We start from the raw sequence: 54,683 nt of genomic DNA on the forward strand, positions 1-54,683 counted from the left end.
GCTGGCGCAGGAGGCCGGGGTCGCGTTCCTCAAGAACGCCTCCAGCGGCGCGATCGAGACGGCCAACGCCGCCAGCGTCCGCTATCTCGTCGAGCGGGCCCGTGACGGTGTGCAGGTGAAGGCCTCCGGCTCCATCAAGAGCTACCCGCAGGCGCTGAGCCTCCTGGACGCGGGTGCTGTGCTCATGGGCACCAGTGCGGGTATCCAGATCGTGACCGACACCGGCGACGATTCGACCGTCAGCTACTGACGCCCGGGGGCTGTGGGGCGGCGCACGCCGTGCCCACAGCCCGCACCGGATTCGCAGCGGATGCGGGACGATAGACGAAAGGTCAGGGGGAGCTATGAGCAGCGAGAAGGCGGCAGCCGGGATCGACAGAGACGCTCCGGTGGCGATTCACTCGCAGATCTCCGAGCGCATCCGCAATCGCGTCGCCACCGGTGAGTGGCCCGCTCATTACCGGCTCAAGAGCGAACCCGAACTCGCCGCCGAGCTGGGCGTGAGTCGTGGCACGCTGCGGCGTGCTCTGACGACGCTGATCGAGGAGGGGCTTCTGCGTCAGGTCCGAGGCCGCGGTACGTTCGTGACGTCGACCACCTTCGAGCCCGCGATCGCACAGCGTCTCAGCACCCTGTCGGAGGACTTCGCCCACCAGGGGGTCGTGTTCGACACCGAGGTACGAAGCGCCGAGGCCATCGAGCCGCCGCGGCCGGTGGCGGCTCTGCTGGACGTGCCCGCGGGCGGCCAGGTGCTGCGGCTGTCGCGGCTGCGCTCCACCGACGGCGATCCCGTCACCCTCCTCACCAACTACGTGAGGCTGGATCTCACCCCGGGCATCCTCGAGACCGACTTCTCGCGGGAGAGCCTGTTCGGAACCCTCGAGGGGAAGTTCGGGATGAAGATCGGCACCGCCCGCCGGACGTTCAGTGCGGAGGCCGCAACCGATGAGATCGCCGCGGGCGCTGCGCCTGAGCGTCGGTGAACCCGTGCAGTACATGCAGCAGGTGACCTACCTCGCCGACGGTCGTCCGATCGAGTTCTCGGATGTCTGGATCCACAGCGGACGTCTGCAGGTGACGTCGCTGCTGTCCCGGCGCTGAGAGGCCGGAGCCTTCGTCAGGATGCGTTCTGGCGGCAGCGCAGCGGGACCTCGAGCTCCACGACGTCGCCGGTCAGCGGTGGGAGGCCCTCGGCCATTTCGATCTCGTCGCCGACCAGCGCAGCGATCGCGGCGTGGAGTGCCGCAGGTACGTCCTCGGTGCGGGTCGCCTCGAGTTCGACCTCTCGGCGGGCGACGGCGTCGCCGTCGCCGTTGATGAAGCGCAGCGTCGCTCGCCAGGCGGCTCCCGCGCCAGGTGGTGCGCTCAGGCGCGCACGGATGTAGCCGGTTTCCTCCACGATGTCCCCCTGATGTCGTGAGAGTGCGTTGCTCGTCCTTCCTACACTGCCGACGTTTCGCGCAGCAGCGGCGGTACCTGGCAGTGCGCTGGGTGTCCGGGGATGCGTCGGGGCCTCATCCTGCTCCGCCCGGTCGATCGACCGGCGACGGCGCTGAGGGCGCCGGGGCGTCGAGACGGTTGCGCACGCCCCAGAGGGCGAGCTGCGTGCGATCCTGCGCGCCGGTCTTGCGCATCGCGGACTGGAGGTGCGAGCGCACCGTGTGCACCGAGAGGTGTAGATGCGCGGCGATGGCGTCGCTGCCCGTGACACCGACGGCCAGAGTCGCGACCACACGCCTCTCGGCGGGCGACAGCGACTGGAGTGCGTCCGCATCCGCGGCGGCCGGGCGGCGGCGCACGAGCTCCTTGAGGATGGATGCGGTGACCCGCGACGACACGAGAGCCTCGCCGCGCGCGGCGGCCAGGATGGCGGGCACGAGCTGGTCCGAGTCGTGGCTCTTCAGCAGGTAGCCGACCGCGCCGGAGTCCAACGCCTCCAGCACGAGCTGGTCCACGGCGAAGCTGGTCATCACGATGATCGCCGGCGTCGCCTCGGGCGCGTCGCGGCGCAGGATGCGGGTCGCCTCCAGACCGTTCATCGCCGGCATCTGCAGGTCCATCAGCACGACGTCCGCGCGCTCGGACCGGGCGAGCGCGACGGCATCCTCTCCCGTTGCCACTTCGCCGACGACGTGGATCTGGGCGGTCTGCTCGAGCTGGAGCCGGAGGCCCCGCCTGACCGCGCGGTTGTCGTCCGCGATGAGGACGCGGATGGGCTGCCGGTGCGTGTCCACGTCAGGCCTCGGCCACCGCGACCGGCAGGCGGGTGCGCACGCGCCAGCCTCCGTCCGGTGTCGCCATCGCCGTGAGGGAGCCGCCCAGCAGCTCGGCGCGGTCGCCCAGCGCGGTGAGCCCCCACCCGAGCCCGAGACCCGGATGGCGCTGGGCGTCGTGCGGTCCGGGCGCGTTCGCGACGCTGACCTCCAGCGCACCCTCGGACAGCTCCACCTCTACGTCGACACGCGCACCGGGCGCGTACTTGGCCGCATTCGTGAGGGATTCCGCGATGACGCGGTACGCCGTCGTCGAGACGACGGCCGGCAGGTCGTCCGGGGTCGCCGTGCACACGAGCCGCACGTCCGCGCCGCGCGCCCGCCAGAACTCGACGAGCTCTGCGGACCGACGCAGGTCCCGGGTGACTTCGACCGGCCCGGAGTCCACCGCCCGGAGATCCTGCAGAGCGCTGGCCAGGCTCGCAGCCGCGAACCTGCCCTCGGCGCGCACATCCTCCACGAGCTCGAGCGCATCGGCGGGATGCGCCGGTGCGATCTTCAGTGCAGCGTCGGCGAGGGTGATGAGTCCCGCGAGATGCTGCCCGGCCACATCGTGGAGCTCCTGTGCGATGCGCGCGCGTTCAGCCGCCCGCGCCTGCTCGACGCGCTCCTCGTGCTCGTGCTCGACGGCTTCGGCACTGCGTCGAGCCCGCTCCGCGCGTGAGACGACGACGTGCCACCAGATGCCGAGGGCGGCCGCCGAGAAGGCGAGGAGGGCGAAGCGGGTGATCTCCGCGATCAGGAAGGCGACGACGTGCGCGGGGTTCTCGCCGAGCGTCGTCGTCCAGCCGACCCACACGAGTGCGATCGCCGTGGTGACCAGCGCCGCCCATCCGAGAGCGAGCGCCGGGCTCGCGCGCGCGGCGACGAGGAAGAGCGCCAGCACGATCACCAGTTGCATCGCGGCGAGCCACGTGGGGGCGTCGGTGAGGAACAGCAGCGCGACATAGGAGACCATCGTCGCCGTGAGCGACAGGACCGGATGCCGAGCGCTGAGCGCGAGGCTGGCCGATTGCAGCATGCACCCGACCGTGAGTGCCGTGATCATGACGCCGGGGCTCAGCGGAAGCGTCCAGTTCATGCCGGTGTCCACGAGAGCGGAGACGGGTGTGACCAGCACCTGTGCGAGCGTCGCCACGCACATGATCGCCGCGAAGATCACACTCGTGCGCCAGCGGTCGAGGAGGGCGAACGGCCCGGCCGACGCCACGGCGACGGATGGGGGGACTGGTCGCATCCGGTGCCGGCCTTCTCGTCTCGTCGGGGTGGGGCTTCTCCGCCGCCGATCCTATGGTGGACCGTCGCCGCCGTGCGGCGGCAGGATCCGACCGCAGGACGAGGGCATTTCATCCATACGGATGATGACGGCCCGCATCCGATCGGGTTGTCTGGAACCGTTGCCGCGGATGCGGCGGTGTCCCTTGGGGGGAGAGCCCGTCATCATGCCGCGTCGGGCGGTCGTGACGGGATCGCTGACATCGCTGCCCTCGGCCTCGGTGGGCGCCGCTCGGGTGGCGGCGCCCACCACACCTCGCGCGCCGCATCCCATACTGGAGACGGCGACGCGGAGGATGGGCACATGCAGGAATCAGCGCACACGGCGCAACTCGGCTTCGGTCTCGCGGCCGTGGGGCGACCCGCCTACATCACGAGCGATCGCGAACACGACCTCGGATCCCCCGCGGCCCGCTCGGTCGCCGCGCTTCAGAGCCGGGTCCACGCGCTGCTGGACACCGCGTGGGCGCTGGGCATCCGCTACGTGGATGCCGCGCGCTCCTACGGCCGCGCCGAGGAGTTCCTCGGCTCCTGGCTCGCCGCGCACCCCGACCGCCGCTCCTCGCTGACGATCGGCTCCAAGTGGGGCTACGAGTACGTCGGCGCCTGGGATCCGGCGGCGGCGATCCATGAGCGCAAGGAGCACACGCTCGCGATGCTCGACCGGCAGTGGCCCGAGACGCTCGCCGCCCTCGGCGGACCACCGGACTTCTACCTCATCCACTCGGTGACCCCCGACTCCCCCGCGCTCGCCGACGCGGCGCTGCTCGAGCGGATCGCTGAGATCCGCGACGCGGGCGTGCGCGTGGGGATCTCGACGAGCGGGCCCCGTCAGGCCGAGGTCATCGACCGGGCGAGGCAGGAGCATGGCGACCTCTTCTCGGTCGTGCAGTCGACGTGGAACGTCTTCGAGGCCTCGGCGGGCCCCGCTCTCGAGCGCGCGCACGAGGCCGGCTGGACCGTCGTGCTGAAGGAGGTGCTGGCCAACGGCTGGCTGAGCGATGCCCACGCGCCGAACGCGCTCCGGGATGCGGCGCGCACCGCATCCCTCACGGTCGACGAGTACGCATTCGCGGTGGCTCGTCGCCAGGAATGGGCCGACATCGTGCTCAGCGGTGCCGCCACCGACGACCAGCTGCGTCGCGGGGCCGAGCGCAGTGCGCCGGACGGCATCCTGCCGATGCCGTCGTTCGCGGTCGATCCGCAGACCTACTGGCACAGGCGCTCCGCGCTCGACTGGGCGTGACGGCTCTTGCAGGAGAACCTGAGTGTTGGTTATGCGATGACACCGATTTGTCCCCCATATGGGGGACAGGGGTACTCTGGTTGCACGAGCCCTTCACCTCCCCCAATCGAAGGGCTCCACGGCCCCCTCCGCTCCCCCCAGCAGGAGGGGGCCTTTCTCATTGGCCGCGTTCGCGGTGGTAGGCGCGCAGGACCGCGTCGCCTCGCGCGGCGTTGCGGGTGACGAGGGCACCGCGCAAGGCCTCGCCGGCTCGACGCCCCGTGTCGGACGTGACGTCGATGAACGCCCAGCCCTGGAGATTGCGCTCGAGTGTGAGCGATGTCTCGCGGATGAAGCGGCCGAGCACGATGTTGCCGGTGGCCATCGAGAGCGTCCGGAAGAAGGCGGTCGACGATTCGGTGTGCCCGCCTGTGCCGACGGGACTGGCGAGCATGCGGTCGTAAGCGGCGACGAGGAGGGCCAGCTGCTCGTCCGTGCACGTCGGCAGCGCCGCACGCAGCGCCTCCGCCGTGAAGCCGACGATGAAGGCGCGGGTGTCCGCGATGAGGCGCTCGGTGGGCACGGTGACGCGGGTGAACCGGTTCGCGGAGATCTCCACGAGTCCGATGCGCTCCAGCCGTTGCAGCGCCTCGCGCACCGGCGTGCGCGAGATGCCGAAGCGTTCGGCCAGCTCCACGTCGCGCAAGGACTGTCCGGGGGCGAGCTTTCCGTCGCGGATGGCGCGACCGAGCAGCTCGAAGACCTCGTCTCCGAGCATCCGGCGACGGCGGGGCGGCCGCGATGTCGGGTGGTCGGCCATGGCGCCATCAGTCTACGGCGCGGCCTGCCGAGCGACCGCGGAGTTTTGCCCTGTCGCCGGGGAATCTCTGTGGTGATTCGGCGGCGACACAGTAGAGTGATCGCTGTCGCGCTCCGCGCGACGTATCCGGGGGGATCCGTCGACGCCCGGGCCTATGAGCTCTGCTCGGCCCGGGCGTCGAATGGTTAACGGCCCGCGTCGCCCGTGCAACGATTTCGTCACCATCTGCAACTCTTCCCCACTGACCACTCCGCGCCGCTACGGTGGGAGGTCACTGGCGCAGAGGGTGCCGGACGCACAAGAAGGCAAGGCATGAGCACGACGGGTACGGTCAAGTGGTTCAACTCCGAGAAGGGTTTCGGGTTCATCGCTCCCGATGAGGGGGGCGCGGACGTCTTCGCTCACTTCAGCGCGATCGACGGCAACGGATACCGCTCGCTCGAGGAGAACCAGCGGGTCGAGTTCGAGGTCGAGCAGGGCCCCAAGGGTCTGCAGGCAGCGAAGATCCGCGCTCTCTGAGGCGCGAATCGACAAGAGGGACGGGATGCCTGGCATCCCGTCCTTCTTGCGTTCGCGTCAGGAGGTGCCGCGGACGAGTTCGAGACCCGCGCCGGCGAACTGGCGCAGCGTCGCCGTCGGCAGGAAGGCTCTCGTGAGGCCGAGGCCGATGCGGGTGAGGTCGCTCTCGTCGCGGTAGAGCAGGTACATGGTCTCGTACCGCGGATGGAACTTCTCCTTGAAGCGGTGCAGCGACTGGAAGCCGTAGACGGGCTCCAGCGCCTCGGCGAGCTTGCCGCTCAACTCGGCGATGAGTCCGGCATCCGGCGGATAGTCGTGGGCGAGCGGCGCTCCCGACAGTGACATGATCTGCGCACCCTCCTCGGAGAAGGCCTTGGCGGACGAGCCGATCAGGAACTCCATCACGGGCCCGAAGCCGCCCTCACGCCGGCGCATGAGATCCAGCGTCCAGCCGTGGATGCCGCCGCCCGGCGCGTAGACGGGCAGCCACGACAGGAACCCGTCGACATCCCCCGCGGGCGAGATCGCGAGCGCGAGGCGCACCTCAGGGTCGGCGGCCTCGGCCAGGGTGCCGAGGGTGAAGCTCATCTCCGGGAGGCCCTTGTCACCCACCCAGCTCTCGGAGATCGCGCGCAGCTGAGCGCGGATCCCCCACGGTTCGTCGGCGAGCCGCGTGAGTCGGAACGTCATCTCCTCGCGCCCCGCGCGGTTGAAGGACGTGCGGACGGCGTTCCAGGCCTTGCCGGTGAACTCGAGTCCGGGAAGGTCCACGATCGTGTCGTCGGCCACCACGAGGCTGCGCCAGCTTTCCGGCACCGCGTCGCGGGTTCGCTCGCCCGCGCTGAAGAAGCAGGGAACGAGGCCGGCGCGCTCGGCCGAGTCGATGAACGCCGACACGGCGGCGCGCGCGTCTTCCTCCGGGCCGATCGGGTCGGCCAGCACCAGCGCGACGGACGCGCGACTCTGGAATGCGACGATGCTCTCCGACACGCGGGCGTAGTGATTGCCCTCCCAGGTGGTCATCCACGACAGCGTCCCCCCGCCGAAGCGGTGCAGCTGCTCGCGCAGCGCGGTCTGATCCGGAGCCGGCGGCTGCCCGATGCGCGTGCGACGGCGCGCGCGGAAAGCGCCGCGCACCCAGACGAGGTAGATGAGAACGAGCAGCCAGAGCACGCCGGTCGCGAGCGACAGCGAGGGATCCCCCGAGAGGACGTCGGCAGCCTCGGTCCAGCTCGTCAGGGCGATCAGGGCGATGAGCAGAGCGAACGACAGAAGATTCAGGCTCGTCAGCACGAGCCCCAGGATCCACGCCCACCGACGGCCGCGTCGCAACCCGTTGGCGATGAGCGCGATCGCCACCACGTCGATCGCCACGTCCCAGACCGAGCCGGAGCCGGGGGCGGTAGATCCGAAGGGGCCGTGCGTCGGGACAACGAAGACGATCATCTCGAGGACAGCGAGGATGGTCAGTGCGAGGAAGGCGACGAGCCGTTGCTCGCGTACGGTCGTGCGCTGCGGGCGCAGCGAGCGGTCCACGAAGAGCACCAGCACCACCGCCAACAGGTGCTCGATGTCGTCGAGATTGCCCCAGAACAGCATCGTGACGAAGACGTAGCCGAGAAGCAGCAGCCAGACGCGCATGCGCCACGGCGCGCGGAGAAGCCCCACGGCCGCGGCGATGGCGGCGAACGCGCCGCCGGAGGGTCCGACATCCAGTGCACCCGCCTGCGTGATGGCCCAGGGCCAGCCGGTGAGCGAGAGCGCCCAGACGAGAAGGGCCGCCGCCAGCACAGAGAAGAGCTGGCCGACCGTGAAGTAGGCGAGCGCCACGCGGGTGCCGCGGCGGAACTCGAGGTACGCCATCCCGGCGAAGCTCGCCACCGCGAACAGGTACAGGCCGGGGTAGCCGATGAGGAACGTCCCGGTGACCGGCGTCCACCAGCGGCCGGCCTCGAGGGCGGGCCAGCCGTAGGCCCACAGCTCCATGCCGGGGTTGCGGTGGAAGGGATGCCAGAGCGCACCGGTGGCGATCCCGGTCACCAAAAGCGCGGCGACCAGGACGAGAGTCGCGGGCACGCGCTGCGCGACCCGTATCGCCGCGCGGGGCCTCGGCCGGCTGGCGGCGTCGTGCGTCGTCATGCGCTCACGATAGCGACGCGCAGGGCTCAGGCGTCGGAGTCGACCAGCAGCAGTGCGTGGAGTTCGGCGGCGTTGTCGACGACGGCCTGGGCGCCCTCGGACTCGTGCGGCCAGCTGAAGCCCCAGCGCACGAAGATCGTCGGGACCCCGTTTGCCGATGCGCCGTCGACGTCGTGGTGACGATCGCCGATCAGCACGGGACGCGAGGTGTCGACCCCGGCCGCCCGCATCCGCCGCAGGGCCTCGGCGACGATGTCCGCCTTCGTCGCGAGCGTCTTCTCGTCGGGGGTCGCCCCCGTGATGGCCGTCATGTGCTCCGCGAGGTCGAAGTGCAGCATCAGCGCCTGCACCTGGTTCTCGGGCTTGGAGCTCGCCGTGCCCTGGGGCACTCCCGCGGCGGCGAGGTCGTCGACGATCTGTTTGACCCCCGGGTACAGCTTCACGTCGGTCGTGTAGCCGTCGGCCTTGCCGAGCTCGCGATAGAAGGTGACCGCGTCCGTGGCGCCCTCCGGCGTCATCCCGGCGTGGTGCTGGAAGGACTCGTACAGGGGAGGACCGATCCAGTGCACCAGCTCGGCGCGTGTCGGCGCCGGAAGGCCGAAGTGCTCGAGGGTGATCGTCAGGCGGCGCAGGATCCCGTCGGACGCGTCGACGAGCGTGCCGTCGACGTCCCAGAGGATGCAGGAGAAAGGGGATCCGACGGACATGGTTCCCACGCTATCGTGCGCCGGGCGGCGGGTCGCCGCCGCGGGGCGACTCAGAACAGGGTCGGCAGTCCGCTGTCGATGCCCTTCATGGCCTCGTAGTCGAGCACGACGCAGTCGATGCCGCGGTCTGTCGCGAGGGTGCGCGCCTGCGGTGCGAACGCCTGCGCCGCGAGCACGCCGCGCACGGGCCGCAGGTGCGAGTCGCGGTTGAGCAGGTCGAGATAGCGCGTGAGCTGCTCCACCGCGTCGATGCCCGCTCGCCGCTTGACCTCCACGGCGACGTGCAGGGCACGCGGCGTCTCGTCTTCCAGGGCGACGACCGTGCCCGCATCCGGATCGCGCAGCATGAGATCCACCGGCCCGATGGCGGTGGGGAACTCGCGGCGCACGAGGGTGAGGTGCTCGCCGATGACCCCCACCTGCTCGGCCAGCAGGCGCTGCAGGTCGGCCTCGACGCCGTCCTTCTGCAGACCGGGGTCGACGCCGAGCTCGTGGCTGGAGTCGTGGATCACCTCGTAGAGGCGCACGAGCAGCGCGTCGCCGGTCTTGGCGTGCGTGACCCGCCACTGCTCGATGACGCCGGCGCTCGCCGCATCCTCGTCGGGCTCCTCGACCGCCAGAGAGCAGGGCGGGCTCATCCAGTTGAGGGGCTTGTAGGAGCCGCCGTCGGAGTGCACGAGGAGACTGCCGTCGCCCTTGTGGACGAGGAGGCGGGTCGCGAGGGGCAGATGGGCGTTGAGGCGGCCGGTGTAGTCCACGGAGCAGCGGGCGATGACGAGACGCACCCGAAGAGCCTAGTTGCCGCGGAGGCCGTCTTCGACGTTCACAGCAGATCGAACAGGCCGAGCTCCGTCGCCGCCGCACGCGCCAGCAGGAAGCCGATGACGCCGAGGATCCACGATGTGGTCTCGCCGGCCGTGCGCGCGAACCATCCCGCGAGACGCTCGAGGGGGCGCTCGATCAGGCGCGCCGCGACGACTCGCAGGCCCAGCAGTACGAGCGCCGGCAGGATCATGACGAGGCAGTAGGCGGTCAGGGCTCCCACCTGCACCGGGAGCGTGAGCGGCGACTCCGCGAGCAGCGTCATGCCGATCAGGTACGGGAGCATCGTCGCCAGCTCGACGATCCCCGCCGCGATCGCGACGGCGATGACGGTGCGCGCCGGCACTCCGTCGGCGACCAGCCGGTCGCGCCACCGGACGATGCGCCCGGGGCCGGCGTCGGGGCGCTCCCGCATCCGTTTCTCGTTCGCGGGGATCGCGAAGGCGGCGATCAGCAGTGCGGCGCCGACGATCAGGCGCACGACGGCCCCGGCGGTCGAGGAGAAGAAGTCGCCGACCACGTCGATGACGTTCATGAGCCCGAGCAGGAACAGCACGCCGACCGCGAGGTAGAAGAGCGAGATCGTCGAGAGATAGAGCAGGTGGCGCCCGACGCGCACCTTGCCCGGCACGATCATGAGCAGCAGGGGGATGACGAGGGTGCCGACGCTCAGTCCGTCGACGAGGGCGAGCACGAACAGGGTGAGCGGCAAGGGGGCGCCGGGAATGAGGTCCACGCTCCGAGTCTTCGGCGGGGACGGCTTGCGCACATCGGGCGAAGGACGCACCCTCTCCCCGGCGCCTCCGTCCTTCGACGGATGCCGCAGACGCATGCCTGTGCTTGCATGAACGCATGGGCGAAGCAGAGGTCTTCCGGCTGCGTGAGTGGGTGCGCCGGCACCGGGGGCCCGCCGACGCGCTCATCTATCTGCTGATCGCGCTCGCCGCCGGCGCGCTGGGACTCACGGTGTCCGGTGCCATCGTGCCCAGTGTGTTCGCCGCCGCATCCGCGTGGTGGGCGTTGATCCCCGCGCTCACCGCCGTGGCGCTCGTGCTCGTGCGGGACCGGTGGCCGATCCCCGTGCTGATCGCCGCGGCGATGGTCATGGCCGTCGACGTCTTCGTGTTCGGCGGACTCGTGCCGCTGATCGTCGCCGTCGATGTGCTGTACCTCGCCACGCGCGAGACCGAGCACCGCCGCGGCATCCTCGCGGGCACGGTGTCGGTCGTCGCGGTCATGTCGATCGCGGCCGGGTGGATCACCGGCGACGCGCGCGCCGCCTTCCTCGTCGCTCTGCAGCTGGGCGCCCTGGCCGGGTTGGGGTACTGGTACGGCACCGCGGTGGCGCAGTCGCGGGAGCTCGTCGCGCTGCATCGGCAGCAGGCGGAGGACGCGCGACACGAGGGTGCGCGGCAGCGGGATGCGGCGGTGCAGGGCGAACGCGACGCCATGGCGCGCGAGCTGCACGACGTCGTCGCCGGCCACGTCGCGGCGATGGCGATCCGCTCCGAGGCGGCGCTGTCGATGCCGCCGGATCCGGATGCCGATCGCGCCGCACTCCGGGCTGTGCGCGACTCTTCGCGGGAGGCGCACGACACGCTCCGCACGATGATCGCCGTGCTCCGCGACGGCGGCACGCAGATCGCGGCGCCGGCGGGCGTCGCGTCGATCGACGACCTCGCCGAGGCCGCGCGCCGCTCGGGACTGGAGGTGTCGCTCGAGAACGACCTCGCCGCCGATCTCAGCACGCCCGTGGACCAGGCCGTCGCTCGCATCGTGCAGGAGTCGCTGGCGAACTGTGTCCGTCACGCACCCGGAGCCGAGGTGCGCATCCGGCTCGTCGAGGAGTCCGGGGAGGTGTCCGTGCGGGTGGACTCCCGCGGAGCATCCGCGCCACCCGCTCGGCTCGTCGGGAACGGCTGGGGCCTCGAGCTGCTCCGCGAACGCGCGAAGGCCCTGGGCGGCCGGCTGGATGCCGGACCCCGCGCCGATGGATGGTGCGTTGAGGCCCGCATCCCTGCGGCGGTGTCGGGATGAGCGCGCCGCGAGTGCTCCTGGCCGACGACCACGCCGCCATCCGCGAGGGACTGCGGATCATGCTCGTCGCCCACGGCGTCGAGGTGGTCGGTGAGGCTGCGGACGGCACGGTGGCGGTGCGCAACGCGCGGGCCCTGCGGCCGGACGTCGTGCTGATGGACCTGCGGATGCCGGGCATGGACGGCGTGGAGGCGACCCGCCGCATCCGGGAGGACGACACGAGCGAGGTGCTCGTGCTGACGAGCTTCGACGAGGACGAGCTGGTGGATGCGGCGCTCGACGCGGGTGCTGTCGGATTCCTGCTGAAGACGGTGTCGGCTGCGGCCCTCGTGGATGCAGTGCACAGCGTCGCCCGCGGCGACGGGGTCCTCGACCCGCGGGTCACCCGGCGGGTGCTGGCGCGACGCACGCGACCTGCGGAGCGCTCCCCCGCCACCGCGGCGCTGGACGCGCTGACGCCGCGCGAGCGCGAGGTGCTCGCCGCCCTGTCGGCAGGGCGCTCCAACCATCAGATCGCCGCGCTGCTGGAGATCTCCGTTCCGACGGTGAAGACGCACGTGTCGAGTGTGCTGACGAAGCTGGGCGCCGACAGTCGTTCGCACGCCGTGGCGATCGCGCGGGGTGACGCCGCTCAGTGACCGCGCGGCGCCTTCTCGTCGGAGGCGATGGCCAGCGGGCGGGCGGCGCCGGAGAAGAAGCCCGACGCCACGATCAGTCCGACGATGATCAGCAGCGTGTTCAGCAGGCCGATGTGCTCGCTGATGAAGCCGAGGATCGGCGGCCCGCAGAGGAACGCGACGTAGCCGATGGTGGCCGCCGCGCTCACCCGCGCCGCTGCGTGCTGCGGATCGTCGGCCGCGGCCGACATGCCCAGCGGGAAGCCGAGGGATGCGCCCATCCCCCACAGCGCCGCGCCGACGAACACGAGCGGCATGTTCGGCGCGAAGATGAACAGCACGAGTCCCACGGCCGCGGTGACGGCGAGCGAGCGCAGCACGACGACGCGGCCGAAGCGATCGACGAGTGGTCCGCCGAAGACGCGCACCACGGTCATGGCTACCGAGAACACCGTCAGCGCCGCGGGTCCGAGCGCCGGGTCGGCTCCGTGGTCGTCGACGACCGCGAGGGAGAGCCAGTCGTTCGCGCTGCCCTCGGCGAAGGCCATGCCCAGGATGATGACGCCCAGCGTGTAGGTGCGGGGCTCCTTCCACGCGCTCAGTGCGAGACGGATGCGCTCGCCCCATCCCTTCGGCGCATCCGCGGCGTCGACGTCCATCGCGACGTCACGCGCCGGCACGTTGGAGGCCGTCACGACGGCCAGGACGGCGATGACGACGGCGACGATCGCCGTGTGGCCCACCACGCTGAACGCGATGGCGGCGGCCGCCGTGCCGAGGCCCGCGCCGATCACCGTGCCGAAGCTGAAGAAGGCGTGGAACAGCGGCAGGATCGTCTTGCCGGTCTGCTTCTCGATCGCCGCACCCTCGACGTTCATCATCACGTCGAGCGAGCCGTTGCCGAAGCCGAAGAGCGCGAGACCCGCAAGGACGACCCCGTACGTGTGCAGGTAGTCGGTGCCCACGCCGATGAGCACGAGACCGAGCACGACGAAGAACAGTGCTCCGAGCATCCCCTTGCGCGCACCGAAGCGCGCCAGGATCGCGGAGCTCGCGGTCAGGCCGAGGATGGAGGCGACGCCCATGCCCAGCAGGAGCATGCCCACCTGGATGTTGTCGATGCCCAGCGCGATCTTGATCGCCGGCACGCGGGAGGCCCATGTGGCGATGCTCAGACCGCTCGCGAGGAAGATCGCGAAGACGGCGGTGCGCCATCGCACGACCTGGGAACGGGAGAGCACTGTTTCCATGCGCTCACCTTACCGAATCGATTCGATCCTTGTCGCGGCGCGGGGGGTTAGCATCGAGGGACCATGAACGCACGCCGTGCCACCATTGCCGACGTCGCCCGTCAGGCGGGAGTAGCCGCCTCGACCGCGTCGGTGGTGTTCAGCGGCAAGACCGCAGTCTCCGACGCGACCCGCTCGCGCGTGCTCGCCGCTGCCGCCGAACTCGGCTACTCCGGGCCCGACCCGCGAGCGGCGTCCCTGCGTCTCGGACGCTCCGGCGTCGTGGGCGTCGTCATCGGCGACCGGCTCCGCGCGGCCTTCCGCGACCCCGTGACGACGATCATGCTCGACGGCCTCGCCGAGGGTGTCGCCGAGCGCGGCAGCGGCCTGTTGCTGCTCCGCGACGACGAATCGGGCGGAGCAGCCCTCCCCGCCGCCCCCGCCGACGCCTTCGTGCTCATCGGCTGCAGCACGCGGCTTCGCGCCGACCTTGAGGTGCTACAGCGCCGGGGGGTCCCGGTCGTCGTGGTGGAAGGGGATGCGGGCGAGGGGATCCCCCGCATCCGGCTGGACAACCGCGACGCGCAGGCCGTCATCGCCCGGCACGTGCGAGAGCTCGGGCACCGACGCGTCGTGGTGGTCGCTCTTCCGGTCGGCGGGGGACACGGCACGGGATGGTTCGATCCGGAGTCGGTGTCGCAGATCTCCGTCGACGTCACCCGCGAGCGTCTCGAAGGCGCCCTCGATGTGTTCGAGGATGCCCGCGTGTATGCGGCCGCGGCGAGTCTCATCGACGAGGGCTATTCCGCGGGCCGTGCCATCCTGACGGCACCGGGTGAGCGACCCACGGCGATCCTCGCGCAGAGCGACGTGTTGGCGGCGGGCATCATCCGAGCCGTCCACGATGCCGGACTGCGCGTTCCCGAGGACGTGAGTGTGACGGGGTTCGACGGCGTCTCGGTCGACGGCGTCGCGCCGCTCACCCTGACGACGATGGTGCAGCCTGCCGCCGAGAAGGGGCGTGCCGCGGGGATCGCCGTGTCGGCGATGCTCGAGGGCGTCGTGCCCCCCGACATCCTGCTGACCTCTGTGTTCCGTCCGGGTAATACGACGGGTCCCGTTTCGGAGCCCGTGGCGCCGGGCGCCTGATCCGCCCCTTAGAATAGAGAGCGACACCCCGATCGCCTGAGTGGTTCCGCCTGCCACGGAGCCCCGACGACCACGAGGAGGCCGCGTTTGCTGGTACTCCTCGCTGCGTTTGCCCTCGTTCCCCTGCTGCTCCCCTGGTTGGTTTCCCGCCTCGGAGCTCGCGCGTTCGCGGTGGCGGCCCTGCTGCCGATCATCGCCTTCGGACACACGTTGTGGCTCGCACCGCAGGTGCTTTCGGGGAACATTCCCTTCGAGACATACGAGTGGATGCCTTCGCTCGGTATCCAGCTCTCGATGCGGATGGACATGCTCAGCTGGGTGCTGACGCTCATCGTCACCGGAGTTGGCGCTCTCGTGATGCTCTACTGCCGCTGGTACTTCGCGGGCAAGCGTGAGGGCCTCGGCCAGTTCTCCGCCGTCCTCCTCGCCTTCGCCGGTGCCATGTACGGGCTCGTCCTCACCGACGACATCGTCGTGCTGGTCATGCTGTGGGAGATCACGAGCGTTCTTTCGTATCTGCTCATCGGCTACTACCACGCACGCGGCGTCAGCCGGCGTGCGGCGCTGCAGGCACTGCTGGTCACGACGCTCGGCGGGCTCGTCATGCTGATCGGCGTCGTCTTGTTCGTCGTGGAGGCGGGGACGACCAGCATCTCCACCATCCTCGCCGAGGCGCCCACGGGCCCCGTCGTCAATGCCGCCCTCGTCCTGCTCCTGGTCGGAGCGCTCAGCAAGTCGGCGATCTTCCCCTTCCACTTCTGGCTCCCCGGCGCCATGGCCGCGCCCACGCCCGTCAGCGCGTACCTCCACGCGGCGGCGATGGTCAAGGCCGGCATCTATCTGATCGCCCGGTTCGCGCCCGTCTACGCGGAGGCCGATCCCTGGCGTCCGATCATCGTGTGCCTCGGCGTGTTCACGATGCTGCTCGGTGGCGTGCAGGCCCTGCGCGAGTCCGACCTCAAGCGCATCCTCGCCTTCGGCACGGTGAGCCAGCTCGGGTTCCTGACGGTCGTCCTCGGCTTCGGCACGAGGGAGGCCGCGCTCGCCGGTCTCGCACTGCTGCTGAGCCACGCCCTCTTCAAGTCCTCGCTGTTCCTCGTCGTGGGCGTCATCGACCGCCAGCTGTCCACCCGTGACATCAACGAGCTCTCCGGAGTGGGGCGGCAGGCGCCGACGCTGGCGACCTTCTCGATCATCGCGGTCGCCTCCATGGCCGGGTTCATCCCCACGATCGGGTTCGTCGCGAAGGAGTCCGCGCTCGCGGCGTTCCTCGACGACGGGTCGGTGTGGGCGACCGTCGCCCTCATCGGCATCCTCATCGGGTCGGCGCTCACGGCCGCGTACGGCATCCGCTTCATCTGGGGTGCCTTCTGGACGAAGAAGGATGCGGACGGCACCGTGCGAGAGCGCACCGAGTGGCCCGACCCGCCCGTCGGCTTCCTCGCGGCGCCCGTCATCCTCTCCGGCCTCACTCTCGTGTCGGGGCTCGCCGCGCCCTGGGTCGACACCGCGTTCGCGCGCTACGCAGAGCTCGCTCCGCCCGCCGGCGAGAAGGCCACGCACCTGGCGCTGTGGCACGGGTTCGAGCCCGCGCTGTTCCTGTCGCTCGGCACGCTGGCGGTGGGCGCGTTCCTGTTCTGGTTCGCTCTGAAGGTGCGATGGTCCGAGCGTCGCCGTGTTCTCCCGTTCACCGCCGCCGACGCCTACAACGCCGTCCTGCGTCTGATCGCGCGCGTCTCGGTGTGGACGACGACGCTCACGCAGCGCGGCTCGCTGCCCGTCTACGTCGGCACGATCTTCGTCGTCTTCGTCGTCTCCCAGGGCGTCACCCTGTTCGCCGCTCCCGAGTGGCGCGCGCAGCTGGATGCCTGGCAGTCCCCCACCCAGGTCTTCGTCGCCCCCATCATGATCGTCGCCGGCATCATCGCGGTGCGCGCCCGCAAGCGCTACACGGGCGTCGTGCTCGTCTCGGTCACGGGCCTCGGAATGGTCGTGCTCTTCGCCACGAGCGGCGCCCCCGATCTCGCACTGACGCAGATCCTGATCGAGACCGTCACGCTCGTCGCGTTCGCGCTCGTGCTGCGACGGATCCCCGCCCGGATGGGCGATCACAACGCCTCTGTCGCACCGCTCGCGCGCGCCGTGCTCGCCGGAGCCGTCGGTCTCACGATGGCTTTCGTCGCGATCGTCGCGACCTCCGCGCGTGTGGAGTCGCCCATCTCGCTCGCGTTCCCGGAACTCGCCTACGAACTGGGCCACGGGCGCAACGTCGTCAACGTCGCCCTGGTCGACCTCCGCGGCTGGGACACGATGGGCGAGCTGTCGGTGCTCATCCTCGCGGCCACCGGCGTCGCCTCGCTCGTGTTCGTCACCCACCGCTCCGACACGCTCTCCGACTTCACCAAGCCTCTTCCCCGCATCCCCCGCCGTCGTCCGCTGCTCGAGACGTCGGAGGGCCTGCGACCCCAGGGCGCGGGCGAGAGCGGCCGTCGCGCCTGGCTCGTGGGCGGAGCCAAGGTCAAGCCGGAGAACCGGTCGATCCTGCTCGAGGTGGTCGTGCGGATCCTGTTCCACTCGATCATCATCGTGTCGCTGTACGTGCTGTTCGCCGGCCACAACCTTCCCGGCGGCGGGTTCGCGGGCGGCCTCATCGCCGGCATGGCGCTGGTCATGCGCTACGTCGCCGGCGGCCGCTACGAGCTCGGCGCCGCGGCGCCGACGGATGCGGGGCGTCTGCTAGGGGTGGGCATGCTGCTCGCCGTCGGAACCGCCGTCGTGCCGCTGTTCTTCGGCGTCGACCCCCTCACGAGCACCTGGTTCGACGTCGAGATCCCCGTGCTCGGCCACGTGGAGTTCGTGACGTCGACGATCTTCGACATCGGTGTGTATCTCGTCGTCATCGGACTCGTGCTCGACGTGCTCCGCAGCCTCGGCGCCGAGGTCGACCGCCAGAAGCTCCAGCTGGAGCAGCAGGGGGCGGGTGCCCGATGAGTGTCTCCGTCGTCCTGATCGCCGTGATGGCCGTGCTCTTCGCATGCGGCGTCTACGCGATGCTCGAGCGGAGTCTCACGCGGGTGCTGATCGGCTTCCTGCTGCTCGGCAACGCCGCGAACCTGCTCCTTCTCATCGTGATGGGCTTCCCCGGAACGGCACCCTTCTTCGCGAAGGGCGCCGACTCTGCTCAGTTCTCCGATCCGCTCCCCCAGGCGCTCACGTTGACGGCGATCGTGATCACCTTCGCGGTCTCCGCGTTCCTGCTCGCCCTCATCTACCGTTCCTGGCAGCTGGGTCAGGCCGACACGGTCGAGGACGACGTCGAAGACATCGCCCTTCGCGGTCGCGCCGCCGAAGACGAAGAGGCGATGGAGGACGAGTTCACCGCCGACGATGCGACGACGGACTTCGTGGATGCGGCGAGCGTGCCCATCACCGTGCTCGGCAGTCTCGACGTGCCGGGCATCCGAGACGACGCGCCGACCGACCGACCGACCAGCAGGCGTGACGAGAACGAGGAGGGCGAGCGATGAACGCACTTGTCCCCCTCCTGGTCACCCTGCCGCTCATCGGCGCGGCCATCGCCCTCGTGTTCGGCCGGCGCCGCCGTGTTCAGGTCGCCGTCTCGATCACGACCCTCACGGCCGTGCTCGCCATCGCGGCGGTGCTTCTCGTGGTCGTCGACTCGGGGCAGCCGCTGGCGGTCGCGGTGGGCGGCTGGCCGATCCCCTTCGGCATCGTGCTGTACGTCGACCGCCTGGCGGCGCTGCTCGTGGTGGTCTCGAGCGTCGTGCTGCTCGCGGTCCTGCTCTTCTCGGTCGGCCAGGGCGCCGCCGACGGAGACGACGAGACCCCCGTCTCGATCTTCCACCCGTCGTACCTCATCCTCGCGGCGGGGATCTTCAACGCGTTCATCGCGGGCGACCTCTTCAACCTCTACGTGGGCTTCGAGATCCTGCTCGTCGCGTCGTACGTGCTGATCACGCTCGGCGGCACCGAGTCCCGCATCCGCGCCGGGATCGTCTACATCGTCGTCTCCCTCGTCTCCTCGATCCTCTTCCTCGCCTCGATCGCCATGATCTACGGCGCCCTCGGCACGGTGAACATGGCCCAGATCGCCGAGCGGATGGGGGAGCTGCCGCAGCACGTGCAGCTCACGCTGCATCTCATGCTGCTGCTGGCCTTCAGCATCAAGGCCGCCGTCTTCCCGCTGTCGTTCTGGCTGCCCGACTCCTATCCGACCGCTCCCGCGCCGGTGACGGCGGTGTTCGCGGGCCTGCTGACCAAAGTCGGCGTCTACGCGCTCATCCGCACCGAGACGCAGCTGTTCCCCGACAGCAACGTGAACGTCCTGCTGCTGATCGTCGCCCTCGCCACGATGATCGTCGGCGTGCTCGGTGCTGTCGCCCAGGCGGAGCTCAAGCGAATCCTCTCGTTCACCCTCGTGAGCCACGTGGGCTACATGGTGTTCGGGCTCGCGATCGCGACCCCGGCGGCGATCGGCGCGACGATCTACTACATGGTCCACCACATCGTGGTGCAGACGACCCTGTTCCTCGCCGTCGGACTCATCGAGCGTCGCGCCGGCAGCACCTCGATCCTCAAGATCAAGGGACTCATGCGCGCGGCGCCCGTGATCGCGGTGCTGTACTTCATCCCCGCGGTGAACCTGGGCGGGCTCCCGCCGTTCTCGGGCTTCATCGGCAAGTACGCGCTCTTCGACGCCGCAGCCCAGGTCGGCACACCGCTCATGATGGTCCTGATCGTGGCGGGTATCGTCACCTCGTTGCTCACGCTCTACGCGCTCATGCGCGCCTGGAACCTCGGTTTCTGGCGTGAGGACGACACGGAGGAGCCCGAGGTCGAGGCGCGCGTCGAGTACCTCGGCAACGCCCCGGCCGCCGGTATCCAGACCGAACGCCGCGTCATCCCCCGCGTCATGACCGCAGCGACCGCGGGCATGGTCGCCGTCACCGTGGCCCTCACGGTGTTCGCCGGACCCCTCTACGACATGTGCACCCGCATCGGCGACGCGCTGCTGCAGCCGGTCCAGCTCGTGCAGTTGGAGACGCAGTCCGGGGAGGTCGATCAGTGATCCGACACCTCCGCGGCCCCAAAGGACTCATCGCCCAGACGTGGCGACAACTGCCGTTCTTCCTGTGGCTCGTCGCCCTGTGGATGCTGCTGTGGGGTCAGTTCACGGTCATCGCGTTCCTGACCGGACTCGTGGCGGCGATCCTCGTCACCCGGGTCTTCCGGCTGCCGCCGGTGGAGCTCTCGGGGCGCGTCAACCCCTGGTACGGCCTCGTCTTCGTCCTCGCTTTCCTCGGCGCCCTCGTCAAAGGCTCGCTGCTCGTCGCCTGGCAGATCGTGAACCCGCGGCGCTATCCCGGGGTCGCGGTCATCGCCGTGCCGCTCGCCACCAACGACGAGCTCATCCTCGCGCACACCGCCGTCACCGCATCCCTCATCCCCGGATCCCTCGTGATCGACATCGACCGCGACGAGAGCGTGCTCTACCTGCACGTCATCGGCGTGAACTCGGACGCGGACGTCGAGGCGCAGCGACGTCAGGTGCAGCGGTGGGAGCGGCGAATCGTGCGTGCGGTCGGCTCGCGCGCACAGCTCGCGCAGGTCGCGCCGGCCCGCACGGGTGGCGCCCAGGCGAAGGAGGCCGGCCGATGAACCCGCTGCTCGTGGCGATCTACCTCGTCTTCGCCGTCGCCGCCCTCCTCACGCTCTGGCGTGTGATCAAGGGACCGTCGATCCTCGACCGGGCCGTCGCGAGTGACGTGCTGCTGACCGAGGTGATGTGCGTGCTCGGTGCGGAGATGGCGATCAACCATCACACCCGCACGCTGCCGGTGCTGCTGGTGATCGCCGCGATCGGTGTGTTCGGATCCATCTCGATCGCGCGGTTCGTCGCGAGGAAGGATGCGAACCAGCGATGATCGCGCACCTTCAGGCGGATGCGGGGTTCCCGCTCGACGCCGTCCTCGACACCGCAGCCCTCGTGCTGATCCTCGTCGGCGCGCTGCTGTGCCTGACGGCCGCGATCGGACTGCTGCGCTTCCATGACGTCCCCACGCGTCTGCACGCCGCGACCAAGCCCCAGGTGCTCGGCTTCCTGCTGATCTGCCTGGCGGTCGCGTTGTCGGTGCGGAGCTGGGCCGCGGTGGCCTTCCTCGTCCCGATCGCTCTCATCCAGCTCGCGACGGCGCCGCTGTCGGCGCACATGGTGGGCCGGCAGGCGTACCGAAACCGCACGCTGGACGAGGACGCGATGTATGTCGACGAGCTGCGCGACAAGGACCCCGACCCGCGCTGACGCGTTTCAGGCGCCGACGACCACGACCCAGACGCACAAGCCGATGAAGATGGTCTGCTTGGCACCGCGCACCACAATGCGCCGGACGAACGTGCCGTCGGCATCTCCCGCCAGATGCGCTGCGCGCACGTTCGCGGGGAAGATGCTCAGCAAGAACAGCGCGAGAGCCACGGCACTGGCCAACCGGAGTGGTCCGATCAGTAGCCCGATAGCTGCTGCGAGTTCGCATGCCGCTGAGAGCCAGACGACGATCTCGGGGCGTGGGATCGAGGGCGGCACCATGGCGATGAGCTGACTGCGTATGGGGCGCACCACTCGCCCCGTGACGCCCATCGCGCACATGACGACCAGCGCGGTGAGAGGAACGGCGACGAGGGTGGTGAAGCCTGGAACGCGGAGAACGTGTAGGGCGAGCGCGAGGCCGGCGGCGCAGACGGTGGTGACGAAGACCATGGGTAGTCCTAACGGATAGTGACGCTATCCGTTATAGCGAGTGCTACTATCCATTGCAAGGAGGCCCACATGCGGATATCCGAACTCGTGGAGCGCACCGGCGTCCCGCTGCCCACCCTCAAGTTCTATGTGCGGGAGGGGCTGCTGCGCGGGCGGGCGACAGCGCCGAACCAGGCGGTGTACGACGAGGAACACGTCGAGCGGGTTCGATTGATCGGTGCTCTCACCGGTGCCGCGGACATGTCCCTCGCCCAGGTCAGGAAAGTGCTCGAGGTGCTCGACGAAGGCGCGGACCCGGTCACGGCAATGGGCAGGGCGGTGGCGACCATGACTCCCGTAACGGGGCAGTCGGCGAGGCACGCGGGCGAGGCGGCGCGAATGGGGATCCACGTACCCGAGGACTATCCGGCGGTGGAACACCTGGACGCCGCCGTCGCGGCGGTCCAGGCGGCCGGGCTCCCGTGGGACGAGGAGATCGCAGCCCGGTACATCGTTCCTCTTCGACAGATGGCCGCTTCCGAGCTCGTCCCCCTCGCAGACATGGAGCGCGGGGACGCCGTGACCTATGCCGTTCTGGGAACCGCCCTGTACGAGCCCGTGATTCTGGCGCTGCGACGACTCCTGCACGCCGAGCTGGTCATCGGGCGCGGCGCGCCGAAGAAGAGCTAGGCGCTCGCCGACTCCCCCGCCACGATGTCGTCGGCGTTCGTCGCGATCCACTCCAGCAGCGGCAGCATGCGCGCCATGAGGTCACGACCCCGATCGGTCAGCCGATACTCCACGTGGGGCGGCACCGTGGGGAACGACTCCCGCTCGACGAAGCCGTCCGCGGTCAGCTGCCGCAGCGTGGATGCGAGCATCTTCTCGCTGATGCCGTCCACGGCACGACGAAGCTCGCTCCAGCGGAGCGTTCCGCGCACGAGCGCCGAGAGCACGAGAACACCCCAGCGACTCATCACGTGGTCGAGCACCGTTCTCGTAGGGCACGCGTGGGTGAACAATCCCTCAGGCAGGGCCTGTAATTTCACAAAACTCACCATGACGTGGGTACCTTACTCCAAAGTGGGTACCTGACAAAGGGAATGTCTCAAGCGGAAGGTGGGCTTACCCCCACGTACCGGATCGAAAGGACACCCCATGACCATTCTCGTCACCGCCGCTAGCGGACACCTCGGCCGCCTCATCGTCGACAGCCTGCTCGAGCGCGGCGTCGCCGCATCCGACATCGTCGCAGGCGCCCGCAGCCTCGACAAGGTCGCCGACCTCGCCGACCGGGGCGTGCGCACCGCCGTCGTCGACTACGACGCACCCGAGACGCTCGACGCCGCCTTCGCCGGGATCGATCGCGTCGTGCTCGTCTCGGGCTCCGAGGTGGGCAAGCGTCTGGCCCAGCACCAGGCGGTCATCGACGCCGCCGTGGCCGCGAAGGTCGGTGGGCTCGTCTACACGAGCCTCTACCGCGCCACCACGAGCCCGCTGCCCCTGGCGGCCGAGCATGTCGCCACCGAGGAGGCGCTGGCCGCATCCGGCCTGCCCCACACGATCCTTCGCAACAACTGGTACATCGAGAACTATGCGCAGGATGTGGCCCGCGCCGCCGAGTCCGGCGTGATCGCCGCCGCCGTCGCCGACGGGAAGGTCGCAGCGGCCGCCCGGGCGGACTACGCCGAGGCCGCCGCGGTCGTCGCGACGGACGACGCGTACCTCGGGCGCGTGCTCGAGCTCGCCGGTGATGCAGCGTTCGGCTATGCCGACCTCGCTGCCGCCGCCGCCGAGATCCACGGGCGCGACGTGACGTATGTGGCGCTGTCCGAGGAGCACCTGCTCGAGACCCTGCGCGGTGCCGGACTGGACGAGGGCACGGCCGGCTTCGTCGCCGCGCTGGATGCGGGGATCGCGGCGGGCGCCCTCGACTCCGACGACCACACGCTGTCGCAGCTCATCGGCCGGCCCACCACGCCGCTCATCGACGCACTGCGCGCCGCGCTCTGAGGCAGACGATGACGAAGGGGCACCCGCGCGATGCGGGTGCCCCTTCGTCATGAGCGCTCTCAGTACCAGCTGGTCGCCTGCGAGTGACCCCACGCCGCGCACGGGGTGCCGTAGGCGCGGTCGATGTAGTCCAAGCCCCAGCGGATCTGGGTGATCGCATTGGTCTGCCAGTCGTCGCCGGCCGAGGCCATCTTCGATCCGGGCAGCGCCTGCGGGATGCCGGTCGCACCACTGCCGTCGTTGTACGCCTGGTAGTTCCAGCTCGACTCGCGCTGCCACAGCGACTCGAGGCACGAGAACTGGTCGTCGCCCCAGCCGTAGCTGTCGGCTGCCATCGTGCGGGCCGCTGCGCGGGCGCCGTCGGGAGTGTTGGCTTGCGCGATCGCGGCTGCTGCCGCTTCGGCCGCCGCCTGTTGCTCCGCGGCCACGCGGGCGTCGTACGCGTCCCTCTCGGCGGTGACGCGAGCCGTCGCATCCCGCAGCACGGTGATGGACGCTTCAGCCACCGCATCCGAGAGCTCCGTGGAAGAGCTCAGCCGGGCGATCTCCTTGTCGAGCGTCGTCGTGTCTGCCTTGCCTGCCGCAGAGGCGGAGACGGAGTTCGCCAGCGTCAGGTAGAGCGACGCGTCGAGGTCGATCGCGCGCGGTGCGGGATCTGCGGGAGGCGTGGTGGCCGACGGCGTCGGCGTGGGCGCCGCGTCGTCGGAGGCTGCGAACGCTGCCGTGGGAACGAGAAGGGGGACGGCCACCACGAGGGCGGCAGCGCTCAACAGGGCGCGGCGAAAGCGGGGCAATATGGCTCCAGGGTCAAGCGGCCTGCCTGACGCGGGGCACGGAGAACGCGCGGGCGCGAGTGACGTCGGGGACGATCACGCGCTGCGCCAGCAGGATGGACAGGCCCCGTCGTCGGGGCTGCCGCCGTGCGAGTTCGGGCTCGCGGGCGACTTGGACACGGTAGGGGGGCTTTCTGGACGAACCGTGGCAGGACCCTGGGCGTGCGGTGTATGCGCCCGCATCCGTCCCGGCGTCGGCCCACGCCCGCGAGACTGTCCCCACGCCCACTCCACGCCCGCTGCGCGGACGCGGAGCCTCGGGGCGCGGGGGCCCACTCGCGCACGAGATCACTGTCATTACCCGTGATCTCGCGCCGAAGACGCAGTCTCGCGGTTCCTGGGGGAGGGCACCGCGATCGGATGCGGGGGCTAGCCGATGAGGGAGGGGGCGAGGTCGCGGAGGGTGCGCTTGTGCGTCATCCGTGTGACGCCCAGCGCGGCGAGCACCAGGGCGCCCAGCATCCAGGTGACCAGCACCGTGATGTCGCTGCCGATCCGGGCGATGTCGCCGCCGTACATGAGCTGTCTCATCGCATCGACGACGAAGCCCATCGGCAGCACGTGATGCAGCCCCGTCAGCGGCGCCGGGAGCGTCTGCCACGGGAACGTCCCGCCCGCTGTCACGAGCTGCAGGACCATGAGCACGAGACCCAGGAACTGGCCGACCGATCCGAACCACACGTTCAGCGCGAGGATGATCGCCGCGTACGTGAGGGATGCGAGCACCATGATGCCGAGCGTCGAGAGCGGATTCGCGAACGTGAAGCCGAGCGCGAGCGACAGGACGCCGAACAACGCGATCATCTGGATGCCGCCCAGAAGCCCCGGCGTCAGCCAGCCCGCCAGGGTGATGCGGACGGGGGAGTGCAGGGCCGTGACCGCGCGACGCGAGATGGGCTTCACGATCAGGAAGAGCGCGTAGATGCCGATCCAGCCCGCGAGCGAGGCGAAGAAGGGGGCGAGACCCGCGCCGTAGTCCGCCGCGGAGGCGACCTTGCTCGATTCCACATCCACCGGATCGGCGATCGTGTCGGCCTGCTGCTCGCGCAGCGCCGCGTCGGAGTCGGGGATCTGCGCCACGCCGTCGGCGAGCCCGCTCGAGAGCTGCTTCGCGCCGTCGTCCAGCTGGGACAGACCCGAGGTGAGCGTGCCGGTGCCGTCGCGGAGCGCCGCCGCACCGGTGGCCGCGGATGCGGCGCCGTCGGCGAGCTGCGCCGAACCGCTCGCGAGACTCGCTGCTCCCTGCGACACCTGGGCTGCGCCGGCGTTGAGCCGGTCGACTTGGCCGACTGCGGACTGCACGCGATCGTTCACAGAGCGCACGTCGCCGCCGAGGGTGTCGAGGCGCGCGAGCACGGCGTTGATCTCGTCGGGAGTGAGCCCGCGCGCGGCGAGCTCGTCGGCGATCGCGGAGCGGATGGCGGGCAGATCGTTCACCACGCCCTGCGCTGCCGTGGCCGCACGGTCTGCGTAGCCGTCGAGCGTGGCCGTGCCCGCCGCCACCTGGCTCGCGCCGTCGGCGAGCTGCGACGCTCCGCCGGCGAGCTGGGAGGCGCCGGAGGAGAGCTGGGCCGTCCCGTCGGCGAGCTGGGAGGCGCCGTCGCCGAGCTTCTGCGATCCTGCCAGAGCGGATGCCGCGCCGTCGGCGAGCTGGGACGCGCCGTCGGCCGCGGTGACGAGATTGCCCCGGATGTCGCTGATCGCCGTCAGCAGCCGGTTGGCCGCCTGGGTGCCGACCAGCTTCGCGACCGAGGCGCGGATCTTCTCGATCGCCTGGGAGCCGATCGTGGAGGCGAGGTAGTTGTTCGCGTCGTTGGTCGACAGCTCGAGCCCCGCCTGACGCGGCGAGGTCCCGGCGGCCGACTGCAGGGCGTCGGAGAAGTCGGCGGGGATCGTGACGGTGAAGTCGACCGCGCCGTGCTGCAGGGCGTCCTGGGCGCCGTCGGCGCTCATCCGCTGCCAGTCGAACGTGCCGTCCTTCACGAGGTTGTCGGCGACCTCGTCGCCGTAGTTCGTGGTCTCGCCGTTCTCGGTCACGCCCGCATCCAGCACGACGAGGCCGACCGGCACCTGGTCGAGGCGGCCGTACGGATCCTGATTGGCCCACAGGTACAGGCCGCCGTAGAGTACGGGCACGCACATGAGGGCGATCAGCGCGATGACCGACATCTTCGTGGACGTCAGTCGGCGAAGCTCCGCCGTGATCATCGCGGGAACCTTCATCGCGCCACCTCCGTCTCATCCATCTCTGCCCGCTCGGCGCGGCCCGCGAGAACCGCACCGGCCGCCTGCCCGGCGATCACCAGCACCGCGAGCCCGCGGCCGGCGAACTCCTCCGCCAGCTCCCACCACACGTGCGGATCGCCGCCGTGCCTGTCGGGGGAGACGAGCACGAGGGCCGCCACATCCGGACGCAGCACGCTGAGCTCCAGCAGGATGCGCAATCGATCCGCGGGAGCGACGTCGGCGATGGGCGTGCGCGAGATCTCCAGCAGGCCGGCCTCGGTGAGCCACGCCTTGGTCGCGATCGGGTTCGAGGGGCGCCCGGCGAACATGAGCTCTTCGGAGACGACCGTGAACACCGTGACGTTGGGAGCGGGATCCGATACGTCGGGTGCGTCGACCAGCGCGACCTGGCGACGGATCGCGGAGTTGTCCTCCGCGCCGCCGATCAGCACCACGCCGGTGTCGGGCCGCATCCGCCCGCTCGCGATGAGCCCGAGAACCGTCGGACGCTGCTCGGTCTCCGCGGTCGCGAGTCTCGCGCTGCCGCTCTGGTAGGCGAGGGACACGGGTGCCAACGCCTGGCCGCCGCGTCCCTTGCTGACGGTGATCGCCTCGACGCGCATCAGTCCTCCTCCGCCAGCTCCGGGTGGGTCTCGAGCAGGGCGTCCGTCTCGCGCCAGGAGAGTCCGGCGATACTGAGCACGGTACGCACCGCGAGCCCGCGCGCGTGCGAACTCGCCGCGTCGATACGGGTGATCACCATGCGCGCGGCCTCCTCGATGAGTCGCGCGAGCGTCGCCGCGGTCAGGTCGGCGCGCAGTGTTCCGGCATCCTGTCCCTCGCGCACGATCGCCATCAGGCGGCGCCGGACGGGAGCGAGGATGTAGGCGGTCTGCTCGATGTGCGCGTCGTCGAGCGCGAGGGATGCGGCGACCTGCACCTGCGCGGCCTCGTCCCACAGCCGAGCGGTCAGTCGAGCGAGGGCGAGAGGCGCCGGCTCGTCGGTGGTCGTCTCGGCGGCGAGGGCGTTGAAGCGCTCGGCACCGGAGCGGACGAGCTCGGCCACGAGGGCGCCCCTGTCGGGGAAGTGGCCGTACACGGCGCGACGGCTGACGCCCGCGGCCTCGGCGATCGAGGCGATGGATGCGTGCGGGTCGCGCGCGATCAGAGAAGTGGCGGCCTCGACGAGCGCCGCGCGATTGCGCAGGGCGTCAGGGCGCGACGAAACAGCGGTGGGCATGACGGGAAGTCTACGCCCAAAACTGCACACTGGTGTGCAGTTTTTTGCTCAGTCGGTGCCGGAGTCGAACGCGGACGCCTCGTTGACCGCATCCGTCGCCTCGGCGAGATCCTCGCGCTCGGCGTCGTACGGCTCGGCGTGCTCGACGATCTCGTCCGAGGCGCCGCGTCGCAGCTCGCCCATGAGCGCGCCGGTCGCGCCGCCGATGAGTCCCAGACCCGCGTACTGCTCGAGACGCGCGCGCGAGTCCTGGATGTCGAGGTTGCGCATCGTGAGCTGGCCGATGCGGTCGGTGGGCCCGAACGCCGCGTCGCCGACGCGCTCCATCGACAGCTTCTCCGGTCCGTAGGACATGTGAGGGGCGGTCGTGTCGAGCACCGAGTAGTCCTCGCCGCGACGCAGACGCAGGGTCACCTCGCCCGTGATGGAGGAACCGACCCACTTCTGGATCGACTCGCGCAGCATGAGCGACTGCGGCTCCAGCCAGCGGCCCTCGTACATGAGGCGGCCGAGACGGCGTCCCTGCTCGTGATAGGTCGCGAGGGTGTCCTCGTTGAGGATGGCGTTGACGAGGCGCTCGTAGGCGATGAACAGCAGCGCCATGCCGGGGGCCTCGTAGATGCCGCGGGACTTGGCTTCGATGATGCGGTTCTCGATCTGGTCGCTCATGCCCAGACCGTGACGCCCGCCGATACGGTTCGCCTCGAACACGAGCTCCACCGGATCCGTGTACTCGACACCGTTGAGGGCCACCGGGCGACCGCGCTCGAAGGTGACCGTCACGTCCTCCGTGGCGATCTCGACGGCCGGATCCCAGAACCGCACGCCCATGATGGGCTCCACGGTCTCCAGCGACACGTCGAGGTGCTCGAGCGTCTTGGCCTCGTGGGTCGCGCCCCAGATGTTCGCGTCGGTCGAGTAGGCCTTCTCGGCGCTGTCGCGGTACGGGAAGTCATGCGCGACGAGCCACTCGCTCATCTCCTTGCGGCCACCGAGCTCGGTGACGAAGTCCGCATCCAGCCACGGCTTGTAGATGCGCAGCGCGGGGTTGGCGAGCAGGCCGTAGCGGTAGAACCGCTCGATGTCGTTGCCCTTGTAGGTGGAGCCGTCGCCCCAGATGTCGACGCCGTCCTCCTTCATGGCGCGAACGAGGAGGGTGCCCGTCACCGCACGGCCGAGGGGCGTCGTGTTGAAGTAGGTGCGTCCGCCGCTGCGGATGTGGAAGGCGCCGCAGGCGAGGGCCACGAAGCCCTCTTCGACGAGCGCGGTCTTGCAGTCGACCAGGCGCGAGACCTCCGCGCCGTACTGCAGCGCACGGCCGGGGATCGAGGCGATGTCGTCCTCGTCGGGCTGGCCGAGATCTCCCGTGTAGGTGCAGGGCACGGCCCCCTTGTCACGCATCCACGCGACGGCGACGGAGGTGTCGAGGCCTCCGGAGAACGCGATGCCGACGCGCTCGCCGACGGGCAGGGACTGCAGGACCTTGGACATGCTCTCGATTCTACTGAGCCGACGGATGCGGCCCGTGCCGCCCGGTGCTGTGGACAACTCGTCCGGCCCTGCGGCGGGCGGAAGCGGTCTGCGTTGTCTACTCTCGGCGTATCGACAGCACACCCATCCGACTCGGCCGTCGATTCCGGTTCCCGCCCCACGCGCGAGAGAACGACCCTGAATCCACCGGAGCGGACTGCGCGGAACAACTGACCGAGCCCCCAGGCGATCTTTGGGGAAGCGGCATCGAGGACGAACACGGCGTGAAATGGCTCGCAGTCACTTCACTGCCGATCGCTCCCTATGGGGCTGACAGCGCGCCGTGCACATCGGGGCTTGCACGGCACTGCATCTGAGCGAGCCCCTCGCGAACGAGCTGCTCGGCGTCGACGACGCACGCCGCATCCTCATCTACTTCGCGCACGGCGAGCAGCCCACCGGCGTGTACGCCTGGCACGACATCACCGACTCGTTCACGAAGCGCTGATCGCGCCCCGCGCTGCCGGACACGGATGCGGGCGCGCTCAGCCGACGGTCACACCGGTGATCGTGACCGGCGTCTTGGGCTTGCCGTCGGCGCCGCCGCTGTCGGTGCCGGCCGCGGCGATCTGCTGCACGACGGCGATGCCGGCCGCATCCATCTGGCCGAACACCGTGTAGTCAGGATCCAGGCGCGTGTCCTCGTAGACGAGGAAGAACTGCGAGCCGTTCGTGCCGGGGCCGGCGTTGGCCATCGCGACGGTTCCGGCGGGGTACGTCTCGGATCCGTCGAGCTCGTCGGCGTAGCGGTAACCCGGTCCGCCCATTCCGGTCGCGGTGGGGTCGCCGCACTGCAGCACGAAGATGCCGGACGTCGTGAGCCGGTGGCAGTTCGTGTCGGTGTAGTACCCCTGGGTGGCGAGGGAGACGAAGCTGTTCACCGTGCACGGGGTGCGGTCCGCATCCATGCTGATCGGGATGTCGCCGGCGGAGGTCTGCAGCGTGACCGCGACGGTGCCGGTGACGGCGGGCTCGGTCGGAGGTGCGGTCACGTCGCGCGCAGCGGCGCCGCCGGCGGAGTAGGTGCAGGTGCCGGCCGTGTCTGTGGCAGCAGCCGGAGCCGTGCTCTGGGCGGTGAGGGCGGGGGCGGGGGCCGCGCTCGCGCACCCGGCAAGGAGGGCGAGGGCGGCGACGGCGAGGGGGAGAGCGAGGAGTCGGGCACGCATGCAGTCAGCGTATCCGTGCGCATGCGATTCGCGATGTGGTCCTCGTGGATGCGGCCGGGGTGCGCGGGCGTTGCAGGCGGGGGCCGGGGTGCGGCGTGGGCGGGTTCGCCCGACGGGAGCGCCACACTTCTGCGCACCCGCGATAGTTGTTCTCAGGCGCAGTTGCGCAGAAGTGTGGCGATTGCGCACCTGCGACGCAACTCGGGCGGAGAAGCGGGGCGCCGGGGTCAGCGGGGGAGGCGGGGGACGGCGGCGACGAGAGCGCGGGCGTAGGGGGTCTCGGCGGCGGTGAGGATGCGGGCGGTCGGCGCCTCCTCCACGACACGGCCGTGCTGCAGCACCACCGTCCGCTCGCACAGGGCGGCGACGGCACCGAGGTCGTGCGAGACCATCACCAGCGCGAGGCCCGTCTCGTCGCGCAGGCGTGCGAGCAGCTCGATGACTTGCACGCGCGTGGTCACATCCAGCGCGCTCACCGGCTCGTCGGCGAGGAGCACACGCGGGCGCGACACGATCGCCCGGGCGATCGCGATGCGCTGGCGCTGACCGCCCGAGAACTCGTGCGGGTAGCGCTCGAGGGTGTCCGGCGCGAGCCCCACCGCGGCGACCGCCTCGGCGACACGGGTCGCCGCATCCGCTCCCGACGCGAGCCCCAGCGAGCGCAGCGGCTCACCGACGATCCGATCGATGCGCTGACGCGGATCGAGCGACGAGTACGGATCCTGGAAGACGGGCTGCACGCTGGAGCGGAAGCGCCGCATGAGGGCGCGATCGCGCAGGGCGAGGGGCGCGTCGTCGAAGCGCACCTCGCCGTCGCGCGGACGTGACAGCCCCAGCAGCAGGCGCAGGATCGTGGACTTGCCCGCACCCGACTCGCCCACGAGCCCGACGGACTCACCGGCACCGACGGAGAGCGACACGTCCTCGAGAACCGTCTGCGACCCGTACGCGAACCCAGCTGCGCGAAGCTCCAGCACGCTCATCGCGCACCCCCTCCGTCCCGCGCACCCGCGTCGAGGGCAGCGTCGAGGATGCGTGCGCTGCCGATCAGCTGCGCCGTGTACGGGTGCGCGGGCTCGGTGAGCACCGCGGACACCGTTCCCTGCTCGATCACCGAGCCCTGGCGCAGCACGATCACGCGTTCGGCCATGCGGGCGATCACCGCGAGGTCGTGACTGACGAACAGAAGAGCCATACCGCGTTCGGCGACCAGACGCTCGAGCAGCGCGAGCACGCCGTCCTGCACCGTGACGTCCAGGGCCGTGGTCGGCTCGTCCGCGATGAGCAGACGCGGCTGGGCCGCCAGAGCGATGGCGATGGCGATGCGCTGACGCTGTCCGCCCGAGAGCTCATGCGGATAGGCCCGGGCGATCCGGGTGTCGGGCAGCGCGACCTCGGCCAGCGCTGCGGCGACGGCTTCGCGCAGTGGCGTGCCGCGCAGCCCGCGCCAGCGCCGCAGCGGCTCGGCGATCTGATTGCCCACCCGCATCAGCGGGTCGAGGGCCGTCAGCGGCTCCTGGAACACGATCTGCGCGACGGGCCCCCGCAGGGCGCGAAGGTCCGCATCCCGCGTGCCCACGACCTCCCGGTCGTCGAGCCGGATCGAACCGGATGCGGACAGCGCCTGCGGCAGCAGACCCAGCACCGCGAGGGCGGTCAGCGACTTGCCGGATCCGGACTCGCCGATCACCCCGACCCGCTCGCCGGGCGCGACCTCGAACGAGATGTCGCGTACGGGCGTCGCACCGCCGGCGCGCACCGAGAGTCCGGTCACCGAGAGAAGGCTCATCGCGACCTCCGCCGTGTCGGGTCGGTCCACTCGCGCAGTCCGTCGGCGAGGAAGTTGATGCCCAGCACCAGAGCCACGATCGCGATGCCGGGGGCGATGGCGCCGACGGGGGCGGTCAGCACGGTTCCCTGCGCCTCCTGCAGCATGCGTCCCCACGACGCGTTGGGCGGCGGGGCGCCGAGACCGAGGTACGACAGGCTCGCCTCCGCGAGCACCGCGATGCCGAACTGCAGCGCGAGGCTCACGAGCAGCGTCGGGGCGATGTTGGGCATCACGTGCTGCCGGATGATGCCGCCCAGGCGCGTCCCGCTGGTGCGCGCGGCGATGACGTACTGCTCGCCGAGAACGCGGCGCGCCAGGATGCGGGTGAGCCGTGCGACCACGGCCGACATCGCCAGCCCGATCGCGAGGATCGCCGAGAACAGCGACGGACCCTGCACGGCGACCACGAGCATCGCCAGCAGGAGCACGGGGAAGGCGATCACCACGTCGAGCGCGGCCGAGAGCGTGTCGTCGAGCCAGGGGCGCGCGAAGGCGGCCACCAGCCCCAGCGAGATCCCGATCACGGCCGCGATCAGCACTGCGCCCGCCCCGACCGTCAGAGCGATCCGGGCGCCCACCATGAGCTGGCTCAGCAGGTCGCGTCCCAGGCGGTCCGTGCCGAGCAGGTGCGCGGGGCTCGGAGATTCGAGCCGGTCGCCGCTGATGTCGCTCAGCGGATACGGCAGCCAGACGAGCGAGACGATCGCGGTGAGCACGACGAGTCCCACCAGCACGCTCCCGATGATCAGGGTCGCGTGCGGTCGGCGCCGCCGGACGGATGCGGTGGCGACCGCATCCGTCTGCGCCTTCAGGGCCGCCCCGCTCATCGGTTGCCCGAGACGCTCGTGCGCAGGCGCGGATCGATCAGACGCTGCACCACGTCGGCGGCGAACCCCACGAGCAGCACGAAGAGGGTGCTGACCACGAGGACGCCCTGGATGTTGGCGAAGTCGTGCTGCTGGATGCCGGTGAGCAGCATGCTGCCGAGCCCCGGCAGCGTGAACACGCTCTCCACGACGACGGCGCCCAGCAGCGTCGTCGAGAGTTCGATGCCGAGGACGGCGACGACCGGCACGGCGCCGTTTCGCACGCCGTGACGCAACAGCGCCTCGGTGCGGGAGGCACCCCCCGCCCGGGCCGTACGCAGGTAGTCGCTGCCGAGCACGTCGAGGGTCGCAGCGCGCACGTAGCGGCTGAGCGACGCACTCATCACGATCGCGATCGTGATGACCGGCAGGGTCAGCGAGCGCAGGGCGTCTGCCGGATCCTGCCAGTCGCGCCGGGGGAATCCTCCGGAGGGCAGCAGGCCCAGCTGGAGGGCGAAGATCCAGACCAGGATGACGCCGACCCAGAACACCGGAACCGCGACACCGAGCTGCGCGAACCCCGACAGGACGATGCCGTACCAGCGGTCGGCCTTCACCGCGGCGGTGATGCCCACGATGAGCGACACGACGAGCGCGAGGGCGAAGGCGAGCAGGGTGAGGGGGAGCGTGATCGCCAGGCGCGCGGCGACCTCGTCGCCGACCGACCGCGACGAGATGTAGGACTCCCCGAGGTCGAAGCGCAGCAGCTGCGCGGCCCAGGTGGCGAACTGCTGGACCAGCGGCTGGTCGGAGCCGACCTGGGCGCGGGCGGCCGCGATCTGCTCCGGCGTCGCATCCACAGAGAGCAGGGCGTTGGCGGGGTCGCCGGGCAGCAGCCGCAGCAGGACGAAGATGACGACCATGGCGACGACGAGGGAGACCGCGAGGAACGCGGCCCGACGCAGCAGATAGACGACCATGGGGTTCACCGGGAATGGATGATGCCGCCGACCCGGTCGGTCGGCGGCATCATCCGTCGATCAGGACTTGACGATGTCGTAGGCGAAGAACTGCGAGTTCAAGCCGTTGACCGGGTACCCGCTGACGTCGCTGGAGGCGACGACGATCTGCGGGTAGAGGTACAGCCACACGCTAGCCGCATCGGCCGCGATCTGCTCGTTGACCTGCTTGAGCAGCGAGGTCTGCTCGTCGACGGTCGTGGCCTGCTCGGCCTCGGACACCCACTGGGTCACCTGCGGGTTGTCGTAGCCCCAGTAGAAGTCGGGGTTGCCGTACCAGACCACGTCGCGGTCGTTCACGTGCTCCTGCAGGGTGGCGGTGAAGTCGCGGTCCTTGAAGACCTTCGTGTACCACTCGTCCGCGCTGATCGTGTTGATCTCGACCGTGATTCCGACCTCGGCCAGCTGCGACTGCAGGAACTCCGCCACGGCGGGGTGCGGGTCGTAGCTCGGGGTGTCGAGGGTGAAGGTGAAACCGTCGGCGTAGCCCGCCTGCGCGAGAAGCGTCTTGGACAGCGCCGGGTCGTAGGGGTTCACGCCGGTGAGGTCCTCGTACCAGGGGTCGGTGGGCGGCACCATCGAACCGATGAGGGTGCCGTAGTCGCCCCAGATCGAACTCAGCAGCTTCTTGGTGTCGATGGCCGAGTACACGGCCTTGCGCACGTCGACGTTGTCGAAGGGGGCGACGCGGTCGTTGAAGGCGAGCAGCTCCTTCGTGGTCGAGGTGCCCTCGCTCACGACGTAGTCGCTGTTGCCGTCGAACTGCGCCAGCTGGTCCGGGCCCTGGATGCTGGTGATGAGGTCGATCTCACCCGTCAGCAGCGCGTTGTTCTCGGCCGTCGCGTCGGTGAAGTACGTGAAGACGACCTCGGCGTTCTTCGCGGGGCTGCCCCAGTAGTCGTCGAAGCGCTTGAGGGTCAGCGTGCTGCCCTGCTTCCACTCGTCGAGCGTGTACGGGCCGGTGCCGTCTTCGGTCGTGGTCAGGTCGCCCGCTTCGGTGTTGACGATCCACACGTAGCTCAGGTTGTAGAGGAACGAGATCGAGCGCTGCGAGAGCGTGAACACGACCGTGTTCTCGTCGGGGGTCGCGATGTCCGCGATCGGTCCGAAGCTCGACTTGCGCGCCGACTTCGAGTCGTCCGCGAGGACGGCCTCGACGCTCGCCTTGACGTCGGCGGAGGTCAGCTTCTTGCCGGAGTGGAACTCGACGCCGTCGCGCAGCGTGATCGTGTAGGTCAGGCCGTCGTCGCTGACCTCTTCGGACTCGGCGAGCAGCGGCTCGACCTCGCCGTCGTCGGTGAGCTTGTACAGCCCCTCGTAGACGTTGCCGTTGAACGCCTCGGTCACGCCCTGGCCGCCGCCCTGGGTGTTGCTCAGGTTCTGCGGTTCGTACAGCGAGCCGATCACGATCGTGGCGTCGTCGGCGTTCTCGGCCGTGCCGGAGCCGGCGGCGCAGCCGGCCAGCAGCAGGGCTGCGGCAGCGGCGGCCGTCACGGCGAGCAGAGGTCTTCTCATGCGGGGATACTCCAGGGTGCTGTGGGTGGGGTCGGGATGCTGTGCGTCGCCGCGTCAGGCGGCGTAGATGTCGAAGCCGTCGCGGAAGACGACGGACTTCTCGCCCGCGCGCACCGGAACCTCGAAACGGTTGGATGCGGGAGGAAGCGGGCAGTTGTACTGCGCGGAGAAGCCGCACGGCGGCACGAAGGCGCGGTTGAAGTCGAGCACGACCCGGTGCGGGTCGCCCTCGACGTGCTGCACGAACAGGAAACGACCGGGTCCGTAGGTCTCGGTGCCGTTCGTGGTGTCGCCGAACACGAGCAGCAGCTTCCCGCCGTCATCGAAGGCGGCGAGGGTGCGCTCCACTCCGCCGATCGTCGCGGTGATGTCGCCGGGGACGATGAGGTCGCGGGTGCCGCCGTTGTCGCGGATGTGCTCGAACGGGACGGTGCGCGAGGCCTGGACGGGGCGGAACGTGCCGTCGATGACCCAGGCGGGGTCGTAGTCATAAGCGTCGATGCGCTCGAAGGCGCCGATCGCGGGGGACGCCGCATCCCAGAACCGCAGACCGTGCTGCGGCTCGCCCGTGTCGATGTCGGTGCGTTCGATCTCGGTCACCTGCACCGTGGGCGCGGCCGAGGCCTGCGCGGCGCTGAGATCGGTGCGGGCACCGGTCCAGCGCGTCTCGACGAGGGCGAGGTTGCCGGTGGGGGAGGCGACGGCGCGTTCGCGCGCGGCGTGCCAGCGGGCGTGGTCTTCACGGGCGGACATGATTCGTCCATTCTCGGAACTCGGGGGCGTGGTGCCCAATCGGGCGTCACGGAAGGCAATGCGCCGGGCGATCGGGATATTCCCCGCGCGCTCGCGCGAGACCGGCTCGATAGACTGCCGGAAGACCTCCCGCTCGGCGGGTTCACGTCTTCCGGTGCCGTCAGGCGCCGTCATCAGCCACCCGATTCGAGGGAGCCACCCATGCCAGGCATCGTGATCGTCGGCGTCCAGTGGGGCGACGAGGGCAAGGGCAAGGCCACCGATCTGCTCGGCTCGCGCACCGACTGGGTCGTCAAGTTCAACGGCGGCAACAACGCCGGGCACACGGTCGTGATCGGCGACGAGAAGTACGCCCTCCACCTGCTGCCGTCCGGCATCCTCTCTCCCGGCGTGAACGCCGTGATCGGCAACGGGGTCGTCGTCGACCTCGAGGTGCTCTTCTACGAGCTCGAGGCGCTCCAGGCGCGCGGCGTCGACACCTCGCGTCTGCGGGTCAGCGCCAACGCGCATGTGATCACGCAGTACCACCGCACGCTCGACAAGGTCACCGAGCGCTTCCTGGGCAAGCGTCAGATCGGCACCACCGGACGCGGGATCGGCCCCGCCTACGCCGACAAGATCAACCGGGTCGGCATCCGCATCCAGGATCTGTTCGACGAGAACATCCTGCGTCAGAAGGTGGAGGGCGCCCTCGACCAGAAGAACCACCTGCTAGTGAAGGTCTTCAACCGCCGCGCCATCACGGTCGACGAGATCGTGGAGGATCTGCTCTCGTACGCGGAGCGACTGCGCCCGATGGTCTGCGACACCGGGCTGCTGCTGAACGACGCGCTGGATGCGGGAGACGTCGTGGTCTTCGAGGGCGGCCAGGCCACGATGCTCGACGTCGACCACGGCACATACCCGTTCGTCACCTCCTCCTCGGCGACCGCCGGTGGCGCCGCAACGGGCTCGGGCGTCGGCCCCAACCGGCTCGACCGCATCGTCGGCATCGTCAAGGCGTACACGACGCGCGTCGGATCCGGTCCCTTCCCCACCGAGCTCTTCGACGAGCAGGGCGAGTGGCTGCGTTCACGCGGGTTCGAGTTCGGCACCACCACGGGCCGTCCGCGCCGCGTCGGCTGGTACGACGCTCCCATCACGCGCTATGCCACGCGCATCAACGGCATCACCGATCTCGTGCTCACCAAGCTCGACATCCTGACCGGCCTCGAGCAGATCCCGGTCTGCGTCGCCTACGACGTCGACGGCGTGCGGTTCGACGAGGTCCCGGTGAACCAGACCGAGTTCCACCACGCCAAGCCGATCCTCGAGTACCTGCCGGGCTGGTCTGAGGACATCTCGACCGCGCGCACGTTCGAGGAGCTGCCGCAGTCGGCGCAGGACTACGTGTTGGCGCTCGAGCGGCTGAGCGGCACCCGCATCTCGGTGATCGGAGTGGGCGCCGCCCGCGACGCCGTGATCGTGCGTCACGACCTCGTCGACTGACGTGCGCCTGCTCACCGGCGGCTACGGCGCCGAGATGGACGGCATCGGCGAGGGCATCGGCGAGCTGCACGCCGGCGCCGCCGACCAGTCGCTCGCGGGATCGGCGCTCGCTTTCGCCGGCGTGGTCGCCCCCGTCGACGGGTCGCCCTCGTGGGTCGCGCGCCACCCCGTCCTCGACGTGATCTACGCGGCTCTCGAGTCATCGGGTGCGGTACAGGCCTTCCGTCGCACGGGTGAGTCCCGGTACGAGCGCCTCGGTCCGGCGGTCCCTGCCGGCGAGGCGGTCTGCCACATCGCCGTCGCGCCCGACGGCGCCTGGCTCATGGCGACGTGCTGGGGCGACGGACGCGTCGTGCGGATGACCCTGGACGCCGGCGGTCGCCCGTCGCGGACTTCGCTCGCGCCGGCTCCCGTCGATCCGTATGCCGGTTCGGGAATGTCGGTGTCGACCGCCGTCGCCGAGGCGGCCGACGTGAGCCTGGAGGCGGCGGCCCGCGCCCTGCGGGATGCGGCCGGCGAAGAGTACGCGCACCTCATCCCGCACCTGGGGGACTCGCAGGCGCCTCTCGCTCCGGAGCTCGAGACCCCCGTTCTGGAGCGCACCCCGCACGCCCACCAGAGCATCCTTCTCCCCGGCGGCGCCGTCGCCACCACCGACATGGGCTTCGATCTCGTGCGGTTCTGGCGCCCCTCCGGCGACGGGCTGCGTGCGGCGGGCGAGGTCGTGCTGCCCCGGGGCAGCGGCCCGCGCCATGGCGTCTGGCATCCGAGCGGTCATCTCTACGTCGTGGCCGAGCTCTCGCGCGAGGTGTTCGTGCTGGCACCGGATGCGTCGGGCGCCTGGCGTCTCATCGGTGGCGTGCAGCTGGCGGGGACGCTCGACGGCGATACCGCGGCCGAGCTCGCCGCATCCTCCGACGGCTCATTCCTCGTGGCCGGGGTGCGCGGCAGCAACACGCTCGCCACCGTAAGGGTGGCCGGCGCGGGGGAGCAGCTGCAGTTCGTCGCCCTGGCCGACAGCGGCGTGGACTGGCCGCGCCATCACGTCGTCTCCCGCGACACCGTGCTCGTCGCCGGTCAGCGCTCGGATGAGGTCGCGGCCGTCGCCCTGGATCTTCGCACCGGAATCGCGGCGCGCGTGCGCTCGCGCGTGGCCGTACCGTCCCCGACCTGCCTGATGCCCGTCCGCTGAGCGGTTCGCCACGTTTCGGGTGCCCCTGCCGGTCGTTGAGCGAGTGGAGCGAGTCGAAACGCGCTCAACGACCTGGTGCACCCACCGGTCGTTGAGCGAGCCGAAGGCGAGTCGAAACGCAGACCCGCTCAGGCGTCGGGATGCAGTTTCGCGTCCTGCTTGGGGATGATGACCTGCTTCACGATGAGCAGCACCGAGGCGGTGACGGGGATCGCGACCAGCGCGCCCAGCAGCCCGAGCAGCGTTCCGCCCACGAGCGCGCCGATGACGACGAGTGATCCCGGGATCGAGATCGTGCGGTTCATGACGCGGGGTGTCAGCAGGTATGCCTCGAGCTGCATGTAGATGAGATAGGCGATCGCGAACACGAGTGCGCCCATCGGGCTCGCGAACAGGGCGAACACCGAGCCGATCACCCAGAACAGCACCGTTCCGACGAGAGGGATGAGGGTGATGCAGAACGCGACCACGGCGAACAGCTGCGGGAAGGGCAGCCCGAGCACCAGGAACATGATGAGCACGAACACGGCGTTGCACAGGGCCAGCACGACCATGCCGCGCAGGTACCCGCCAATGGAGTCGGCGATCTCCTCGGTGAGGGAAGCGACCTTGGTGCGCGAGTAGGCGGGAGCGAGCGAGAGGAGCGACTTCTTCATCGTCGGCAGGGAGGCCGTGAAGTACAGGCTCAGCACGAGGACGATGATGCCGCCGGAGATTCCCGTGACGATGGAGACGCCGACCTTGAGCACGCCTCCGCTGATCGAGGCGATGTTGGTGGGATTGGTGATGAAGTCCTGAACGTGCGAGAGGATGTCGGGCAGCACGCTGCCGAAGGTGTCGTGGAGGGTGCGGTACAGATCGCTCTGCTGGAACGTCGTGAACAGCTGCGGAACGCCGTTGACGAACTCCGCGATCTGCTGGACGACCGTGGGGATGATCAACAGCAGCACCCCGGCGAGCACGATCGCGAACCCGACGAACACGATCACGATGCCCCAGACGCGTGCGACGCCGCGTTTCTCGAAGAATCGCACGAGCGGGTCGAGGCCGAGGGCGGCGAACAGTGCGAAAGCCACGTAGATGAGCACCGTGGACAGGTTCGAGACCGCGAGCCCCAGCACCAGTGCGAGCAGGCCGCCGAGCGTCACGAAGAACCCGAGGGCGAACGGGTGGTGCACGGCGCGCCAGCGAAGGCCCGTGACGGTGGGCGGGGCGGATGCGGGCTCGACGGACCCAGCCGATTCATCGGTCATGACCACACTCTAGGGCGCGGCCCGCGCGGTAGTGTCGAGCGCGAGGAGGACGCCATGACCGAGCCCGTCGACCCGATCTCCACCCTCCAGGGGCTGCGCGCCAGCATCGACAACATCGATGCGGCGCTGACCTTCATGCTGGCGGAGCGTTTCCGCTGCACGAAGGCCGTCGGAGCGCTGAAGGCGGAGCACGGGCTTCCCCCCTCCGACCCCGCGCGCGAGGAACGGCAGCTCGCCCGGCTGCGGAGTCTCGCACTGCAGGCGGATCTCGACCCCGCGTTCGCCGAGAAGTGGTTCAACTTCGTCGTGGCCGAGGTGATCCGTCACCACGAGGCCGCCGCATCCGCCACCGACTGATCGCGGGTCGCTCCGAGACGCAGGAGCGTGACGGTCGCGGCTGCGACCTCAGGCGGCCGATCGCGTTCGCAGCGAGGCGCCGAGGCGGTGGACGAGCTCTTCGAGGACCGGCGTCGGAGTCGCGAAGATGAGACGCGCGAAGCCGGTGCCGGCGACGCCGCACATGGTCCCCTCCGTGAGCTGGACGGATGCTGCCCGGTGGAAGAACTCGGCGGGTGTGTCCCCGAGGCCGGCGCCGCGAAAGTCGATCCATCCCACGTAGGTTCCCTCTGGCTTCGGCATCCATGCCCCCGGGATCTCCTCGGCGACGAGGTCTCGTAGGACGTCCCGATTGCGCTCGAGGTAGGGCACGAGCTCGGCGAGCCAGTCATCGCCGTCGCGGTAGGCGACCGCGTTGGCGACGGCGCCGAGGTTGCTGGTGCCGTGGCCGGCGAAGGGGCCGATCTTCGTCCAGGTCTCCCGGTCGGCGTCGCTCGTGAGCACGAGTTGCGCGCACTTGAGCCCGGGCAGGTTCCAGGCCTTGGACGCGCTCATCGCCGTGATCGTGTGTTGAGCGGCGGCCTCGGAGATCGACGCGTACGGGATGTGGGTCGACCCGCTGAAGACGAGCGGAGCCCAGATCTCATCGGAGAACACGCGCCCGCCGTTGCGCTGGACCACCTCGGAGACGGCGACGAGCTCGTCGCGGCTGAACACGCGGCCCACCGGGTTGTACGGGTTGCACAGCAGCAGGAGGTTGCCGCCGTCGTCGAACGCCCGCTGGAGGGCGTCGAGGTCGAACTCGTAGCGGCCGTCGCGCACGACGAGCGGCACTTCGATGACCTCTCGTCCGCGCATCGGCGGCACGAAGAGGAACGGCATGTACGACGGCGTCGGCACGATGATCTTGGAACCCGGAGCCGAGCAGTGCTCCATCGCGAGTTCCAGGCCCACGATGACATCCGGGACGCCCCAGACATCCGCCGCCGGAACCTGCCAGTCGTAGCGGCGCCCGACGAACTCCGCCGTGGCCTCGGAGAGGTCGGCGGCCATCCCCCTGGGCATGTAGCCGAACGCCCCTGCGTCGACGGCGCGGTGGAGCGCCTCGGTGATCCTCCGGTCGATGCCGAAGTCCATCTCCGCGACGAACGCGCCCAGGGTGCCGTCCTCCGCCGACCACTTGGTGGCCCCGGTGGATCGCAGCTGATCGACGGTGATGGCATCGATGCGTCGTGCGAAATCGCTCATGCTGTGCTCCTTGTCGACGGCGCGATCCGGGTATCGGTCCGAGATCGCGCCCCCTCCATCATCCGTCGTCAGGGGGTGGTGCGGCGCAGCGTCGGGAAGGCGATGGCGGCGAGCACCGCGGCGATCCCCGCGACCAGGAGCGTGATGCCGCCGAATCCGATCGATGCGAACCAGTCGATGACCGACGGCCAGGCGTCCATGCGCGTGACGGCGAACAGGGCGAGCACGATGACCGCGGCGACCGCGACGAGGGTCACGACCAGCCACAACGTGCCGAAGCGCTTGAAGATCGTCGCCCCCCAGAAGCCGGAGACGAAGAACAGCATGGCGAGCACGAAGTAGAAGAGTCCCGCCAACACCGGTCCGGACTCCCAGATGACCCCGACGGCGAAGAAGTAGCCGTTGAGACCCCAGCCTCCGGTCGCTGTCTCGATGAGCCCGCCGATGACGAAGATCACGGCGAGCATGGCGGCGGTGAGCACGGCCGTGAGCATCGTGCCGAGGAAGAACTCGCGTCGCGTCACGCTCATCGCCTGCGAGAACGGGAACGTCATGGTCAGCGCCTGGGCGCCGATGACCGCGAAGTACCAGAGGGGCGCCTGGGCCCCACCGCCGTAGAAGGCGCCGGTCACCCCGGCGCTGTAGAGGATGCCATAGACCGCGAGGCTGAGGCCGAAGGCGCCGCCCAGGACGATCAGCGGAACCCAGAGGAAGGTCTGCCTGTTGGTCAGCTGCATGCGCACGACCTTCTGGATGCGGTTCATCGCACGACTCCGTTCTCGAGAGCGGGGGATTCGACGCGCTGCGTGAGGCGCACCACGAGCTGTTGGAGGGAGACGGGAGCGAGCTCCAGGCCCGCATCCCGCATGCGCGCGCGTTCGTCGGGGGTGAGCGCGCCGAGGACGGTGACGGACGCGACGCGGCCGAGGCTCTCGCGGTGCAGCACCTCGCGGCCGGCGACGAAGGCGTCGACCGCTTCGGCGTCGCCGATCACGCTCGTCGCGCGCTCGCGCAGCGCCTCGGTGTCCTCGTCGAGCAGCACGCGTCCGCCCTCGACGACGATCACCTTCTCGAGGAGGTTCGACACCTCGTCGATCAGGTGGCTCGACAGGATGATGGTGCGGGGGTGCTCGGCGTAGTCCTCGAGGAGGCGGTCGTAGAAGATCTGACGGGCGACCGCATCCAGTCCGAGGTACGGCTCGTCGAAGAAGGTGATCTCGGCGCGCGAGGCGATGCCGATGATGACACCGACCGCGGAGAGCTGTCCGCGGGAGAGCTTCTTGATGCGCGTCTTCATCGGAAGGCGGAAGTCGGCGATGAGGCGCTCGGCGAGCTCCTGGTCCCAGTTCGGGAAGAAGAGCCGGGCGATGCGGAACGCGTGAACGGGCAGGGCGTCGTCGGGGTAGCGCTGGCTCTCGCGCACGAAGCAGACCCGCGAGAGCACGCGGGCGTTCTCGTAGGGGTCCTCGCCGAACACGCGCACCTGTCCCGAGGTGGCGAAGTTCTGCGCGGTGAGGATCGACATGATCGTCGTCTTGCCGGCTCCGTTGCGTCCGAGAAGACCGTAGATGGCGTCCTTCTCGATCCGGAAGCTGACGTCGTCGATCGCGACGGTGTCACGGTATCGCTTGGTCAGTGCGCTGACCTCGATCACGGCGGTCACGGCTTCACTCCTTCGTTGGTGTCGGTGTCGGTGTCGGCCTTGCGGGTGGCGGCGGCGCGGTCTGCGATGAGATGGGTGATGTCCTCAGGGCCGAGTCCGAGCCTGCGGGCCTCGGCCAGCAGAGGCTCGACGAAGCGGTCGGCGAACGCGGTGCGGCGCTCGCTCAGCAGCACCTCGCGGGCGCCGGGGGCGACGAACATGCCCACGCCGCGGCGCTTGTAGAGCACTCCCTTGTCGACGAGCATGTTGACTCCTTTTGCCGCGGTGGCGGGATTGATGCGGTGGAACGCGGCGAGCTCGTTCGTCGACGGCGCCTGGTCCTCCTCGCGGAGGCTGCCGTCGACGATCGCGTCCTCGACGCTCTCCGCGATCTGCAGGAAGAGCGGTTTGCCCTCTTCGATCACTGGATCCCCGTTCGGTGGTTCATTACTTGACTAACTAACCATGCAACGACGGAAGCGCGCGTGTCAAGTGAGCGAATCGCGATTCCCTGCGCGCCCGCGCGCGACGTTTGATATCACGCGGGCGCGGTAGCGCGATCGGCCGGATGCGGCAACCGCCGAGGCCGACTTGCGAACCCCGAAAACGCATGACACGTTGGAAAAGGCCCGTCGCCGGGCCCCACGACCAGTCCGCGGTCGCCTGATGCCCCTTCGGGAGCGCGTCGGCGAGCGTACGGTCGGCGACCGTGCCCGGGCCCTATGCCCGGAGCCCGTGCGTGTTGCGCCTCCCGACGCGACCGCCCGTGGTCGTCCACCCGGGCGTGACCGATGCAGTCTGTGCACCGGACTGCCGAGGTGCAATCCACGTGAGTGTCGAACATGCCATTGAGGCGCGGAACCTGTTCAAGGTCTTCGGCAAGAATCCCAAGTCCGTCATCGAGCAGCTGCGCGCGGGCAAGACCCGCGCCGAGGTGTCGGAGCGCGGCACGGCCGCGGTGATCGACGCGAGCTTCACCGTCGACCCGGGCGAGATCTTCGTGATCATGGGCCTCTCCGGCTCCGGCAAGTCCACGATCATCCGGATGCTCAACGGACTGCTGCCCCCGAGCGCCGGCGAGGTGCTCGTGCAGGGCCAGAACGTGACCACCGCCTCGGCCGCGCAGCTGCGCCGCATCCGACGCTCGTCGATCTCGATGGTGTTCCAGCACTTCGCGCTCCTGCCGCACCGCACGGTGCTCGACAACGCCGCCTACGCGCTGGAGATCCAGGGTGTCGGCACGCAGGAGCGCCGCGAGCGCGCCCGGGAGATCCTCGACAAGGTCGGTCTCGGCGACCGCGTCGATGCGATGCCCGGGGAGCTCTCCGGCGGAATGCGCCAGCGCGTCGGGCTCGCCCGCGCCCTCACCTCCGGCACCGACATCCTCCTCATGGACGAGGCGTTCTCGGCCCTCGACCCCCTCATCCGCCGCGAGATGCAGGAGCAGCTCATCGAGCTGCAGCAGGAGCTCGGTCGCACGATCGTCTTCATCACCCACGACCTCAACGAGGCCATGTTCCTCGGCGACCGCATCGCGGTCATGCGCGACGGGCGTATCGTGCAGAACGGCACCCCGGAGGAGATCCTCACCGACCCGGCGAACGACTACGTCGCGCAGTTCGTGCAGGACGTCGACCGGGCTCGCGTGCTGACCGCCTCGTCCGTGATGGCGCCGCCGCAGGCGACGACGCCCGTGTCTGCAGGGATGCGGGGCGCGTTGCGCGTCATGCGCGATCTGCAGGCGGGAGCGGTGGCCGTCGTCGAGAACCGCCGCTACATCGGCGCCGTCACCGACCGCGCCGTGATCCGCGCGGTCAAGGCGGGGGAGACCGACCTCCGCCGCATCGTGCAGCGCGCGCAGCAGGTGGTCGGACCCGACGACCCGCTGACGGACGTCGTCGAGCACTCCGTCGAATCGCCCTACCCCGTCGCCGTGGTCGACGAGCGTCAGCGTCTCGTGGGCGTGATCCCCCGCGTCACCCTGCTCGCAGCCCTCGGCAACGTTCCCGCCGTCACGCGGGAGAACCCGATCATCGACGTTCCCGCATCCGTGCCGGCGAGCGTCCTCACCGAGACGCTCGCCGTCGTCGACGAACCCGCCGCCACGAGCACGGGAGGTGCCCGATGAACGATCTCTTCCGTCTTCCCCTCGGCGACGTCGTCGAGACCGCCGTCCGCTGGATCATCAAGACCTTCTCCTGGCTGTTCGACGGGATCAGCGTCGCCTTCCGCGCCCTCTACGACGGGCTGGACACGGTTTTGTCCGGTCCGCCGTTCTGGGTGATCATCGCGGTGCTCGTCGCGCTCGCGTTCTTCGCGAAGGGGTGGAAGCTCGCCCTGGGCACGGCGATCGGGCTCCTGTTGATCGTCACGATCGATCAGTGGGATGCGGCCATGGACACCCTCGCGCTCGTGATCATCGCCGCCGTCATCGCGGTCGCCATCGCCCTTCCCCTGGGAATCTGGGCCGCTCGCAGCGACCGCGTCTCAGCCGTCGTGCGACCCGTGCTCGACTTCCTCCAGACGATGCCGGCCTTCGTCTACCTGATCCCCGCCCTCATCATGTTCAGCGTGGGCCCCGTGCCGGGCATCGTCGCCACCATCGTCTTCGCCATGGCTCCGGGTGTGCGACTGACGGAGCTCGGCATCCGCGGTGTGGATACCGAGGTCGTGGAAGCAGGCCACGCCTTCGGCGCGTCGCCGGGCCGCATCCTTCGCCAGATCCAGCTGCCGCTGGCTCTTCCGAGCATCATGGCCGGCGTGAACCAGGTCATCATGCTGAGCCTGTCGATGGTCGTCATCGCGGGCATGGTGGGAGCGGGCGGCCTCGGCGGTCAGATCGTGCAGGCGCTGAGCCGGATCGACATCGCGCTGGGCGTGGAGGCGGGTCTCGCCGTCGTCATCATCGCGATGATCCTCGACCGGGTCACCTCGAGCTTCGCGGGCCCCCGCCCGAAGCGCGCGCTCATCCGCCGCCGCCGCGAACTGGCCCGCGCAGCCTGAGCACGCGTCGACCCATCCGAGACTTGCGAGCTCATCACTCGCGAGCGGCCGTCGACACTCGACGTGCCGTACCGACCTTGTCCGCGACAGCACGCGGACGGAGAGGACTGCAGATGACTGTCACCAAGAAGAATCTCACCGTGGGCATCGCCCTCGCCGGCGTCGCCGCCCTCGCCCTGACCGGCTGCTCGGCTGCCGGCGATGCGGGCGAAGGCTCGGGCGAGCGTCCCATCACGATCGCCGTGTTCAACGGCTGGGACGAGGGCATCGCCGCATCCGAGCTGTGGAAGAACGTGCTCGAGGAGCAGGGCTACGAGGTCGAGCTGGAGTACGCGGACCCCGCAGCGGTCTACACCGGCATCGCGAACGGCGACTACGACCTGACGCTGGACACCTGGCTGCCGCTGACCCACGCCCAGTACATGGAGACCTACGGCGACGACCTCGTCGATCTCGGCGCCTGGAACGACGAGGCCAAGCTGACGATCGCCGTCAACGAGGACGCTCCCATCGACTCGCTCACCGAGCTCGCCGACAATGCCGACGTCTTCGACAATCGTCTCGTCGGCATCGAGGCGGGATCGGGCCTCGTGACCGTCACCCAGGACGAGGTCATCCCCGGCTACGGCCTGGAAGGACTCGACTTCGTGACGTCGTCGACGCCGGCGATGCTCACCGAGCTTCAGGCGGCGACGGACGCGGGCAAGGACATCGCCGTGACCCTGTGGCGTCCGCACTGGGCCTACAACGCCTTCCCGCTGAAGGACCTCGAAGACCCGGACGGCCTGCTGGGCGACGCCGAGGGCATCCACACGGTGACCTCGTCTAGCTTCAAGGAAGACTTCCCCGAGGTCAACGACTGGCTCTCCTCGTTCAAGATGGACAACGACACCCTGTACTCGCTCGAGGACGCGATGTTCAACTCCGGCGGCAGCGGCAACGACTACGCCCCGGCGGTCGCCGACTGGATCGCCGAGAACCAGGCGTGGGTGGACGCCCTGACGTCCTGACGACGGTCGCCGAACGCGCCGCATCCTTCCGGGTGCGGCGCGTTCTGGCGTTCGGCGTGCTCTCACATTCCACGCGCTGAGGTGCTCAGTGGTTCTGGCGTTCAGTGAGCGCTCTCGTCGGCGAGCAGGGCGAGCTTGCGCACCGAATCGCGGAACGCGGCCTCGGTGGCTTCCACGTCGCCGGTGCCCGTCGTGTCGGAGATGAGCGACTGGAAGGCGGAGACGGCCACGAGTACGGTCAGCGACGCCTCGCGCATGATCGACGTGTTCGCGTCGGCGAGCCTTCTGCGCTCCGGGTGGGCTGCGAGCCACGGGACGAGGAATGCCGTCAGCTCCGTGGTCAGCGACAGGAAGGGCGCGAGGATCGCGGCCTGCGTGTCGGGCTGCTCGAGGAGCATCCGATTGCGTCCCTCCGCGACCACCGCGTTGATCTGCGCATGGCCGATCGAGGCGATGATGAGCCGGAAGACCGCGGTGGTGAGCGGGACATCCGCCGACATCTCGATGATGAGGCCGGCCTGCTCGACCGGCAGCAGATGGAGCGAGCGGCCGAAGAGCGCGGTCTCGCGGGAGCTCATGTAGTTGAAGAACGTGCTGCGCGACACGTCGGCGCGCTTGCAGATGTCGGCGACCGTGACATTCGCGTGTCCTCGCTCGAGGGCGAGCTCGACGGCCGCGATCTCGATCGCGTTCTCGGTGTCGCGCTTCTTACGTGCGCGCAGTGACTCGGGCATGGATCCTGATGTGAAAGATGGACGTGGTATATCTTTGGACTGCGTCCACGTTAGGCGGTTGGCCTGAGACGACGTGGCCTGCGTTACGGACGTGAGTGTTGCTGGGGGGCGTCGCGGGGGCCCGGGGGCATCGGCGGTTCGCGTCGGTGCCCCTCTTCATCCGACCCGGTCGCTGATGACGGCGGCCCGGCTTCAGAACCTGCCGGCTCGTCCCGGGCGGCGGTCGCCGGCAGCTCGAGGGCGACGCGTCGCTCGAGTTCGTCGATCGCCGCATCGGAGAGGGAGATCAATCCGTCGAGCTCTTCGCGCACACGCCGGTACGCGAGCTGGCGCTCGGCGGGGGTCGCCGCCTCGTCGACGGCGACCGAGAGCAGTTGCTGGGCGGTGTCGAGGCGTTTGCGCTCGGACGGCGTGAACCCGGCGTCGCGTACTCGTCGCGCCTCGCGTTCGGCGACGTCGAAAGCCACCTCGTAGTCGGTGACGGCGTTCTGATACGCGGTCAACTCGGCCGCGGAGATCTTGGCATCCGCCGATGCCGGCCGCATCCGATCCGCGACACGCTTGGCGCGCAGGAACGCGGCCGTGAGATCCTGGCGCCCGTCGCTCATGGCGGGGTAGGCGATCATCTTCGCGACGTCGAGCTCGTACTCGAGCCATCGCGCCGTGGTCGCGTCGTGCTCGGCGAGGGTGCGTTCGAGTGCGGACGCCGTCGGCTCCGGTCGTGGCTCGACGGGCGCCTGCGGGATCGCTCCGCTTCTGGCGCGGATGAGTTCGAGTCGCCTCTCGTGCCGCCGCTTCGCGCCTCGCTCCCACGCGCGGGCGGCGCCGCCGGCGACGCCGATGAGAGGGAAGGCGAGCCACCAGTTGTGCTGGAGGAACGCGAACAGCTGATCCACTTCTCCATGTTAGGAGCCACGGCGCACCGATCGCGGGTCAGGAGGCGGGAGTTCGCCGTGTCCCCGGCGCTGCGCCGGCCGCATCCGCCCGGAGTCCGTCGAGCGAGAGGCCGATGACCGGGCCACGGCGGCGACCATGGAGAATGGTTACTGCCATGATCGAGATCTTCACGCCCGCCGAGGTCGACCGCGCACGCCGGACGGGCGCACTCGTCGGCCAGATCCTCGACACGATCCGCTCGCGCGTCGTGCCGGGAACCAACCTGCTCGAGATCGACGCCTGGGCGAAGGAGATGATCCTGGGTGCCGGAGCGGTGTCGTGCTACGTCGACTATGCGCCCTCCTTCGGCCGTGGACCGTTCGGCCACTACATCTGCACGGCCGTGAACGACGCCGTCCTGCACGGCATGCCCCACGACGAGCGCGTCGCCGACGGCGACCTGCTGACCCTCGACCTTGCCGTCACGCTCGACGGCATCTCGGCGGATGCGGCGGTGAGCTTCATCGTCGGCGAGAGCCGGCCCGCCGAGAGCGTCGCGCTGATCGACGCGACCGAGCGAGCCCTCGCCGCGGGCATTGCGGCCGCGAAGCCGGGCGCCAAGGTGGGCGATCTGTCCCGCGCGATCGGCACCGTGCTCAAGCAGGCCGGCTACTCCGTGAACGTCGAGTTCGGCGGCCACGGCATCGGGACGACGATGCACCAGGACCCGCACGTTCCCAACGCGGGCCGCCCCGGTCGAGGGTTCGTGCTGCGTCCGGGCCTGCTGCTGGCGCTCGAGCCGTGGGTCATGGTCGACACGGACCAGCTCGTGACCGATGACGACGGCTGGACGCTGCGCAGCGCCACCGGATGCCGCACCGCCCACACCGAGCACACGATCGCCATCACGGAGACCGGCGCAGAGATCCTGACGCTTCCGCGCTGACGGCGGCGGACGCCACGCCCGCTTCGGGGGGGGCGACGTCTGCACGATCGGCGGTGCCGGTGTGTGCTCGTGGTGCGGGTGAGGTGCGGATGTCGGGATCGGTCGTGCAGATGTCGTGACCCCGGGGCGGCCGGTGCGCGCCGTGCGCGCCGGTTCAGGGGCGAGGTTCGCGACCGGTGCCACCGGTGCGACGCGGCACGGGCCACACCGCACGGACGACGCGCTCCGCCGTTCCCGGGGACTCCTCGGTTCGCGGCGCGCGCCTCGGCGTCTCGGGCACGGGTGGCGCGGGTTCGCTGCGGATGACACGAGGCGCCTCGGATGCGGTCGCGCTCTCGCGCGGCGGAACCTCGGGACGCCGACGCCCCCGCTCCGCGGAGGCTCGCAGGGCGGCGGTCTCGGCGGCGGCGAACACCTCGTCCAGCTCCCGGACCGCAGCGGCGTAGGCCACGAAGTCGGCGGGATCCATCCTCGTCGCACCTGCCGGAGGGCGCAGCCATTGCGCCTTCTGCATGGCCTGCAGATAGGCGGCCGTCGCCGGATGGTGGGGGTCGCTCATCTGGGGCACCGCGATCGCGAGTTCGACATCGGTCTCGTACTCGAGCCATCGTGCGGCGATCGCGTCGTGCTCGCGCACGATCCGCGCCAGCGGCAGTTCGCTGTCGCGGGCCGCCAGCTGCGCGCGTTCCGCCTTCACCCGCGTGCGCGCGGCGCGCAGCAGCAGCGTCGCGGTGCGCTGAGCCTCGCGCGCCTGGTTCAGCGCGCGGCGCGCCTCGGAGTGCGAGGCGCTGCGGGTGGCGCGAGCCGCCTGCACCTCGGCCTGCGCGGCACGCGTTCGCGCCCGGGCACTCAACAGCTCACGCACCGCGTGCTGTTCCTGGTGCCGGGCCGCATCCAGCGCCAGACGACGCGCCCGGCGCCGCCCGGTCGTCGCCGCGACGTATCCGACGGTGCCGGCACCCGCCGCGGCGGGGGCGGTCCACCACCAGACCGCGAGGAACTCGAGCAGGGGTCCCACATCCCCATCGTACGGCGAGGCGGGATGGGCGGCCGAGGGATCCCGCGGATGCCCGCCCGGTCGGCGGGGCCTGCGCGGCGGGGCGACATCTGCACGGCGGACGCCGCTAAACCCGTCTCATGCGTCTCGCGGGATCACATCAGCACCACAGCTCGTGCAGATGTCGCAACGGAGCCTCGAGGAGCCCAGCCGGACGGGGACCCGGGTTCAGCCGAAGAGCAGGGCGAGGACGGTCGAGCCGCCGCCGACGAGCACGAGGGCGATGATCACCACCCAGGCGACGACCTTCATGCGCATCTGGCGCTTGTCGGCGAAGCCCTCGTACTCCTCGTCGTCGTTCATCAGGCGCCCTCGGCCACCGTCGGACCGAACGCGGCGGGCAGCGTCGCGCGCGAGCGCTCCCGCAGTTCGGACACCGACAGGGTGAACACGTCCTGCACCTCGAGCACCGACTCGGCGTCGCCGGAATCGGTGACGCCGATGCGCAGCACGGGGTAGTCGCGTCCCGCGCACAGGCCCCGGAACTTCACGTCCTCCTCGCGCGGCACGCTGACGATCACACGACCGGTCGACTCGGAGAAGAGGGCGGATGCGGCATCCACACCGTCGCGTTCCATGAGCTCGGTGAGCCAGACGCGCGCGCCCACGCCGAAGCGCATGACGCCCTCGGCGAGGGCCTGACCGAGGCCGCCCTCCGAGAGGTCGTGGGCGCTGGAGATGAGTCCCTGATCGCCGGCGGCGCGCAGCAGCTGGGCCAGGCGCTTCTCGGCGGCGAGGTCGACCGCCGGGGGACGACCGCCGAGGTGGTCGTGCACGACCTGGGCCCACGCGGAGCCGCCCAGCTCGTTGGCGGTGACGCCCAGCAGGTACAGGTTCTCGCCCGCATCCTGCCAGCCGCTCGGGATGCGGCGGGCGACGTCGTCGATGATGCCCATGACGCCCACGACGGGGGTCGGGTGGATCGGCACGTCGCCGGTCTGGTTGTAGAAGCTGACGTTGCCGCCGGTGACGGGGATGCCGAGCTCGAGGCACGCGTCGGAGAGACCCTCGACGGCCTGCGAGAACTGCCACATGACCTCGGGGTTCTCGGGGCTGCCGAAGTTGAGGCAGTCTGTGACGGCGGTGGGGGTCGCGCCGGTGACGGCGACGTTGCGGTACGCCTCGGCGAGGGCCAGCTTCGCGCCCTGGTACGGGTCGAGCTGGCAGAAGCGGCCGTTCGCATCTGTGGCGATCGCGAAGCCGAGACCGGACTCCTCGTCGACGCGGATCATGCCGGCGTCGTCGGGAAAGCTCAGCGCCGTGTTTCCCAGCACGTAGTAGTCGTACTGGTTCGTGATCCACGACGTGTCCGCGAGGTTGGGGCTGCCGAGAAGCTGCAGGAACTGCTCGCGCAGCGCCGCCGAGTCGGTCGGGCGCGGCAGGGCGGATGCGGAATCCGCCTGCAGGGCGTCGATCCAGGTCGGGTAGGCGACGGGACGCTCGTAGACGGGGCCGTCGACGGCGACGGTCGAGGGGTCGACGTCGACGATCTGCTCGCCGTGCCAGAAGATCGCAAGGCGGCCGTCGCCGGTGACCTCGCCGAGCACGCTCGTCTCGACCTCCCACTTGTCGACGACGGCGAGGAAGGCGTCGAGCTTCTCGGGGGCGACGATCGCCATCATCCGCTCCTGCGACTCCGACATGAGGATCTCTTCGGGAGTCAGCGACGGGTCGCGCAGCAGGACCTTCTCGAGGTCGACCCGCATCCCGGATCCGCCGTTGGCGGCCAGCTCGCTCGTGGCGCACGAGATGCCGGCGGCGCCGAGGTCCTGGATGGCCTCGACGAGCTCGTCGCGGTACAGCTCGAGGCAGCACTCGATGAGCACCTTCTCGGCGAAGGGGTCGCCCACCTGCACCGCGGGACGCTTGGTGGGGCCGCCGTCGGCGAACGTGTCGGAGGCGAGGATGGAGGCCCCGCCGATGCCGTCGCCGCCCGTGCGGGCGCCGAAGAGCACGACCTTGTTGCCGGGGCCGGTCGCGTCGGCGAGCTTGAGGTCCTCGTGGCGCAGCACGCCCACCGCGAGCGCGTTCACGAGCGGGTTGCCCTGGTAGACGCTGTCGAAGACGGTCTCGCCGCCGATGTTCGGCAGGCCCAGGCAGTTGCCGTAAAAGGAGATGCCGCTGGTGACGCCGTGGACGACGCGGGCGGTGTCGGGGTTGTCGATCGCGCCGAAGCGGAGCTGGTCCATGACGGCCACCGGGCGCGCCCCCATCGAGATGATGTCGCGCACGATGCCGCCGACGCCGGTGGCAGCCCCCTGGAAGGGCTCGATGTAGCTGGGGTGGTTGTGCGATTCGACCTTGAAGGTCACCGCCCAGCCCTCGCCCACATCGACGACGCCCGCGTTCTGGCCCATGCCGACCATGAGCCGCTCGCGCATCTCGTCGGTGACCTTCTGGCCGAACTGGCGGAGGTAGATCTTGCTCGACTTGTAGGAGCAGTGCTCGCTCCACATGACCGAGTACATCGCGAGCTCACCGCTGGTGGGGCGGCGGCCGAGGATCTCACGGATGCGGTCGTACTCGTCGGGCTTGAGACCGAGAGCCGCGTAGGGCTGCTCGCGTTCTGGCGTGGCGCGAGCGTTCTCGACGGTATCGGCGGCAGGTCGCGAGGCGGTGGCGGGAGTGGTCACGCGGCTGAGCTCCAGGGATCGGGGTGCCGGACCTGCTCAGTCTAGTTGCGGGCGCGCCCCGGCGGGGTGCGGGCGGTGCGCGGAGGTCAGGCGCCGCTGAGAAGCGACGCGATGATGCCCTCCAGCCGTTCGCGCAACTCCCGTTCGGGGCGCGGCTCGTAGGACAGCTGCGCGGCGAGGCCCTGGGTCAGCGCGAGCACGGCCCATGCCGTTCGCTGCGGGTCCACCGTTGCGGGAATCTCACCCTCCGATCGTGCTCTCATCACGAGCGAGGCCAAGAGGTTTCGCAGCTGGTCGTCGCTCTGGGTGATCGCGCCGGCGATGGCGGGGTCGGATGCGGAATAGAGCGCGAATGCCTCCGCTTGCCGCTGAGCGGCCCGACGATCGGCATCCAGCGGGAGGATGCTGATCATCAGCGAGACGAGCCATGCGCGCAGGGTGGGGCGCCCGGGTTCTCCACTCGGAATCGACACCGACTGTTCGCGAAGGCGGGCGAAGGCGGCGGCGAGCATGGTCTCCTTCCGGGGGAAGGCCTTCTGCACCGCTCCCAGCGAGCATTCCGCCTCGGCGGCCACGGTTCGGAACGAGAGACCCGCTAACCCCTCGCGGGCGATGATGACGAGGGCCGCGTCGGCAAGCTGCCGCTGACGAGGTGTGAGCGCGTTGCTTCCGAGCGAGGGGGAGGTCATCCGCGCGCCTCGGAGGCGGTGGGGGCGGCGATGCGGCGCGCGAGCAGCAGCGAATACATGATGAGCACGACGATAGCG

The 54,683-nt window shown here is 70.0% G+C and carries 59 protein-coding genes (2 of these 59 running past the window's edge); 24 read left to right on the forward strand and 35 right to left on the reverse strand.

What is annotated here, in order from left to right:
- The 3 genes from deoC to QE374_RS09305 form a co-directional block, all read left to right on the forward strand.
- A protein-coding gene (deoC, locus tag QE374_RS09295) for a deoxyribose-phosphate aldolase (RefSeq protein ID WP_309734221.1) crosses the window boundary here: on the forward strand, window positions 1–250 show its final stretch. The gene continues 461 nt to the left of window position 1, outside the view; only the last 250 of its 711 coding nucleotides appear in the window; its start codon lies beyond the left edge, outside the window; it ends in the stop codon at window positions 248–250.
- Window positions 251–344: 94 nt separating this feature from the next.
- The gene (locus tag QE374_RS09300; protein WP_309734224.1) at window positions 345–983 is read left to right on the forward strand and encodes a GntR family transcriptional regulator; all 639 of its coding nucleotides are present in this window, start codon (window positions 345–347) and stop codon (window positions 981–983) included.
- 13 nt (window positions 984–996) lie between these two features.
- Complete coding sequence (locus QE374_RS09305) at window positions 997–1,101, forward strand: hypothetical protein (protein ID WP_309736663.1); 105 nt, start codon at window positions 997–999, stop codon at window positions 1,099–1,101.
- A 16-nt stretch (window positions 1,102–1,117) separates the two neighbouring features.
- On the opposite strand, the gene QE374_RS09310 is transcribed toward QE374_RS09305, so the two are convergent.
- The 3 genes from QE374_RS09310 to QE374_RS09320 all read right to left on the reverse strand — a co-directional run bounded on the left by QE374_RS09310 (window position 1,118) and on the right by QE374_RS09320 (window position 3,510).
- Window positions 1,118–1,399 carry a hypothetical protein gene (locus tag QE374_RS09310; protein ID WP_309734226.1) on the reverse strand — a complete coding sequence of 94 codons (282 nt, stop codon included), beginning with the start codon at window positions 1,397–1,399 and terminating at the stop codon, window positions 1,118–1,120.
- Between the two features lie 115 nt (window positions 1,400–1,514).
- Window positions 1,515–2,234, reverse strand: a complete 720-nt coding sequence (locus QE374_RS09315) for a response regulator transcription factor (RefSeq protein WP_309734227.1) — start codon at window positions 2,232–2,234, stop codon at window positions 1,515–1,517.
- 1 nt (window position 2,235) lies between these two features.
- Window positions 2,236–3,510, reverse strand: coding sequence for a histidine kinase (locus QE374_RS09320; RefSeq protein ID WP_309734230.1), 1,275 nt, complete (start codon window positions 3,508–3,510; stop codon window positions 2,236–2,238).
- A 342-nt stretch (window positions 3,511–3,852) separates the two neighbouring features.
- Between QE374_RS09320 and QE374_RS09325 the strand changes: the two genes are divergently transcribed.
- On the forward strand, window positions 3,853–4,794 hold the full coding sequence (locus QE374_RS09325; protein ID WP_309734232.1) for an aldo/keto reductase: 942 nt from the start codon (window positions 3,853–3,855) through the stop codon (window positions 4,792–4,794).
- 157 nt (window positions 4,795–4,951) lie between these two features.
- On the opposite strand, the gene QE374_RS09330 is transcribed toward QE374_RS09325, so the two are convergent.
- Window positions 4,952–5,593: a GntR family transcriptional regulator gene (locus tag QE374_RS09330; protein WP_309734234.1), complete on the reverse strand. Its 642-nt coding sequence runs from the start codon at window positions 5,591–5,593 to the stop codon at window positions 4,952–4,954.
- Between the two features lie 312 nt (window positions 5,594–5,905).
- On the opposite strand from QE374_RS09330, the gene QE374_RS09335 reads away from it, so the two are divergent.
- Window positions 5,906–6,112 (forward strand): cold-shock protein, encoded by a 207-nt coding sequence (locus QE374_RS09335; protein ID WP_137418469.1) that lies wholly within the window; start codon window positions 5,906–5,908, stop codon window positions 6,110–6,112.
- Between the two features lie 57 nt (window positions 6,113–6,169).
- On the opposite strand, the gene QE374_RS09340 is transcribed toward QE374_RS09335, so the two are convergent.
- From QE374_RS09340 to QE374_RS09355, 4 genes are read right to left on the reverse strand one after another with little or no spacing between them, the layout of a single operon-like run.
- A complete protein-coding gene (locus QE374_RS09340) occupies window positions 6,170–8,251 on the reverse strand; it encodes a DUF2156 domain-containing protein (protein WP_309734237.1) in 2,082 nt (693 codons plus the stop codon).
- A 26-nt stretch (window positions 8,252–8,277) separates the two neighbouring features.
- Entirely contained in the window at window positions 8,278–8,958 is a 681-nt protein-coding gene (locus QE374_RS09345) for an HAD hydrolase-like protein (protein ID WP_309734238.1), read from the reverse strand.
- Window positions 8,959–9,008: 50 nt separating this feature from the next.
- Window positions 9,009–9,743, reverse strand: a complete 735-nt coding sequence (gene nucS / locus QE374_RS09350; RefSeq protein WP_309734240.1) for an endonuclease NucS — start codon at window positions 9,741–9,743, stop codon at window positions 9,009–9,011.
- 38 nt (window positions 9,744–9,781) lie between these two features.
- Window positions 9,782–10,516, reverse strand: a complete 735-nt coding sequence (locus QE374_RS09355; protein ID WP_309734242.1) for a GAP family protein — start codon at window positions 10,514–10,516, stop codon at window positions 9,782–9,784.
- A 116-nt stretch (window positions 10,517–10,632) separates the two neighbouring features.
- Between QE374_RS09355 and QE374_RS09360 the strand changes: the two genes are divergently transcribed.
- Window positions 10,633–11,817, forward strand: a complete 1,185-nt coding sequence (locus tag QE374_RS09360) for a histidine kinase (RefSeq protein ID WP_309734244.1) — start codon at window positions 10,633–10,635, stop codon at window positions 11,815–11,817.
- The gene (locus QE374_RS09365; RefSeq protein ID WP_309734246.1) at window positions 11,814–12,455 is read left to right on the forward strand and encodes a response regulator transcription factor; all 642 of its coding nucleotides are present in this window, start codon (window positions 11,814–11,816) and stop codon (window positions 12,453–12,455) included. Before QE374_RS09360 ends, QE374_RS09365 begins: the two co-directional genes overlap by 4 nt.
- Here the strand turns inward: QE374_RS09365 and QE374_RS09370 are convergent.
- Window positions 12,449–13,684, reverse strand: coding sequence for an MFS transporter (locus tag QE374_RS09370; protein WP_309734248.1), 1,236 nt, complete (start codon window positions 13,682–13,684; stop codon window positions 12,449–12,451). The genes QE374_RS09365 and QE374_RS09370 overlap by 7 nt on opposite strands.
- Window positions 13,685–13,747: 63 nt before the next feature.
- Here QE374_RS09370 and QE374_RS09375 point away from each other — a divergent pair, with 63 nt between their 5' ends.
- The 7 genes from QE374_RS09375 to mnhG all read left to right on the forward strand — a co-directional run bounded on the left by QE374_RS09375 (window position 13,748) and on the right by mnhG (window position 21,134).
- The gene (locus tag QE374_RS09375; protein WP_309734250.1) at window positions 13,748–14,812 is read left to right on the forward strand and encodes a LacI family DNA-binding transcriptional regulator; all 1,065 of its coding nucleotides are present in this window, start codon (window positions 13,748–13,750) and stop codon (window positions 14,810–14,812) included.
- A gap of 87 nt (window positions 14,813–14,899) precedes the next feature.
- Entirely contained in the window at window positions 14,900–17,803 is a 2,904-nt protein-coding gene (locus QE374_RS09380; protein WP_309734251.1) for a Na+/H+ antiporter subunit A, read from the forward strand.
- A complete protein-coding gene (locus tag QE374_RS09385; protein ID WP_309734253.1) occupies window positions 17,800–18,339 on the forward strand; it encodes a Na(+)/H(+) antiporter subunit C in 540 nt (179 codons plus the stop codon). The genes QE374_RS09380 and QE374_RS09385 overlap by 4 nt, the downstream gene beginning before the upstream one ends.
- On the forward strand, window positions 18,336–19,901 hold the full coding sequence (locus QE374_RS09390; RefSeq protein WP_309734256.1) for a Na+/H+ antiporter subunit D: 1,566 nt from the start codon (window positions 18,336–18,338) through the stop codon (window positions 19,899–19,901). The genes QE374_RS09385 and QE374_RS09390 overlap by 4 nt, the downstream gene beginning before the upstream one ends.
- Entirely contained in the window at window positions 19,898–20,491 is a 594-nt protein-coding gene (locus tag QE374_RS09395; RefSeq protein ID WP_309734257.1) for a Na+/H+ antiporter subunit E, read from the forward strand. The genes QE374_RS09390 and QE374_RS09395 overlap by 4 nt, the downstream gene beginning before the upstream one ends.
- Window positions 20,488–20,757 (forward strand): monovalent cation/H+ antiporter complex subunit F, encoded by a 270-nt coding sequence (locus QE374_RS09400; protein WP_309734260.1) that lies wholly within the window; start codon window positions 20,488–20,490, stop codon window positions 20,755–20,757. The genes QE374_RS09395 and QE374_RS09400 overlap by 4 nt, the downstream gene beginning before the upstream one ends.
- A complete protein-coding gene (mnhG, locus tag QE374_RS09405; protein ID WP_309734263.1) occupies window positions 20,754–21,134 on the forward strand; it encodes a monovalent cation/H(+) antiporter subunit G in 381 nt (126 codons plus the stop codon). Before QE374_RS09400 ends, mnhG begins: the two co-directional genes overlap by 4 nt.
- 6 nt (window positions 21,135–21,140) lie before the next feature.
- On the opposite strand, the gene QE374_RS09410 is transcribed toward mnhG, so the two are convergent.
- Entirely contained in the window at window positions 21,141–21,587 is a 447-nt protein-coding gene (locus QE374_RS09410; protein WP_309734265.1) for a hypothetical protein, read from the reverse strand.
- 69 nt (window positions 21,588–21,656) lie between these two features.
- Between QE374_RS09410 and QE374_RS09415 the strand changes: the two genes are divergently transcribed.
- Complete coding sequence (locus tag QE374_RS09415) at window positions 21,657–22,256, forward strand: MerR family transcriptional regulator (protein ID WP_309734267.1); 600 nt, start codon at window positions 21,657–21,659, stop codon at window positions 22,254–22,256.
- Here QE374_RS09415 and QE374_RS09420 read toward each other — a convergent pair.
- Window positions 22,253–22,627, reverse strand: coding sequence for a helix-turn-helix domain-containing protein (locus QE374_RS09420; protein WP_309734269.1), 375 nt, complete (start codon window positions 22,625–22,627; stop codon window positions 22,253–22,255). The genes QE374_RS09415 and QE374_RS09420 overlap by 4 nt on opposite strands.
- Window positions 22,628–22,724: 97 nt before the next feature.
- Between QE374_RS09420 and QE374_RS09425 the strand changes: the two genes are divergently transcribed.
- Window positions 22,725–23,579, forward strand: coding sequence for an NmrA family NAD(P)-binding protein (locus QE374_RS09425; RefSeq protein ID WP_309734270.1), 855 nt, complete (start codon window positions 22,725–22,727; stop codon window positions 23,577–23,579).
- A 59-nt stretch (window positions 23,580–23,638) separates the two neighbouring features.
- Here the strand turns inward: QE374_RS09425 and QE374_RS09430 are convergent, their stop codons facing one another.
- From QE374_RS09430 to argG, 5 genes are all read right to left on the reverse strand, one after another.
- A complete protein-coding gene (locus QE374_RS09430) occupies window positions 23,639–24,349 on the reverse strand; it encodes a hypothetical protein (RefSeq protein WP_309734272.1) in 711 nt (236 codons plus the stop codon).
- Between the two features lie 432 nt (window positions 24,350–24,781).
- Window positions 24,782–26,635, reverse strand: a complete 1,854-nt coding sequence (locus QE374_RS09435; protein WP_309734273.1) for a YhgE/Pip family protein — start codon at window positions 26,633–26,635, stop codon at window positions 24,782–24,784.
- Entirely contained in the window at window positions 26,632–27,261 is a 630-nt protein-coding gene (locus QE374_RS09440; protein WP_309734274.1) for a hypothetical protein, read from the reverse strand. The genes QE374_RS09435 and QE374_RS09440 overlap by 4 nt, the downstream gene beginning before the upstream one ends.
- A complete protein-coding gene (locus QE374_RS09445; protein ID WP_309734276.1) occupies window positions 27,261–27,878 on the reverse strand; it encodes a TetR family transcriptional regulator in 618 nt (205 codons plus the stop codon). Before QE374_RS09445 ends, QE374_RS09440 begins: the two co-directional genes overlap by 1 nt.
- A 48-nt stretch (window positions 27,879–27,926) precedes the next feature.
- The gene (argG, locus tag QE374_RS09450) at window positions 27,927–29,369 is read right to left on the reverse strand and encodes an argininosuccinate synthase (RefSeq protein WP_309734278.1); all 1,443 of its coding nucleotides are present in this window, start codon (window positions 29,367–29,369) and stop codon (window positions 27,927–27,929) included.
- A gap of 322 nt (window positions 29,370–29,691) precedes the next feature.
- On the opposite strand from argG, the gene QE374_RS09455 reads away from it, so the two are divergent.
- Complete coding sequence (locus QE374_RS09455) at window positions 29,692–29,856, forward strand: hypothetical protein (RefSeq protein WP_309734281.1); 165 nt, start codon at window positions 29,692–29,694, stop codon at window positions 29,854–29,856.
- A gap of 37 nt (window positions 29,857–29,893) precedes the next feature.
- Here the strand turns inward: QE374_RS09455 and QE374_RS09460 are convergent, their stop codons facing one another.
- From QE374_RS09460 to QE374_RS09490, 7 genes are all read right to left on the reverse strand, one after another.
- The gene (locus QE374_RS09460; RefSeq protein WP_309734282.1) at window positions 29,894–30,574 is read right to left on the reverse strand and encodes a peptidylprolyl isomerase; all 681 of its coding nucleotides are present in this window, start codon (window positions 30,572–30,574) and stop codon (window positions 29,894–29,896) included.
- A 227-nt stretch (window positions 30,575–30,801) separates the two neighbouring features.
- Window positions 30,802–31,557 (reverse strand): ABC transporter ATP-binding protein, encoded by a 756-nt coding sequence (locus QE374_RS09465; protein ID WP_309734283.1) that lies wholly within the window; start codon window positions 31,555–31,557, stop codon window positions 30,802–30,804.
- Window positions 31,554–32,363 carry an ABC transporter ATP-binding protein gene (locus tag QE374_RS09470; protein WP_309734284.1) on the reverse strand — a complete coding sequence of 270 codons (810 nt, stop codon included), beginning with the start codon at window positions 32,361–32,363 and terminating at the stop codon, window positions 31,554–31,556. The genes QE374_RS09465 and QE374_RS09470 overlap by 4 nt, the downstream gene beginning before the upstream one ends.
- Window positions 32,360–33,232: an ABC transporter permease gene (locus tag QE374_RS09475; RefSeq protein ID WP_309734287.1), complete on the reverse strand. Its 873-nt coding sequence runs from the start codon at window positions 33,230–33,232 to the stop codon at window positions 32,360–32,362. The genes QE374_RS09470 and QE374_RS09475 overlap by 4 nt, the downstream gene beginning before the upstream one ends.
- Window positions 33,229–34,191, reverse strand: a complete 963-nt coding sequence (locus QE374_RS09480; protein ID WP_309734289.1) for an ABC transporter permease — start codon at window positions 34,189–34,191, stop codon at window positions 33,229–33,231. Before QE374_RS09480 ends, QE374_RS09475 begins: the two co-directional genes overlap by 4 nt.
- A 60-nt stretch (window positions 34,192–34,251) precedes the next feature.
- Window positions 34,252–35,745 carry an ABC transporter substrate-binding protein gene (locus tag QE374_RS09485; protein WP_309734291.1) on the reverse strand — a complete coding sequence of 498 codons (1,494 nt, stop codon included), beginning with the start codon at window positions 35,743–35,745 and terminating at the stop codon, window positions 34,252–34,254.
- A 54-nt stretch (window positions 35,746–35,799) separates the two neighbouring features.
- The gene (locus QE374_RS09490; protein ID WP_309734293.1) at window positions 35,800–36,498 is read right to left on the reverse strand and encodes a DUF1684 domain-containing protein; all 699 of its coding nucleotides are present in this window, start codon (window positions 36,496–36,498) and stop codon (window positions 35,800–35,802) included.
- Window positions 36,499–36,699: 201 nt separating this feature from the next.
- On the opposite strand from QE374_RS09490, the gene QE374_RS09495 reads away from it, so the two are divergent.
- Together QE374_RS09495 and QE374_RS09500 are read left to right on the forward strand one after the other, a co-directional pair.
- Entirely contained in the window at window positions 36,700–37,986 is a 1,287-nt protein-coding gene (locus QE374_RS09495) for an adenylosuccinate synthase (RefSeq protein ID WP_309734295.1), read from the forward strand.
- Between the two features lies 1 nt (window position 37,987).
- The gene (locus QE374_RS09500) at window positions 37,988–39,178 is read left to right on the forward strand and encodes a beta-propeller fold lactonase family protein (RefSeq protein ID WP_309734297.1); all 1,191 of its coding nucleotides are present in this window, start codon (window positions 37,988–37,990) and stop codon (window positions 39,176–39,178) included.
- A gap of 128 nt (window positions 39,179–39,306) precedes the next feature.
- Here the strand turns inward: QE374_RS09500 and QE374_RS09505 are convergent, their stop codons facing one another.
- Window positions 39,307–40,431, reverse strand: a complete 1,125-nt coding sequence (locus QE374_RS09505) for an AI-2E family transporter (protein ID WP_309734298.1) — start codon at window positions 40,429–40,431, stop codon at window positions 39,307–39,309.
- 54 nt (window positions 40,432–40,485) lie between these two features.
- Here QE374_RS09505 and QE374_RS09510 point away from each other — a divergent pair, with 54 nt between their 5' ends.
- Complete coding sequence (locus QE374_RS09510) at window positions 40,486–40,788, forward strand: chorismate mutase (RefSeq protein ID WP_234074159.1); 303 nt, start codon at window positions 40,486–40,488, stop codon at window positions 40,786–40,788.
- A gap of 48 nt (window positions 40,789–40,836) precedes the next feature.
- On the opposite strand, the gene QE374_RS09515 is transcribed toward QE374_RS09510, so the two are convergent.
- From QE374_RS09515 to QE374_RS09530, 4 genes are all read right to left on the reverse strand, one after another.
- Window positions 40,837–42,015, reverse strand: coding sequence for an aminotransferase class I/II-fold pyridoxal phosphate-dependent enzyme (locus QE374_RS09515; RefSeq protein WP_309734301.1), 1,179 nt, complete (start codon window positions 42,013–42,015; stop codon window positions 40,837–40,839).
- Between the two features lie 68 nt (window positions 42,016–42,083).
- The gene (locus QE374_RS09520) at window positions 42,084–42,779 is read right to left on the reverse strand and encodes a hypothetical protein (protein WP_309734303.1); all 696 of its coding nucleotides are present in this window, start codon (window positions 42,777–42,779) and stop codon (window positions 42,084–42,086) included.
- Window positions 42,776–43,678, reverse strand: coding sequence for an ABC transporter ATP-binding protein (locus QE374_RS09525; protein WP_309734305.1), 903 nt, complete (start codon window positions 43,676–43,678; stop codon window positions 42,776–42,778). Before QE374_RS09525 ends, QE374_RS09520 begins: the two co-directional genes overlap by 4 nt.
- Window positions 43,675–44,082, reverse strand: coding sequence for a GntR family transcriptional regulator (locus tag QE374_RS09530; RefSeq protein WP_309734307.1), 408 nt, complete (start codon window positions 44,080–44,082; stop codon window positions 43,675–43,677). Before QE374_RS09530 ends, QE374_RS09525 begins: the two co-directional genes overlap by 4 nt.
- 404 nt (window positions 44,083–44,486) lie before the next feature.
- Here QE374_RS09530 and QE374_RS09535 point away from each other — a divergent pair, with 404 nt between their 5' ends.
- From QE374_RS09535 to QE374_RS09545, 3 genes are all read left to right on the forward strand, one after another.
- Complete coding sequence (locus QE374_RS09535; protein ID WP_309734309.1) at window positions 44,487–45,785, forward strand: glycine betaine/L-proline ABC transporter ATP-binding protein; 1,299 nt, start codon at window positions 44,487–44,489, stop codon at window positions 45,783–45,785.
- On the forward strand, window positions 45,782–46,660 hold the full coding sequence (locus tag QE374_RS09540) for an ABC transporter permease subunit (RefSeq protein WP_309734311.1): 879 nt from the start codon (window positions 45,782–45,784) through the stop codon (window positions 46,658–46,660). Before QE374_RS09535 ends, QE374_RS09540 begins: the two co-directional genes overlap by 4 nt.
- Before the next feature lie 113 nt (window positions 46,661–46,773).
- Window positions 46,774–47,670, forward strand: coding sequence for a glycine betaine ABC transporter substrate-binding protein (locus QE374_RS09545; protein WP_309734313.1), 897 nt, complete (start codon window positions 46,774–46,776; stop codon window positions 47,668–47,670).
- Window positions 47,671–47,771: 101 nt separating this feature from the next.
- Here the strand turns inward: QE374_RS09545 and QE374_RS09550 are convergent, their stop codons facing one another.
- Together QE374_RS09550 and QE374_RS09555 are read right to left on the reverse strand one after the other, a co-directional pair.
- Window positions 47,772–48,404 carry a TetR/AcrR family transcriptional regulator gene (locus QE374_RS09550; RefSeq protein WP_309734315.1) on the reverse strand — a complete coding sequence of 211 codons (633 nt, stop codon included), beginning with the start codon at window positions 48,402–48,404 and terminating at the stop codon, window positions 47,772–47,774.
- An 83-nt stretch (window positions 48,405–48,487) separates the two neighbouring features.
- Window positions 48,488–49,300 carry a hypothetical protein gene (locus QE374_RS09555; RefSeq protein WP_309734317.1) on the reverse strand — a complete coding sequence of 271 codons (813 nt, stop codon included), beginning with the start codon at window positions 49,298–49,300 and terminating at the stop codon, window positions 48,488–48,490.
- Window positions 49,301–49,455: 155 nt separating this feature from the next.
- Here QE374_RS09555 and map point away from each other — a divergent pair, with 155 nt between their 5' ends.
- Window positions 49,456–50,226 carry a type I methionyl aminopeptidase gene (gene map / locus QE374_RS09560; protein WP_309734319.1) on the forward strand — a complete coding sequence of 257 codons (771 nt, stop codon included), beginning with the start codon at window positions 49,456–49,458 and terminating at the stop codon, window positions 50,224–50,226.
- 154 nt (window positions 50,227–50,380) lie between these two features.
- On the opposite strand, the gene QE374_RS09565 is transcribed toward map, so the two are convergent.
- The 5 genes from QE374_RS09565 to QE374_RS09585 form a co-directional block, all read right to left on the reverse strand.
- Window positions 50,381–51,244, reverse strand: a complete 864-nt coding sequence (locus tag QE374_RS09565) for a hypothetical protein (protein WP_309734320.1) — start codon at window positions 51,242–51,244, stop codon at window positions 50,381–50,383.
- A gap of 207 nt (window positions 51,245–51,451) precedes the next feature.
- On the reverse strand, window positions 51,452–51,586 hold the full coding sequence (locus QE374_RS09570) for a hypothetical protein (protein ID WP_307321643.1): 135 nt from the start codon (window positions 51,584–51,586) through the stop codon (window positions 51,452–51,454).
- Entirely contained in the window at window positions 51,586–53,916 is a 2,331-nt protein-coding gene (purL, locus tag QE374_RS09575) for a phosphoribosylformylglycinamidine synthase subunit PurL (protein ID WP_309734323.1), read from the reverse strand. Before purL ends, QE374_RS09570 begins: the two co-directional genes overlap by 1 nt.
- Window positions 53,917–54,002: 86 nt before the next feature.
- Window positions 54,003–54,605: a TetR family transcriptional regulator C-terminal domain-containing protein gene (locus tag QE374_RS09580; RefSeq protein WP_309734325.1), complete on the reverse strand. Its 603-nt coding sequence runs from the start codon at window positions 54,603–54,605 to the stop codon at window positions 54,003–54,005.
- Window positions 54,602–54,683, reverse strand: partial view of a CPBP family intramembrane glutamic endopeptidase gene (locus tag QE374_RS09585; RefSeq protein ID WP_309734327.1) — the 3' portion only. Its footprint extends 677 nt past the window's final position; the window shows 82 of its 759 coding nt (coding positions 678–759); the start codon falls outside the window, past its right edge; the stop codon is at window positions 54,602–54,604. Before QE374_RS09585 ends, QE374_RS09580 begins: the two co-directional genes overlap by 4 nt.

This window comes from Microbacterium sp. SORGH_AS_0428 (genome assembly GCF_031453615.1).
Lineage (GTDB): Bacteria > Actinomycetota > Actinomycetes > Actinomycetales > Microbacteriaceae > Microbacterium.

Excerpts from the sequence above, each read along its gene's own strand:
- QE374_RS09570 (WP_307321643.1), bottom strand. The coding sequence starts at position 51,586 with ATGAACGACGACGAGGAGTACGAGGGCTTCGCCGACAAGCGCCAGATG.
- QE374_RS09390 (WP_309734256.1), top strand. The coding sequence starts at position 18,336 with ATGAACGCACTTGTCCCCCTCCTGGTCACCCTGCCGCTCATCGGCGCG.
- mnhG (WP_309734263.1), top strand. The coding sequence starts at position 20,754 with ATGATCGCGCACCTTCAGGCGGATGCGGGGTTCCCGCTCGACGCCGTC.
- QE374_RS09515 (WP_309734301.1), bottom strand. The coding sequence starts at position 42,015 with ATGAGCGATTTCGCACGACGCATCGATGCCATCACCGTCGATCAGCTG.
- QE374_RS09300 (WP_309734224.1), top strand. The coding sequence starts at position 345 with ATGAGCAGCGAGAAGGCGGCAGCCGGGATCGACAGAGACGCTCCGGTG.
- QE374_RS09420 (WP_309734269.1), bottom strand. The coding sequence starts at position 22,627 with ATGGTGAGTTTTGTGAAATTACAGGCCCTGCCTGAGGGATTGTTCACC.
- QE374_RS09400 (WP_309734260.1), top strand. The coding sequence starts at position 20,488 with ATGAACCCGCTGCTCGTGGCGATCTACCTCGTCTTCGCCGTCGCCGCC.
- QE374_RS09325 (WP_309734232.1), top strand. The coding sequence starts at position 3,853 with ATGCAGGAATCAGCGCACACGGCGCAACTCGGCTTCGGTCTCGCGGCC.
- QE374_RS09480 (WP_309734289.1), bottom strand. The coding sequence starts at position 34,191 with ATGGTCGTCTATCTGCTGCGTCGGGCCGCGTTCCTCGCGGTCTCCCTC.
- QE374_RS09540 (WP_309734311.1), top strand. The coding sequence starts at position 45,782 with ATGAACGATCTCTTCCGTCTTCCCCTCGGCGACGTCGTCGAGACCGCC.
- QE374_RS09360 (WP_309734244.1), top strand. The coding sequence starts at position 10,633 with ATGGGCGAAGCAGAGGTCTTCCGGCTGCGTGAGTGGGTGCGCCGGCAC.
- QE374_RS09415 (WP_309734267.1), top strand. The coding sequence starts at position 21,657 with ATGCGGATATCCGAACTCGTGGAGCGCACCGGCGTCCCGCTGCCCACC.
- argG (WP_309734278.1), bottom strand. The coding sequence starts at position 29,369 with ATGTCCAAGGTCCTGCAGTCCCTGCCCGTCGGCGAGCGCGTCGGCATC.
- QE374_RS09375 (WP_309734250.1), top strand. The coding sequence starts at position 13,748 with ATGAACGCACGCCGTGCCACCATTGCCGACGTCGCCCGTCAGGCGGGA.
- QE374_RS09445 (WP_309734276.1), bottom strand. The coding sequence starts at position 27,878 with ATGCCCACCGCTGTTTCGTCGCGCCCTGACGCCCTGCGCAATCGCGCG.
- QE374_RS09345 (WP_309734238.1), bottom strand. The coding sequence starts at position 8,958 with ATGTCCGTCGGATCCCCTTTCTCCTGCATCCTCTGGGACGTCGACGGC.
- map (WP_309734319.1), top strand. The coding sequence starts at position 49,456 with ATGATCGAGATCTTCACGCCCGCCGAGGTCGACCGCGCACGCCGGACG.
- QE374_RS09545 (WP_309734313.1), top strand. The coding sequence starts at position 46,774 with ATGACTGTCACCAAGAAGAATCTCACCGTGGGCATCGCCCTCGCCGGC.
- QE374_RS09510 (WP_234074159.1), top strand. The coding sequence starts at position 40,486 with ATGACCGAGCCCGTCGACCCGATCTCCACCCTCCAGGGGCTGCGCGCC.
- QE374_RS09385 (WP_309734253.1), top strand. The coding sequence starts at position 17,800 with ATGAGTGTCTCCGTCGTCCTGATCGCCGTGATGGCCGTGCTCTTCGCA.
- QE374_RS09435 (WP_309734273.1), bottom strand. The coding sequence starts at position 26,635 with ATGAAGGTTCCCGCGATGATCACGGCGGAGCTTCGCCGACTGACGTCC.
- QE374_RS09475 (WP_309734287.1), bottom strand. The coding sequence starts at position 33,232 with ATGAGCGGGGCGGCCCTGAAGGCGCAGACGGATGCGGTCGCCACCGCA.
- QE374_RS09460 (WP_309734282.1), bottom strand. The coding sequence starts at position 30,574 with ATGCGTGCCCGACTCCTCGCTCTCCCCCTCGCCGTCGCCGCCCTCGCC.
- QE374_RS09440 (WP_309734274.1), bottom strand. The coding sequence starts at position 27,261 with ATGCGCGTCGAGGCGATCACCGTCAGCAAGGGACGCGGCGGCCAGGCG.
- QE374_RS09505 (WP_309734298.1), bottom strand. The coding sequence starts at position 40,431 with ATGACCGATGAATCGGCTGGGTCCGTCGAGCCCGCATCCGCCCCGCCC.
- QE374_RS09365 (WP_309734246.1), top strand. The coding sequence starts at position 11,814 with ATGAGCGCGCCGCGAGTGCTCCTGGCCGACGACCACGCCGCCATCCGC.
- QE374_RS09580 (WP_309734325.1), bottom strand. The coding sequence starts at position 54,605 with ATGACCTCCCCCTCGCTCGGAAGCAACGCGCTCACACCTCGTCAGCGG.
- QE374_RS09335 (WP_137418469.1), top strand. The coding sequence starts at position 5,906 with ATGAGCACGACGGGTACGGTCAAGTGGTTCAACTCCGAGAAGGGTTTC.
- QE374_RS09520 (WP_309734303.1), bottom strand. The coding sequence starts at position 42,779 with ATGAACCGCATCCAGAAGGTCGTGCGCATGCAGCTGACCAACAGGCAG.
- QE374_RS09470 (WP_309734284.1), bottom strand. The coding sequence starts at position 32,363 with ATGAGCCTTCTCTCGGTGACCGGACTCTCGGTGCGCGCCGGCGGTGCG.
- QE374_RS09490 (WP_309734293.1), bottom strand. The coding sequence starts at position 36,498 with ATGTCCGCCCGTGAAGACCACGCCCGCTGGCACGCCGCGCGCGAACGC.
- QE374_RS09425 (WP_309734270.1), top strand. The coding sequence starts at position 22,725 with ATGACCATTCTCGTCACCGCCGCTAGCGGACACCTCGGCCGCCTCATC.
- QE374_RS09465 (WP_309734283.1), bottom strand. The coding sequence starts at position 31,557 with ATGAGCGTGCTGGAGCTTCGCGCAGCTGGGTTCGCGTACGGGTCGCAG.
- QE374_RS09320 (WP_309734230.1), bottom strand. The coding sequence starts at position 3,510 with ATGCGACCAGTCCCCCCATCCGTCGCCGTGGCGTCGGCCGGGCCGTTC.
- QE374_RS09485 (WP_309734291.1), bottom strand. The coding sequence starts at position 35,745 with ATGAGAAGACCTCTGCTCGCCGTGACGGCCGCCGCTGCCGCAGCCCTG.
- QE374_RS09305 (WP_309736663.1), top strand. The coding sequence starts at position 997 with ATGCAGCAGGTGACCTACCTCGCCGACGGTCGTCCGATCGAGTTCTCG.
- QE374_RS09495 (WP_309734295.1), top strand. The coding sequence starts at position 36,700 with ATGCCAGGCATCGTGATCGTCGGCGTCCAGTGGGGCGACGAGGGCAAG.
- QE374_RS09370 (WP_309734248.1), bottom strand. The coding sequence starts at position 13,684 with ATGGAAACAGTGCTCTCCCGTTCCCAGGTCGTGCGATGGCGCACCGCC.
- QE374_RS09410 (WP_309734265.1), bottom strand. The coding sequence starts at position 21,587 with ATGGTCTTCGTCACCACCGTCTGCGCCGCCGGCCTCGCGCTCGCCCTA.
- QE374_RS09550 (WP_309734315.1), bottom strand. The coding sequence starts at position 48,404 with ATGCCCGAGTCACTGCGCGCACGTAAGAAGCGCGACACCGAGAACGCG.
- QE374_RS09330 (WP_309734234.1), bottom strand. The coding sequence starts at position 5,593 with ATGGCCGACCACCCGACATCGCGGCCGCCCCGCCGTCGCCGGATGCTC.
- QE374_RS09340 (WP_309734237.1), bottom strand. The coding sequence starts at position 8,251 with ATGACGACGCACGACGCCGCCAGCCGGCCGAGGCCCCGCGCGGCGATA.